The following is a 57,671-nucleotide window of genomic DNA, read 5'->3' as shown; positions in this document are numbered from 1 at the left end:
ACTTGTTGTATCATATTATGAATCAACTTTTTACATACCCTTCCTATACCAATCGTCCAAGATTCGTATAAGCTTCCTATAAGCTCTCTATAAGCTAACCCCACCCTCCTTACACCCTTTTTTCATCAAAATCCCTCCCGACCTACTTCCGAACTTTTCCGCTTCCTTTCGATAACTCAGAGGTATCATTTTTAGGGGTATTAACTTTGGCAAAGTTAATATTCCAAAAAGTCACCACGAGATGAAACCTTGATTTGAATAATTAACCGTTGGTTCGCACCTCATTTCCTCATTCTCTCATTTTCTAATTTTCTAATTTACTAATTAATCTGGCATTATTTTTGAAGCTCCATTGCGGTAAAATAAATCATCAACAAGAACTCATCAATTAAAAAAATCATTAAGAATGAAAACCTATTTTTTTTGCCTTATGGCAATAGCTTTCACAACAGGGTGTGCTAACGGCAATAGCCAAAGAACAACCCCACTTAACACTAACGACGAAAATTCAACTCATCAACAAGCAGAAATGAAAAAAACAAACAAATCAAAATCTACTGATATCTATTTTGCAGGAGGTTGCTTCTGGGGCACCGAACACTTCTTTAAACAAATTCGCGGAGTTCTCGCCACCGAAGTAGGCTATGCTAATGGCAAACTCTCCAAAGCCCCCAGTTACGAACAAGTAAGTACAGGCAATACAGGTTTTGCCGAAACCGTAAAAGTAACCTACAACCCTCAACTCATCAACCTCAACCAACTGCTCGACCTCTATTTCAAAATCATCGACCCCACTTCTCTCAACAAACAAGGCAACGACCGTGGCACCCAATACCGCACAGGTATCTATTACGTAAACGAAACCGAAAAACCGCTTATCGACAAAGCTATTGCCACACTTGCCACACAATACAGTAAACCCATAGTAGTAGAAGTGCTCCCTTTAAAGAATTTTTATAAAGCCGAAGAATATCATCAGGCGTATTTAGATAAGAATCCGCAAGGTTACTGCCATATTTCACCAGCCTTGTTTGAAATAGCCCGCAAAGCCAATCCAGTCAAACAGAAAGGCTTTAAAAAGCCTTCCCAAGCCGACCTTCGTAAGCAACTCACCCCCGAGCAATACGCCGTTACCCAAGAAAGCGCTACCGAGCGCCCATTTGCCAATGCCTATTACAACGAGTTCCGCGAAGGTATTTATGTGGATATTACCACCGGCGAACCCCTCTTTATCTCTACCGATAAGTTCGAATCAGGCTGTGGCTGGCCAAGTTTCTCTAAACCTATTGATAAAAAACTCATAGAAGAAAAAACCGATAAATCTCATAATATGACTCGTACCGAAGTGCGCAGTAAGTTAGGCAACGCACATCTCGGTCACGTTTTTAACGATGGACCTAAGGATAAAGGAGGCTTGCGCTATTGTATCAACAGTGCCTCATTGCGCTTTATCCCCAAAGCCGATATGGAAAAAGAAGGTTATGGCAAATATATATCCCTCTTAGAGAAAAAAACTAAAAAATAAAAAATTAATACTCTCATTCTAAGAAAGGGGAAGACTACTATTTTAGGTCTTCCCCTTTTTACTTATCATACACTTAGCCAAAGTTTTTGCGTGTGCGGTTCGCACCTTTGGCAAAGTTGAAGCCTTATAATCATTTCACAAGGCACAGTGTTGATTTTATTCTGATTTTTGTTTAATTTCTATAACGCAAGCTATACTTCCTCTTATCTTTAATTTCGCTTCTTCGCCCTACAAACAATTCTTTAAATTTGCTTTTCTCATTTTAAAGTTCTACCTTTGCAAAACTTTTAACTATTAACTCTTAACTCATAATATAAATCAAGAGTTGAAAAATAATAATTATTGATTAACAGCACGTTGTTGCTTTTACGTCGCGTTTCCCCCTTTGAAGGGGGCAGGGGGATGTTTATAATCAGTAAGTCTATCCAACCCTTGATTCGCTTTCATAACTTAAAAAGATGATTATTCAAAAAAAAGACGTATTAGAAGCGCTCCGCAAGATTACCACTCCTGGTGAAGGAAAAAATATGGTAGATAGCGGTGCTGTACAAAATATAGTAGTTTTCGGTGATGAAGTGGTAGTAGATGTAGTGATAAACAACCCCAGTCTGCAAGCCAAAAAACGCACCGAAGTAGAGGTGATGAAAGCCATTCACGGCGAAGTAAACGAGAAAGCCAAAGTAGTGGTAAATGTAAAAGTAATCGCCCCCGAAGTTACTGAAATCAAAGGGAAACCTATTCCAGGTATTCAGAATATCATAGCCGTTGCCTCAGGCAAAGGAGGCGTAGGAAAGAGTACTGTTACAGCCAACTTAGCGGCAGCACTTGCCAAAATGGGCTTCAAAGTAGGTGTGCTCGATGCCGATGTATATGGTCCCTCTATCCCTATGATGTTCGATGTAGCCACCGAGCGTCCGCGTTCAGTAACCATTGAGGATAAATCGTTTATTCAGCCCATCGAAAACTACGGGGTAAAAATACTCTCAATTGGGTTCTTTACCAATGCCAATCAAGCAGTGATATGGAGAGGTCCTATGGCAGCCAAAGCCCTTAACCAGCTCATTTTCGAGGCTTATTGGGGCGAATTAGATTTTCTCCTCATCGACCTTCCCCCAGGTACAGGCGACATTCACCTGAGCATTATGCAAGCCTTACCTATCACAGGGGCAGTAGTAGTGAGCACTCCACAGCCTGTCGCCCTTGCCGATGCTCGTCGTGCGGTAGCAATGTTCGGACAAGAAAATATCAATGTACCTGTGTTGGGTATCGTAGAAAATATGGCTTACTTTACCCCTGAGGAATTGCCAAACAACAAGTATTATATCTTTGGTAAAGAAGGAGCTAAACACTTGGCAGGAGAACTAAAAGTGCCTTTCTTAGGCGAAATACCCTTAGTACAAGCCGTTCGTGAGGCAGGCGATACAGGGCAACCCATAGCGTTGCAAGAAGACAGTCCACAAGCAAAAGCCTTCCACTCCTTAGCACAAGAAGTGGTGAAGAATGTAGTCGCTCGCAACGAAAACCTCCCACCCTCTGAGGCTATCAAGATTACCAATATGGCAGGATGCAGTAGCAAGTAACAAGAAACCAAAAGAGTTATACTTACCCTTTTACCTTTTATCTTTTAACTCTTAACACCTAATATCAATGAACCCAGAAGAACTTAAACAAGAAGTAATAAAAGCTTTAGATAAGATACGTCCCTATTTGCAAAACGATGGGGGAGATATTTCTTTAGTGGATATCGAAGATGGCAAAATCGTAAAAGTGCGATTAGAAGGTACTTGCACTAACTGTTCAGTAAACCAACTCACACTTAAAAGCGGAGTGGAAATGACTATCAAAGAGTTTGTACCTCAAATAGAAAAGGTAATCAGTGTGGAATAACTAATCAGTATAATGGCAACGAATAAAGAATCAAGAAAAGAATATTGGAAACGCAAGTGGCTCAGTAAATACCGCTTGGTAGTAATGGACGACAGTACTTATGAGGAGAAAACCTCCTTCCGCTTGAGTCGTCTTAATATCTTTGTGTTTGGTTCCTTGTTTGCCTTTGTGCTCATTACGCTCACCACCGTGCTGATTATCTATTCTCCTTTGCGTCAGTATATCTTAGGGTATACTGCCGTAGAAAACAAACGCGAGACTTTAAACTTGCTCTTTAGGGTAGATTCCTTAGAAGGTAAAATACAAAGTAATGATGAGTATCTCGCTTCACTGAAAAAGGTGCTTGTAGGCAATATCAAACCTCAACAAGACAAAGATACTACCAGCTTTAACATCTCTGACCCCAAATACAACCCTAAGGCTTACAGGACAACTCCTACCAAAAAAGATTCTATTCTTCGTAAAGAAGTAGAAGAGGAAGAGACTCAACCTCAACCTCAAGACAGTTTATAATACAAAAAAAACAATGACAAAACTAAGTGTAAACATTAATAAGATTGCCACCTTGCGCAATGCACGTGGAGGCAATATCCCCGATTTGTTACAAGTAGCCAAAGATGTACAACAGTTTGGTGCCGAGGGTATCACTATTCACCCTCGCCCCGATGAACGTCATATCCGCTACCAAGATGCCTTCGATTTGCTAAAAGTAGTAACCACCGAGTACAATATTGAGGGCAACCCTATCCCTAAGTTCATCGATTTAGTGTTACAAGTAAAACCTACCCAAGTAACTCTTGTTCCTGATGCCGAAGATGCTATTACCTCTAATGCAGGTTGGGATACCGTTAAACACAAAAGTTTTTTAACTGAAGTAGTAACTGAGTTTAAGCGTAACGGCATTCGCACCTCTCTTTTTGTAGACCCAGTGGAAGCAATGGTAACGGCTTCCGCTACCACAGGAGCTGACCGTGTGGAGCTTTATACTGAGAGGTATGCGCGTGAGTACGCTCGCGGTGATAAAACCCAAATAGCCCCTTATATAAAAGCAGCCTTAGAAGCACAAAAAGTAGGATTAGGACTCAATGCAGGACACGATTTGAGTCTCGACAATGTGAAGTACTTCAAAGATAATATTCCTAATTTATCGGAAGTATCCATAGGGCACGCACTTATTTGTGAAGCACTCTATTTAGGTTTAGAAAATGTAATACAACTCTACCTAAATAAATTGGCAGATTAGTAAATTTGTCAATTAGCAAATTAGGAAAAGTGCCCCTTAGATTAGCCAATAATCATACATTAAATATCAACAAAATGAAAACACATCTTACCTTAGGGGAGTTCATCATTCAAAATCAGAAGGACTTCCAGCATTCAACAGGTGAGCTCTCACGTTTGCTGAGTGCTATCAAATTAGCCTCTAAGTTAGTAAACCGTGAAGTAAATAAAGCGGGACTTGTTGAGGATATTTTAGGCGATATGGGCAAGGAGAATATCCAAGGTGAAGTACAGAAGAAATTAGACGTCTTTGCTAATGATCTCTTTATCCGTGCGCTTACACAGCGCGATGTAGTATGTGGCATAGCTTCCGAAGAAAACGAATTCTTTATACCGATTACGGCTTCTGAAAACAGTCCTAATAGCAAATATGTGGTGCTCATCGACCCACTGGACGGTTCGAGCAACGCCGACGTAAATGTAACGGTGGGTACAATCTTCTCTATCTACAAACGTATAACTCCCATAGGTACACCTGTGCAATTGGAAGATTTCTTGCAAGAAGGCAAGAAGCAAGTGGCAGCAGGATATGTGGTATATGGGCTTTCTACTATGTTAGTCTACACTACAGGACACGGAGTAAACGGTTTTACACTCGACCCTTCTATCGGTACTTATTACCTTTCTCACCCTGATATGAGGTATCCCAAAGATGGTAATATTTATTCGATTAATGAGGGAAATTATGTGCATTTTCCACAAGGAGTAAAAGACTATATCAAATATTGCCAAGCATTAGAGGACGACCGTCCTTATACCTCTCGATATATAGGCTCTTTGGTCTCCGATTTTCACCGCAATATGCTTAAAGGTGGGATTTATATTTACCCGCAGGGTACACGTACGCCACGAGGTAAATTACGCCTGCTTTATGAGTGCAATCCTATGGCTTTTCTTACTGAGCAAGCAGGAGGTAAAGCTTCAGATGGTTATGGACGTATAATGGACATCAAGCCTACAAAGCTACATCAGCGGGTGCCTTTCTTCTGTGGTTCGGAAAATATGGTGAAAAAAGTAGAGTCGTTTATGGCAAAATATCCAAAAGACAAACCTGAATATTAGTAAATTATAAAATAAAGAATAAAAAACTTGCAAAATATTTGCTCAATATTTTGCAAGTTTCGAAAATAGTATTACTTTTGCACCCGTAATGGAAGAAGGTACCTTAGCTCAGTTGGTAGAGCAAAGGACTGAAAATCCTTGTGTCCCTGGTTCGATTCCTGGAGGTACCACGAGATCTTCTTCATAGAGGAAATTTTTCATATTTTTAAGGATTAGGAATTGCAAAAGCCTCAGCGTAATGCTGAGGCTTTTGTTTTTTTACAAATATTTTTACATCTTAAATCTTTTATTTTAGAAAAATATACACTATCTTTGTAGCCTTAATTAAATACTGATGAGTTATGATTAAGATAAAACTACTTTTTGCAATTGCAACATTTTTCCAAGCTTTTGCACAAGCACAAATAACATTGGGTATGGAAGTCAAAGCTGGGGTAACAGGTGCTGGTCTTTATGACAACACTGCTCCTAATTACTACACGAGGAGTGTAGCAGGAGTACAATTAGGCACTTTAATAAGCGCTGATTTCCCAAGTGGAATAGCTCTTGAAACAGGATTGATGTATACGGGTAAGAATTTTGCCTATGATTTCAAAAAATACCCTTCTGAATCTAAACGAAAAGATGGAACCTATTTGCGTGAACAAGTTTTTAACAATCACTATTTAGAAATACCTTTTAATATCGCTTACAGATTGCGAGCTCGCAAGTTGCGCTTTGTGTGGAAAGCAGGACCTTATATAGCAACTAATTTTGCAGCTAATACTCGTGAAACGTGGGAACATTACAAAGATAGTTTGTTTACGCACGTGTCAAAGAAGAAATACACGCGACATATAGGAAGTAAATCTACAGATGATGTAAAGCTTTTTGATGTGGGCTTCAACATAGGAACAGGTATAGAAGTAGAGCGTTTTACAATAGGTATACAATATGGTGTTGGACTAATGGACATATTGCCCAGCAATGAAGCTGAATATTTAAAAAACAGAGTATTTGTATTTGCAGTAGGTTTTAGAATTAAATAAAAAATAAGAGGTCGTTTGTAATTACAAACGACCTCTTATTTTTTTGTTTTCCTATTTAAAATATTCTATATCCTACTGAAAGGCTAAACACTTGGTTTGAGGTACTCTCAGAACGGTTAGGGAGCACATCGCTGAAACCAATACCGTACTGAATACCTGCTGTAAATCGTTTGATTTCTACGCCTGTGGCTAAGTTTAATCCTGCATCAAAAGGGCGTAAATCATCAGAAGAACGATTACCTATGCTGAGGGAATGGCGATTGGTTACTTTATAGTCCTTTAACTTATCTTTCTTGTAGTAAGCCCATTCTTCACGACTATTGCCCCATAAAGCTGCTGCTACATAAGGACCTGCTTTCCAAACGAGTTTCACATTCCTGAGTTTAAGTTTATAGCCTACATAAAAAGGCATCTCTAAGTAACCATAAGTGTAATGCAACTCACTGATTTGTTTTTCTTTGCCGTCTTTATATTTATACTCATAGGCTTGCCCTTTGGTGTTGAGCATTAAACCTGTTTCAAGAGCGAGTCCAGTAGGGAAGTTCAAACTGAACAACGCCCCCGTATGAAAACCTGGAGTAAAAGTTCTATCACTATTAGAAGAATCGGCGTAATAAAGTCCTGCTATATTGCCTCCTATTTTCACTTCTAAACCTGGCTTTACCTGTGCCTGTAACATCGCTATACTGCTGAATAACATTACAGCTAAAAATAGTTTTGTTCTTTTCATTCTATACTGATTTTTGTTATTTAAAGTACAAAGATACAAAATATTTTGTAAATGAACAAACTTGCGAATATATTAATTATTATTACCTTTGCCTCCCAAACTAAAAGCTGAACTCTAATACTTAACAACTGATGAAACAGATAGACGGTTTTTCTAAACTTACCAAAGCCCAAAAGATTGCGTGGCTTTGCGATACTTATTTCCCTAATATAGAGAATGCTGCTTCTTTTTTTGAAAAGTACCACAACGCTGATACTGACCTTCAGAAACTGCACGACGAGTTTATTGAAAATACAGTCTCTAACTACTATCTGCCCTTTGCGGTAGCGCCTAACTTCCTCATCAACGGGCGCACTTATACCGTACCTATGGCTATTGAAGAGAGTTCGGTGGTGGCAGCTGCTAGCAGGGCGGCTAAATTCTGGCAAAGCCGTGGCGGTTTTCATACCGAAGTGCTTTCTACCGAAAAAACGGGGCACGTACATTTCTTCTTCTACGGTGAAAAAACTAATTTAGAAAACTTCTTCAACCACATACAACCCTTGATGCTCGCTAAAGCACAACCCATTACTGCCAATATGGAAAAACGCGGGGGCGGTATTACTTCTCTTACCTTAGTGGACAAAACCGATGCTTTGGCGCACTATTATCAGCTTTCGGCTACTTTTGAAACCTTAGACGCTATGGGTGCGAACTTCATCAATTCGTGCTTAGAATCCTTTGCACAGACGTTTAGAGAAGAAGCGGAACGGGACGCCTCTATCGGTGATAAGTATGAAATCGTAATGTCGATACTCTCGAACTATGTGCCTAACTGTTTGGTGCGCGCAAAAGTACAATGCCCTATTGAGGAGTTGGAGATTGCTCAGTTAAAAGGTGCTGAAGCTGCAAAGAAATTTGTACAAGCTCTCGCTATTGCCAATGCTGATGTGTACCGTGCTACCACTCACAACAAAGGTATAATGAACGGTATTGACTCGGTAATTTTGGCTACAGGTAATGATTTTCGTGCCATAGAAGCTGGTGCACACGCTTATGCTGCTCGTAGCGGACAGTACAAGAGCTTATCGGCTGCGTGGATAGAGGGCGATACTTTCTTCTTTGCCCTTGAACTGCCTTTGGCTTTGGGCACCGTGGGCGGACTTACTACATTGCACCCTTTGGTAAAAACGGCTCTTGAAATCCTTGAAAAACCTAACGCTCGCGAGCTAATGCAGATAGTGGCTTGTGTGGGGTTAGCACAGAACTTTTCGGCTGTAAGCTCGCTGATTAGTCTGGGAATCCAGAAGGGGCATATGAAAATGCACTTGAACAACATTTTTAACCAATTAGGGGCTACTGAAGAGGAGAAGCGCGTACTTTCTTCTTATTTTAAAGATAAAACCGTAACATATAACGATGTAGCCGAAGCTCTCAAGAAAATTAGAAAATTAGAAAATTAGGGAGTTGAGGGGTGGCTGGAATTTCAGATTGTTCAGATATTTTGGAGATTTGGAGGACTTCGAAGAACTCGGAGAGACTCGGAGAAACCTCTCCCCTATTACATACTCCGTTCTCGCGGACTTCTTCAGAGAGGAGGAATATATGCAAACCAATTCTGATGGACTTTAAATAAACTCCAAACGAAACTACAGTGGCTCTACAGTGGGTCTACAGTGGCTCTACAGTGGCTCTACAGTGGCTCTACAGTGGCTCTACGATGATGATTAATTAAATTATAATTGAACATTAATCGAGCTTATAGAGCTACTATCTTCTAATATCTCTCGTTCTACTAGGTAGAGTTATCAGATATAAAATAACTAACGTGAGTTCGATATAAGAAAAGTGTAGCTTACGCTACAGAAATCTTACAAATCTTTACAAATCAAACAAATAAATAGCAAGCGACCTAAAAGTCTCGGACTGACTACACGGACAGTCTTTCAATTGACAATTGACAATTGATAATTGACAAATGTGATACGCACGGATTGGCAACTGCATTGCTGGATTTTCACGAAGCAGTAACAGAAGGACGATTGTAAATTAATGTTGTATATACCAAAATGACGTTAAAAATAGTATTAAGGTTACGCCTTGCGAAATAACAATGAGGAATAACGAGGGAAAATTATAGGAAGAAAATGAGGAAAAATAGAGGAAAAAGGGCTGAAAAGTGAGGAAAAAATGGGAATTATATAAAAGAGTAATTTTTTAGTATGTTTTGGGCACTACGTCAAAAGTACTACAAGATTTAGTAAATAATTAGAGAAGAATAGGTTACAAATGCAATTTTAGAGAGTTTTTAAGTGATTTTTGGTAGAGTAAGACCCTTTGCAAGCCCTTATTTTACGTGGATAAATAATTTCCCTTAACAATTGTTAAAAAACTACGTCATTAGTACGTCATTGAGGTTAAACGCGTTAAATTAATCTTAAAAAGTTTGGCAAATACTTGACAGCCCCCTTAACTTTGCAACGTTCAATTTTTACTAAAAAACGAAAAGAAATATGAGAAAAAACATCTTTGCATTAGTAGCTTTTACAGCACTTACTTTAGTAGGATGCAAATCAGAAGCCGATGACGGTGTGGGCGAAAAACCACGTTCTAGCACCGAGACCAACTTTTTCTTCCGCGATGGTGCTACACACACTATCCATATGCAGGAAAAAGAAAAACGCACGGTTACTATTGACGGTGCGACTGATAATTTCACTTATGAAGTTCCTATGGGTTATTTGAGTGTAAGCAAGAGTACAGACCCCTCTCCCTCACTTGTTATTGAAGCTGAAGACGGCAGTACTGGCAGTCACGATATTCGTATCAGCGATAAAACTGCTGATGGTGTAGGCATTACTGCTACCCTTACTGTAATAGTGGGTGAACGTGACAGAGGTTGGGACGGCAATAATTTTGTTATTGAGAATATTGACGGTGACAAAACTACCAAAGACGCTAAGGACTATGTAGATATAGAGGTTCCCGAAGGCTTTACTTACGATACCTCTACTTTAAAACCAGATGGTGCCGGCGAAAGGGTAACCGTTAAGCAAACAGGTAATTTATTAAAAGTAACGGCTAAAAACCATTACGATGAGACAACTCCTATTACCCTTAGATTGAAAAAGACCGATGCGGAAGACCGCGTGGTAACTATTAAACGCGTAACTAAATTTTGGAGAACCAACAATAATGGTATTGCCTTAGAAGGACTTTCTAGCAATGTATACGTTACCCAACGGAGTTTTGATATGTTGCAAAACCCACCAAAAGTACCTTATACAGTAAAAGAGGTTACGTATGGTTATAATAGTCCCAATGCTTCTATAAGTGGATTCGAACTTTACCGCAACCCTATCATTACAAAGATAGACCTTAACAATGTAGAAACTATTAATTCATTTGCTTTTTATAATTCTCAAAACTTGGTAACTGTTGTGGCGGATAAAGTAAAATATATATATGATGGAGCTTTTGCCGGAACGAAAATCAAACGTATCAATTTACCTGAAATAGAGAGGATTAATGGTAATGGTCCGTATTACTATACCTTCCCTACAACCTTACAGTCTATTACAATAGGAACTAAAGTAAAAATTCTTGGCAATTACCTTTTCCTTAAAGAGTTAAGAGAAGTGCGTATAGCCTCGACTACACCAGGAGCTATTACAATGCAAAATCAGGTAATACAAGAGGGTAACAATACAACATTGTATGTACCAAGTGCCTATGTAAATGACTGGAAGCTTAAATTCCCTTGGATAGAACAAGCTTTTAAAGGGGGAATAAAAGGAATGTAAGAAAAGCGCGTGTAGCGACAAACTAATTTCTAAAACAAAACGAGAATGAACAGAATAAAAATACTTATGGTTGCTACCTTAGCAACCCTTAGCACAGGTGTGTTATCAGCACAAGATAACTACCGCCCTTGGCTCGTAGGAGCGGGCGTGAGCACCGTAGACTTTAAAGTACCTGAAAGAAGTGTAATAAAAGACTGGTTCGGGTATCCTGATATGAATGTGGGCTTCCGCGTGAATGCTGCTCGATATATCAAAAAAGGGATTACTGCCGAAGCAGGTTTTGCTTATGCAAGTATTAAGAAAGACCAAAATTACTTCCCCGATGTAGAGGAAACGAAACTCACCAATGCGAAGAGTTATTGGGCTTTTGATGTACGTGGTCGTTATCACCTAAACCGCTTATGGAACGGATTGCCTTGGCTTGACCCTTATCCACAAGTGGGTGTAGGGGTTGCCTCAGTAGATAACGAGAGCAAGTTTAAGTTTATCGCTGGTGCAGGAGTGAACTTCTGGTTTACTGATGTAGTAGGTGCCAATGTGAACACTGCCTACAACGTAGGAGGTGGAACCGGTCACGACTACTATCAATGGGGTGCTGGTATAGTGCTTAAATTGCCTCTTACTGCCCGTGAGAATCCTATTGTAGACCACGTAGAACGCACCAAGGTAAAAGAACCTAAGGTAAAGAAAGAGCGCAAACGCGTAACCAAAACAGGAGCTATCACGCGTGTAGAAACTCCCGAAGAACGTGAAGAACGTACTAAGCGCGTGGTGAAACAGATAAACCTTTATGCTAAGACTATCTTGTTCGACACTGATAAATCGGTGGTGAAACCACAGGCTGAGTTTATCTTGGATAACATTGCTATCATTATGAACGAGAACCCTGATTTTAACTTTGTAGTAGAAGGTCATACTGATAACACCGGGACTCCTGAGCACAACCTCAAACTCTCACAAGACCGTGCTGATGCCATCAAGCAATACCTTTCTCGCCACGGTGTAAGCAAAAAACGCCTCGACGCAAAAGGTTATGGACAAACACGACCTATTGAGAGCAATGAGACTGAACGCGGAAAGGAAATTAACCGTAGGGTGGAAATAAACGTAGTGAAAGATAATCAGTAGTAATGGCAGTCTCCCACAGAAATAGGCGATAGAACTTCATCACAATGATACACAAAAACTGTTTTTAGCCTCTGTGGGAGTTTTTAAGAACATCATTTTTAAGACCAAGAATAAGAAGGTTTTTTTCATAAGGTGATATTTTTCTTCACCGCAACTAGTTAAATTATACAGTAATGAAGGCTTCCTGATGAGATATCAGGAAGCCTTATTTAGTCGTAGGTGCGAGCCGCACAGGCAAAACTTTAGCAAAGTGTAGCGATGCAGAATTTGCAAACCAATTCTGCCCCAGAGAGGAGGAAACGCGATGCAAAAGCGATTGCTTTATACTAATCACTAATCGTTAACCACTAACCATTATTCTTCACTTGTAAAGGTACTGGCGGGGAGGTTGGCTTGATTTACTAAATTGGCATCGGTAACAGGGGTAAAGGCGTAGCGCACGGTTTTAGGGGTAGCGACTTGGTTGCTGGTTACTTTCACTTCTTCACCTACTATTTCGGCGGTAGCAGGATAGAAAATACCATTACCGTCAGAAAGTTCAAAACCGCGTAAGGGCTTGCCATCGGCGGTATGCAAGCCTTGTGCATACTGAAAAGAAACTGTGGCTTCTTTCCCACTGAAAGTCGCTGAACGGAACAAAGGTCCTGAAGGAATTATATTTGTCTTGCCATAAGTATCATTCAAAGCCCATTGCGCTAAGCGTTCGCCTATGGGTTGTTTGTTCTTTGGGTGTACATCGGTGGGGTGACCATAGTCGTAAGATACTGCCATTCCGCTGTGTGGTATGTCTTTCATCAATCGACGTTGACTGTCTCTAAACCAACCCCACGACGGACGATTGATACTGGATAGCTGTACGTAGTAGAAAGGCATTTGTGGATTGCCAAACTCAGTGCGCCAACTCTTCACCAATAGAGGAAACAACTTGCTATGAGCGTCCTTGTTATGCGCATTCGATTCGCCTTGATACCATATTACCCCTTTGATAGCATAATGATTTAAAGGGAGTATTCCCGCTTCGAATAAATAAGCAGGCTCATAGGGGTGACGTTGGAGTTTATCCGTAGACTTTTTGATGTTCTCGGAAGCACGAGAGCGCACCCAATCCATTATAAAATCATTCTCACGCCAATTATAAAGGATACTTGGGAAGTTGTATTCCAAAGTACGGCGGTCAATCCACGCTTCGGTAGGTGAGCCCCCCACAGCATTGCAAATGAGCCCCACAGGCATATCCAAATCTTTTTGGAGAGTACGCCCGAAGTAATAAGCTACCGCAGAAAAATGACTTACTGTTTTAGGAGAGCACACTTGCCACTGAGTAGGGCGGTAATATTGTAAATAGTTGAGCGAATCTAACACTGAGGCATTCCATTCTACGGGGTCGGTACGCCAGCGTTCTTTCATATCAAACAGGCGGATATTAGGATTATCGGCTTGCGGAATATCCTTTTCGCCCGTAGAAGTTTGGTTCATATAAAACTCCATATTCGATTGCCCTGAGCAAAGCCATACTTCGCCGGCTACTACATTGGTAAAGGTGCGTTTTTCTTTACCTGCTGTGATTTGGAGCGTATAGGTTTCTTTGGCAGTAAGTGGCGATAAGGTTACTTGCCATTTGCCATTGCTATCGGCGGTAGTGGTGAGTTGCTGTTTGCCTATCTTCACAGTGATTTTAGTACCCGTATTGGCGATACCGCCGAGGGTGAGAGGTATGCCGTGTTGCAATACCATATTATCGGAATAGATAGCGGGGAGGTGCAAACCTCCGTAATCGCCTGTAATGGCACTGTAAACTACCTGTGCCAAGATAGTCGCCCCTTGAACATTAGGGTGTACCGCATCGGGGAGCATTTGAGGGAAGTGATATAGAGGCTCGTGGAAGTCGACAAGTTGGACGCCCGCTTGCTTGGCGATGCGCTCTATGGCTTGTTGTATTTCGGCGTGCCAATCGCGGGTGCCAGATTCGAATCGCTTGTGGCGATGTGCGAGAGGGGTCATACGAGCAATGAGGATACGCGCTTTGGGATTCGCTTTTTTAAACGAAGCGATGAGAGATAGATAATCTTTTACGAAATCATCGCGGTAGTTAGGCCAGTTGCGGGGATCGGTATCGTTAATACCTAAGTGAATGACCACTATATCTGCTGCAAAGGCGAGTGCTTTTTTGTATTCTTCTTGCTGAATGTAAGGCTTATGCCCTTTGCTGAGCAAAGTAGCTCCTGAATGACCGAAGTTTTCCACCTCATAGCCTTTTCCTAACTGACGTTGAAGCACCGAAGGATAGCTGTTTTGTTCGCGGTTTTCAATGCCATAGCCATAGGTAATACTATTGCCTACGCACGCCACTTTAAGAGGCTTTTTTTGTGCGCAAGCAAAGACGGTAAGGAGTAAGAGTGTGATAAAGAAAAGTTGCTTTTTCATTGGTTAGTATACTTAGAAAGTAAGAATGTTTTTATATTAAGCTACAAAGGTAAGAAAAAAAGTGTTAGGTTGTATACAAATAACATTAGGAAATGAGGGTGCGAGCCGCACGGGCGGTCGTAGCACGACGGCTATTAACTTTGGCAAAGTGCATACTGCAAAAGCGATGTGTTGGTACTATTAGGAGCTTTCGGAAGAAAACGGAGGGTTTCGGAAGAGAGCTGAGAGAAGTTTTGGTGAAAAAAGGGTGTAAGATGGGTGGGGGTAGCTTATAGAGAGCTTATAGGAAGCTTATACGAATCTTGGACGATTGGTATAGAAAGGGTATATAAAGAGTTGATTCATAATATGATACAACGAGTATGAAAATGTTAAAAACGGGGTTTCGAGGCGAAAGAAAAGAGAATCCTCACCCCGTTCACATACTCTCCTATTCGGAGACTTCTCCCAAGGAGAGGGGGAATGTAGCGATAGTAAAGAGGAATGTAGTGACCAAAAAGGAGAAGGGATAATTAGAGAATTAGCAAATTTGGAAATGAGAAAATGGGGAGGTGCGAGCCGCACGGGCAGTTAAATTAGGAAATTTGGAAATTAGCAGTGAGCGCACGAGCTAAAAGCTCGCGCCAGCGGAGGGCAAAGTTGAACCTCCTATAAAGCAACCTACAATAAGGTCGGGCAGACAGAATGGTTCGGACTTGTGAGACGAGTGTAGGGAGAATAATGACGGAAGGGTGATTTTAGAGTTGTGTAGGGGAGAATTTTTGTGGTTTATAGAAAAAAATCATCATTTTGAAACGTTAAAATTGTTTAGGTGGAGTCATTAAGATACGGTGTTTTTTACACATATGAAAAAATGTATTAAAAGCCGTTTTTAGCATTATAATCTTCATAAAAAAGTATAAATAGGCTATTTTTATATGTTAATTATTCACAAAACATAAAAATATAAAAAGCTGAAAAACAGCTTTAAAAATGTTAATAAAAATATAAATGTGTTAAATATGCACATTTTTTTTGTAAAAAAATAGTGCAGTAAAAAAATAATGAGTATATTTGCTGAAAATTTTGCACACCATAGCTACGTACTATATAGGTGTTGTGAGATAATTAGTAATTTTATAGCAAGAAAATAGTTTAAGTAAATTTTTATCGACAATGAAAAGAATAGTATTGTTAATGCTCGCACTATGCACTATGGGGGGGAAAGCTCTTTCGCAAGAGCTGAACTTGCCACAAATGAACCAATATTTGGCAGATAGCGAATTTCTTATAGCCCCTACCTATGCAGGTATTGGGGACTTTGTGAGAATACGTCTTTCAGCAGGTACTCAATGGGTAGGCGTTAAGGGCGCTCCTGATTATCAATCGCTTGCGGGAGATATGCGTTTAGGAGAACGCAGTGGCGTGGGGCTTATGCTTTATAATGACCGCAACGGGAACACCAAGCAAATGGGGGGTAAAGCTACGTTTGCGCACCACCTTACACTTGACCGTTATGACAACCACTTTATTTCATTTGGTATTTCGTATGCCTTAAACACTTTTAGGATTGATATCGACAAGTTCGACAATATTCCTGACCCACAAGTTACTAACGACCGCTTTACTGTGAATCACAACTTTGATGTAGCGGTGCTTTACCGCTATAAAAGATGGTTTGTAAACCTATCGGGTTTGAACATCTTAAACAAGGATATTGAGCGTTTCTACAAAGAAGAGCCTAAGGCTTTGCGCAACTACCTTGTTTACGCAGGATACCGTTATAAAAAAGATAAGAACAGTCGTTTTGAAATAGAGCCTTCAGTACTCTATCAGTACTACGAAAGCGACGGGCGTTCTACTACTGATTTTAACCTTAAATTCCGCTGGATGGATTTAGACGATTATTATTGGGTAGGGGTGAATTATCGCTCGTTAAATGACCAAATCTTCAAACCACTAAACATTGGTCCTATGGCGGGGCTCAAACGCGGAATGGTGTACTTTGCATACTCTTACCAAATCCACTTAAACGAACTTATCAGATACAACTCAGGTACTCACGTGGTAACCTTAGGTCTTGACCTATTCCAAGGAGTAAGTAACTGTAAATGTGCACAGCGATAGTAGTATAACAATATAGAATGCAACATATTATCTTAAAGAATATACGCGTTCACGCCAATCACGGATGCCTTGCTGAAGAGGGTATTATAGGGAGTGATTACCGCGTGGATGTGAAGGTGAAAGTTCCTCTTGAAAAAGCTATTAAGAGCGACCGGCTTGCTGACACGGTAGACTATGTACACTTGAACAGGATTGTAAAAGAAGAGATGGCTATACGGTCGGAATTATTAGAGCACGTAGCGGGTCGCATTATAGACAGGATATTCAAAGAACTTTCTGAGGTTCAGAAGATAACACTTGAGATTGCAAAAATCAATCCCCCTATTAATGGCGACGTAGCCTCGGTGAGTGTAAAAATAAAACAGAAAAAACTTGCTAATTAAAAAAAAGGTAGTAACTTTGCGCACTGATACTACAAGAACTAAAAAGGCATCGTGGCCGAGGGGCTAGGCAGAGGTCTGCAAAACCTTTTACAGCGGTTCAAATCCGCTCGATGCCTCACTTTTTAAGTAATTTATTAATCCACAAAGTAAAAATTTCAAAAAGATGACAAACGTTTTAGACAAATTCATTCAGGATGTAAAAAACAACATTCCTGGATTTATCGCCGTTTCAGTAACTGAAGTACGTTCAGGAGTTTCTTACGGCGCAGAATCAGTAGACCCTAGTTTGGATCCTAATTTAGCCGCAGGTTATAACTTAGAGGTAATAAAAGCTAAACAAAATGCGCTTCAAGCATTAGGATTGGCTTCTAAGGAAAAAATAGATGAGATTATTATTGTTCTCTCTGACCAAAATCACATTATTGATGTGTCAGCAAATGGTAGTTATTTCATTTATTTAGTAGTAGACTCAACCAAAGCAAACTATGGTATAACAAGAGCTTTACTCGCTAAGTACAAAAAAGATTTAGCAACTATATTCTAATCACAGCTCTAATTCCCGCATAATTAAGTTAGTAAAAGAATGTAAAGAAGTTATTATTAAAAGAAAGCTACCGTATTGGTAGCTTTTCTTGTATCTTTGCCTAATTACAAAATATAATGGAAGCTACTGCAAAGACCTATACCGTACAAGAGGCAAAAGAGCGATTGGAAGCCTATTGTGCTTACCAAGAGCGTTGCCACCGCGAGGTAATAGCGAAACTGCGCGCGATGGGTATGATACCTTTGGCTATTGATGATATAGTGGTACACCTGATACAGAACGACTTCCTAAACGAAGAGCGCTTTGCTAAAAGCTTTGCCCGTGGTAAGTTTCGCATCAAAAAATGGGGACGTGTGCGCATAGAGCGGGAACTAAAAACCAGAGGGCTTTCGGATTACAATATTGAAGTTGGCTTAGAAGAAATTGACGAAGAAGAATACATAGATACTTTTGAAATAGTGGCTGAGAAAAAACAAGCTACCATTAAAGAAAAGAACCCTTATAAAGCTAAAGCTAAACTGACAAACTACCTACTGTACCGCGGTTGGGAGCCGGATTTAGTTTATGAGAAAGTAGAAGAATTATATGAAAAGTAGAGCACAAGAATCCACGAACGCTATAGAGCGTATGTATGTAACGATGAGACACCTCTTTTCAAGGGGTTTCTATAAACCTATGGGTATCTCGGGCGAGGCACTACGCGAATCGCTACTGGTATTGCGCCCAGAAATCTATGGCAGTATTGCTGAGAGTAAATCGGAACTGAGCGGGCTTATTTACGTACTTGACCGTCTGCCAGAAGGGATTGAGCAGTGTAAATACATCAACCTAATTGCTGATGAGGGATACCGCCAATCGCACTTCAAACCTATTATCCCACCGAAGCGTCGCCGCAATTGTTACCGTATAGACCCTGAGCAGATGAATATTGAAATCACTCGTGGTCGCTCGGATATTTACGATGTGCTTACGCACCTTACTTTCCTATTTATAGAGTCACACAAAATCGCTGACCGCATTCTGTTAGACGACAATAAAATTTCGCACGATTGGGCAAAATTAGAAGCTAATATACAAAAGAATAAACTCACCCTTGCCGAGCGTGAGGCTACCTTTATACACATAGGCAACCTTTTAGGGCGCACTTTTGAAGAGGTGCTGGGGGCTTACAAAGCCTTAGCTACTCCTACCCTACCCGACCGCTTTATCCACATTATTTACTGGTTAGGCAAGCTCGCTCTGAACGAACGCGTAAACGACGATAAGCGCACTATCACCTTTAGCACTGTATTGCGCGAGCGTATCGGGCATCACCTGCACGGAGAGATATGGGCGGAACACATCAAGCATATATTACTAAAAAATGGACTCTTAGAACGCCCGTTACACATCATCAGTGCCAATATGCACAGCGTGATGAACAGCTTGTTTGCTGAAAAAGCACTTGCCAAAGAAGTGGAAGTAAGCTCACGTGTAGAACTCTTCGAGCTCCTAAGTCTGCCTGAAAGTGAACCTTTACGCAAAAAAGTGAAGGAATACGCTCATAAACACGGAATGATTTCGGTAGACGATACTTCTGGTACGAACATCGATGTGCAACTGTTTGACACTGCCAAAATAGACTTTACAGATACACCATACGAAGTACATCATCTTGAAAAGGGTGAAAAACCTGTGATATTAGTAATGGACTACGCTTTTGGTGAACAAGCCTTTGAGACCATAGATGAACTCCTAAAACCTTATTACAAAGGAGGCAAGACCTATTTCTTAGACGTGCTTTCTATCTCAATTATGGGTAAGGCAGGCATCTTGGAAGGTGAGAAAGGAGACCTAATGATTCCTACTGCACACATCTTCGAAGGTACGGCAGATAACTATCCTTTCCACAACGAATTTACGAAAGCTGACTTTGAAGGCAATGGACTGAAAGTGTTTGAGGGCTCTATGATTACTGTGCTAGGAACTTCACTACAAAACAAAGATATATTAAAATTCTTCCTACACTCTACGTGGAATGCAGTAGGCTTAGAGATGGAAGGTGTACATTACCAAAAAGCCATACAGTCGGCATCAAAAATACGCAAGAGCATACGTGAAGATGTGAAAGTGCGTTATGCTTACTACGCTTCCGACAATCCTTTGGAGACTGGTAGCACTCTTGCCTCAGGAGGCTTGGGCACTACAGGAGTAAAGCCTACCTACCTCATCACCTTTAAAATATTAGAGCAGATTTTTAACTAAGTGCGAGCCACATAGGCAGTCGTAACAGTACAAGCAATTAAAGTGAACGACACAAGTATTATTTTTAGAGGTACGCTTTTTCAGAAAGCATTTGCTAATTTGATAATTAATTCCTACCTTTGTACCTTAAAATATTAGTGTCATCAAAATATGAAAAAAATAAGCTTTGTACTGATAGCGTTGTTGGTCGCTATCGCTTGTAAGAAGAATGTAAATTTCAACAGCGACCCACTAGCTTTTAAAGATTATATTTCAGGGTATACCTCAGGGCTTATCTCTGCTCACTCAGGAATAAAAATACTACTGAACGAACCCTTGTCGCAAGACAAAATGGACAAGGTGAGCGACCTTAACCTCTTTGAAATTTCGCCTAAGGTGAAAGGAAAAGTGGTGTGCGTAAACCCTACACTTGTAGAGTTTATGCCTGAAAAACCATTGGCTCAAAACACAGAGTACCGCGTGTCGTTTCACGTAAAGAAGCTCTATGCAGTACCAAAAAAGGAACTGGAGATTTTCAACTTTACAGTGAAAACTTTTCAACAAGCCTTTCGAGTAAGGTCAAACGAGTTACAGTCGTATAACCGTGATTATTATTTTCTTAGTGCTGAACTCTTGGCTAATGACCAAATACCTTACGAAACCGCTAAAGAGATTTTAAAAGCGACTCTTGATGGGAAGAAAGTAGGAGTGAAGTTCCAGTCGCAAGGCACTAATAACAAGTTTGTAATTATCTTCGACAGCTTGCCTCGTCTCAACAAAGAACAAACTCTCCAAATAAAATGGGACGTTAAAGACATACCTAAAGAAAACCTTATACCTTTCTCTTATACTATTCCGCAAAAGGGGGTATTCAAGGCACTGAACGCTAAAACCGACGGTGCCAACCAGGCTTTCAGTGTAAACTTTTCTGACCCCTTAGAAAAAGAACAAGATTTTACAGGACTCATAAGCCTCAGCGATACCAATACTGCACTGAAATACAGCGTAAACGGCAACGTAGTGAAAGTCTTCCGCGAGGAACAAAAAGAGGGTGACTACAAGGTGCACATTTCTAAAGGTATCAAGAATATCTATGGCGACCGATTGGAAAAAGAAGCGACTTTTGACATCAAATTTTTACAGCAAAAACCCGATATTCGCTTTCTTAAGAGCGGTACTATCCTACCGAGCTCACAGAATTTGAAAATCAACTTTCAAACTATTAACTTGCGCGCGGTGAATGTAACGGTATACCGCATTTTCGAGAACAATATCTTTCAGTTTTTACAAGATAACGATTTGGGCGGAGGCTCGTATATACAGCGTGTAGGCAAGCCTATTGCACGGAAAGTACTCAAACTGAACGACAGTGCGCTCTATCCGCTGAACGAGTGGAATACTTATTCGCTCGACCTTGCTTCGGTGATTACGCCCGAACCAGGGGCAATTTACCGAGTAGAATTAGGAATGACCAAAAACTATTCACTCTACGCTTGTGGTGCTAAAAACGAAGAACCTCTTGACCTTTCGTTTGAACAAAAACCATTAAATGACGACGATGTAACCTACTCTCAATACTATGATTACGACGAAGAATTCTATTGGGAAGAAGACGAGGATAGTCCTTGTAAAGACAATTATTACTACGGCAGAACGGTGGGTACCAATGTGCTTGCTTCCGACCTTGGAGTGATTGTAAAAAAAGGACAAACGAACAACTTTACCATAGTAGTAAACGACTTGCTCACTACCAAACCAGTAGTTGGAGCAATAGTAGAGGTTTTCAGCTACCAACAGCAGAAAATACAAGAAGGCAAAACCGATAGTAAGGGAATACTACGGTTAAATCTCAGTAGCCGTGCTTACTTTGCCAAAGTGAAAAAAGACAAATTCACTACTTATGTGAAGTTAGACGACGGCGCACCACAGTCGGTAAGCAAATACGATGTAGATGGTATGCGCTTACAGAAAGGGCTCAACGGTTTTATCTATACCGAACGCGGCGTATGGCGACCCGGTGATAGCATTTATGTGGGCTTTATATTGAACGACTTTGCCCAAAAGACCCCTGAAAAACTGCCTATCAAACTGCGCTTTACTGACCCTTATGGAAAGGTGATAGCCGAGCGTATGCAGAGTAGCAACCCTACCAACCAGTATGTATTTGGACTGAAAACCAACTCCGATGCGCCTACGGGCAACTGGAATGTGAGTATCTCGGCAGGGGCTACAAAATTCAGCAAACGCATCAAGATTGAAACCATTAAGCCTAACCGCTTGAAGATAGAGAACAACCTCAACGGTAAACTTATCAGTCAAAAAGGCGACAATGTGCGCTTGCAAGTGTTGTGGTTACACGGCTCTCCAGCAGGTAATACAGGTGTGAGCGTGAAAGCGAAGTTCTACCCCTTAGAAACTGCCTTCAAAGGTTATGAAAAATACGTGTTCAACAATCGCGCTTATCAGTTTGAGAGCGAAGAGATGAACGTATTTGAAGGGCGTACCGATAGCAACGGGAATGCGAATTTCTACTTCAGAACGAACGACTTAGATGCTCCTGGTATGCTAAAAGTGAACTTCCTCACCCAAGCCAACGAAAGTGGTGGCGATTTCAGTACCGATGTGAGTACCGCCTCTTTTTCACCTTATAGTGAGTATGTAGGTTTACGCTTGCCCGAAACCAACAAATACGATTATTACAACACCCAACAAAACCACACTTTCGATGCAGTAGTACTCAGCGAAGAAGGCAAACCACTCAGCCATAAAGATGTGTCGGTAACCGTGTATAAAGTAGGCTGGAACTGGTGGTGGGACGCTTCGAACCAGAATATCTCTACCTATAATAGCAGTAGTAGCAATGCTATTTACACCACTAAAAACATCACTACCGACAGCAGTGGTAAAGCACGTTTTACACTCAATATTCCGGATGCCGACTGGGGTCGCTATTTTATTATGCTCACTGATGACCAAAGCGGTCATAAGTGTGGCACGACTGCTTATTTTGATTGGGGTGACTGGACTGGCAAATCGCGTGGCAGTGAAGGTAGTGAAGCGGTAATGCTCGCTTTGGGTACTAACAAAAAAGAATACAGCGTAGGTGAAAAAGCTAAGATTAGTTTCCCGTCAGACAAAGGCGGTCGCGCGCTCATCTCGGTAGAAAACGGGAACGATGTACTCGAAACTCACTGGGTAGAGACCGCTAATAAAGAAACTACTTTTGAGGTACCTATCACCAATAAAATGACGCCTAATATGTATTTTTACGTTACCCTCTTGCAACCTCACAACAAAACGCTCAATGATGCGCCTATACGCCTCTATGGGGTGATACCGGTGAAGGTGGTAGACAAGAATACCGTCCTCAATCCTATAATCCAAATGCCCGACCGATTGATACCTAACCAAAAGGTACAGATAAAAGTAAGTGAGAAATCGGGTAAACCGATGACATACACTTTGGCTATCGTAGAAGATGGACTCCTAAACCTCACCCGCTTCAAAACTCCTAACCCTTGGAATACTTTCTTTAGCAAAACTGCTCTTGGAGTAAAGACTTGGGACGTGTACGATGATGTAATAGGTGCTTATGGAGGTACTATCAATCAAGCGTTCAGTATAGGAGGAGATGAAGATTTAGGCGGTGCCGATGCACAGAAAGCAAACCGTTTCAAACCGTTTGTGATATTTAGAGGTCCTTTTGAACTAAAAAAAGGGGCAGCCAATACTCATACCGTGAAAATTCCTAACTATATGGGTTCTGCTCGTGTGATGGTAGTAGCCAGCGATGTAAAGGGCAATGCCTATGGTAGTGCTGAGAAAAAAGATATACCTGTGGTGAGTCCGTTATCAATTTTGGGTTCCTTACCACGCAAAGCAGTGCCTAACGAGAAAATCGTGTTGCCGGTAACCGTTTTTGCTATGGAAAAACAAGTGAAGAACGTATCGCTACAAGTAGAGACTAACGGTTTGTTTAAAGTAGTAAGCACACGCAACCAACAGTTGCACTTTGAGAAAACAGGGGAGCAAATGGCTTACTTTGAACTTGAAACCACCTCGCAAACGGGTATTGGTAAGGTGAAAATCATTGCTACTTCGGGTAAGGAAAAAGCGACTTATGAGGTGGAAATGGATGTGTACAACCCTAATCCTGTAACATATGTAGTACAAAACGCCGTATTGCAGGGCGGACAGTCGCATTCTCTCAATATCAATCTTTTTGGTGAAAAAGCCAAGACTGTATTAGAAGTATCGAGCTTCCCAGGGGTGAACCTTACCCAGCGTTTGGGTTATCTTATCGCTTATCCGCACGGTTGTAGCGAGCAACTCACCTCAGGGGCGTTTCCTCAACTTTTCTTAGCTGACTTTGTAACCCTTTCTAAAGAAAAAGCCGATGAGGTGAACCGCAATGTAAGTGCTACCATTAGCAAATTGTATGAAAACCAACTCTCTAATGGAGGATTTACCTACTGGAAAGGTGGCAAGTATGCCGATGATTGGGTAACCTCGTATATAGGTCAGTTTTTTGTAGAAGCCGAGAAGAAAGGTTATGTATTGCCCTCAGGTAGCAAACAGCGTTGGCTCGACTATCAGAACAATGAGGCGCGCCAATGGCGTTACGAGGGTAAATATCAAAACGATTTTGCCCAAGCCTATCGCCTCTATACTTTGGCACTCGCCGGAAATCCTAACATAGGCGCTATGAACCGCTTGCGTGAACTCAGTGAGCTCACTCCTAACGCTAAACGCACTTTGGCAGCTGCCTACGCTCTTGCCGGACAAAAGCAAACCGCTGAAAAGCTCTTCCTAACTACCGCTATAGACGATGATGCTGATAGCTATTACGGCTCGGTGTTGCGCAATAAAGCAATGGCAATGGAAACCGCTTTGCTTATCGGTAGGAAAGAAGATGCAGGACGTTGGGCATTGGAGATTGCCGAAAAGCTCTCGACTAACGATTGGCTCAGCACTCAAACTACAGCCTATTCGCTTTATGCAATGGCAAAATATGTACAGAAGAACAAGAGCGGTAGAAATATAGTAGCCAGTTATACTTTGGGTGGTAAAACCGAAAACTTAAAATCTACCGAGCCAATACTACAGAAGACGCTTGCAGCCAAAGGCAATGAGACTTTACAAGTGAAGAACAACGGCAACCAAACCCTCTATGTACGCCTCATTACCAGCGGTATATTACCTGTAGGCAAAGAGCTCGCTATGCAAAACGGACTTTCGCTGAACACGACTTACCGCGATAACAACGGACACACGCTTGATGTGACCAATTTGCGCCAAAGCACTCAGTTTGTAGCTACTATTGAGATTACAAACCTCACAGGCGAGAGAGTAGACAATGTAGCACTTACCCAAATTATCCCTTCGGGCTGGGAGATTGTAAACACGCGATTTACGGATTACGACGAAGGTGATGGCAACGGTTATATAGACTACACTGATTTCCGTGATGACCGTGCGAATTTCTACTTGTCGCTGAAAGCCAAACAAACGAAGTATATCAAACTCAAGCTGAATGCTTCGTATGCGGGACACTATTATCTGCCAGGTACTTATGCTGAGGCAATGTACAGCAACCGCTACAATACCCGTACCAATGGTAGATGGGTGGAGGTAATTAGGAAATGAGAGAATGAGAAAATGAGAAAATGAGAAAATGAGGGAATTAGGAAATTAACAAATGAGATGTGATATAAAAACTGCCTGCAGTAATGTGGGCAGTTTTTTATTTGAAAGGTTTTTGAGAAGCTCGAAGGTGCTAGGTCGTAACACGGCAACCGTAGCACGGCAGGCAATTGTAGCACGGCAGGCGGGGAAAAATTAGCAAATGGGGAAGCGTTAAGGGATTCAGAAGATATCGAAAATATTCGGAAGAGAGAAGGGAGGGTTTTTGATGAAAAAAGGGTGTAAGGAGGGTGGGGTTAGCTTATAGAGAGCTTATAGGAAGCTTATACGAATCTTGGACGATTGGTATAGAAAGGGTATATAAAGAGTTGACTCATAGTATAATACAGCGATGCAAAAAATGGTGAAAAGAGGGTTTCGAGGCGAAAGAAAGGGAAAAGGCACTAGGCCTTAGGCCATAGGCACTAGGGGGGAGTATGATGGAAAAGGGGGAATGTGGTGACGGAAAGGGGAATCCTCACCCCGATCACATACTCTCCTATTCGGAGACTTCTCCCAAGGAGAGGGGAATATAGTGACGGAAAAGAGAAGGAATAATTAGAGAATTAGCAAATTTGAAAATTAGCAAATGAGAAGTGTGATTAATCGAAGGGACTCTGAAAGAGGTTGGTTTTTTGTCATTGTGTAAAAGTTTAACATTCCTTTAATAGTTGAGAATAAAAAAAAGCATTACTTTTGCCTCAAAATTTAAATACTAACATTCATTATGAAGAGAATTTTATTGAGCCTTTTGGCAATGGCTACGCTTGTAGGGTGTGGTAGTAAGGACGATAATAATCCTACCCCTCCTCAGAGACCTGATTTCACAAAAGAACAGCAAAACTATCTGCCTACTAAAAAAGTAAAACACGTAACAGCTACTTATGTAGAGGCTGATTATGAAAATGGTTCTTATCCTTCCGTACAATACAAAGACTTTTTAAACCCTGAGTTGAATCAGGGACAAAAGTTTACAGTGAAAACTATGGAGTACTTCTATGAGTATGACAATGCAGGTAGAATCACTAAGGTTACTTTTAAAAGAGAGGGAGACTCTGATATTGTAAGTACCCTCACTTATTCAAATATTTCGGTAACCATTACGTCTCCTCCTCCTTATGATGGGATTAGAGAGCCTCGCTCTATAGAATATGGGCTCAATTCTTCTGGTAACATATTAAGCTTAGGGGTATACAACGAGAAACAACAACTCAAAAACTCTATGAGTGCAGGAACTTTTACTTGGGAAAACGACAACCTCACTAAAATCAGTAGAAAAGTAACGAGAAATGGGGTGGTTAAAGAAAGAGGAGTGAAATTTTCTTACAATAGTGCTACTAATAAAAATAAATTTTACTTACTTGATCATACAGGGGATGATATCCGTAGCTATCAGGAATATTTTGCGCTTTCGATTGCTATCATAAAAGGAGCAGCTCCTAAAAACTTACCTATAGAAGCGACTCCTTTAGAGGAAAACGATTCTTATAGTAGTCGTTTTGAGCGCCCAGTGAGCTTCAGTTATACTTTTGACGGCGATGAGTTTGTAAAGACTATTACTGAGAAAGAAAATAAATTTGTCCCTGGTTCGTTATATTCATACGTTCCTAACAATGGCAACAACGAAATTGGTACTTATTGGAATGAGCTACAAACACTGATTGCAAACATTGAGAATAAAACGGTTACTAATAAGAGCTACAAACTCATCAGTGATGATGGTAGTACTCGTATTTTTGAGATTACTGTACCTGTAAAAGTAGAAAAAGATAGCAATGGTAAAACTATCAATCTGAACGTGAATAAAGTTTGTAAGTTTACTGTATCTTATAACAATACTTCTGCTACTGATATCCGTATGGAAGCTACCTACTATGCTGATATAATTACGAATTACGAATTAAATTACTAATACCACTATGAAGAGATTTTTATTAAGCCTTTTGGCATTGACTACACTTGTAGGGTGTAACAGTAAGGACGACAACACTCCTACGCCTGCAAAGCCTCTATCGGAGCAACAGCAAGCTTATTTGCCTACTAAAAAAGTAAAACGTATAAGCTGTACTTATATTGATGAAGGTACTACAAGCAACACTAATAGTCCTAACAGTTATTTAGAAGCTGAATTATACAACCAAACGTATACTTTACGTACTGCCGAATACCTATACGAATACGACAATATGGGTAGAATCAACAAGGTTACCATAAAACAAGAAAGAAAACCTGAAGATGTAAGAACTTTTACCTATAAGGACTATTCGGTAATAATTACCGCTCCTTATGATACCGAAGTGAATGGTCAATACGATATTCAAGCGGTAGAGTATGGACTAAATGCAGCAGGTAATACACTTGGGTTTGGTATGTACAACGAAAAACAACAACTTAAAAGTGTAGGTGACGAGATTATTACTTGGGAGAATGACAATATTACCAAAATTATTAGCAAAGATGATAGAGAAGGAAATAAAATTCTCGAAACTGTCTTAACTTATTACAACAATGAGAATAAGAACAAATTTAACGTTTTTTCTTTTGATTTCAGTAGAGAAAGTAGAAGTTTTATGAATTATTTCGAAATGCCTATCGCTTTGATAATTGGTGCATCTCCTAAAAATTTGCCTAAGAAAGTAGTTATTCCCTCTTCTCGCTACAATGGAGAAATAGAAAACAAAATCATAGAACTTACTTACACTTTTGATAATGATGGTTTTGTGAAAAACATTAGCGAAAACGAGTATTTAAGAACTGGAACTTCAGTAGGAGCTTATTATCAAAATTCTTCTTATGGAGATATTGATGCTACAACTATGTCAAACACTTTGCAAGATCTTATGACTAAGATTGATAACGGAACAGTTACCGGTAAGAGTTATAAAATCATCAATAACAAACAAAATGAGCGTGTAATTCAATTTACCATTCCTATAAAAGTAGAGAAAGATAGCAATGGTAAACCACTCAACCTGATAGTAGATAAAATCTGTGAATATACTTTCAGATATATCACTGAAAATAATCAGAAAAAGTTATCACAAATAGAAATGAATATAACATTCAAACCTCATTTAGTAACCCATTACGAACTCAATTACTAATAGACTTCGAAAGCAGAAATCAAATTGTCCGCCCTCACTGTGTGAGGGCGGACAATTTGATAATTACTAAATTAGTCGTACTTTTGCCCCCTGAAACTAACAACAAATGCGAACAAGAAGTATAAAGAAAAACACTATAAACGTCGTAACCCTTGGGTGTTCTAAAAACGTGTATGACAGCGAAGTACTGATGGGGCAACTTAAAGCGGGTGGCAAAGAGGTGGTGCACGAGCAAAAGGGCAATATTGTGGTGATTAACACTTGTGGGTTTATCAACAATGCCAAAGAGGAGAGTATCAACACTATTTTGGACTATGTGCAACAGAAAGAAGCTGGATTGGTAGATAAGGTGTTTGTGATGGGGTGTCTCTCTGAACGCTATAAGCCCGATTTGGAGAAAGAAATCCCTGATGTAGACCAATACTTCGGTACTAGCGAACTGCCTGCCCTTTTGAAAGTACTCGGCGCCGACTATAAACACGAGCTCATAGGAGAGCGCCTCACTACTACCCCTAAGAACTACGCTTATCTGAAAATATCGGAAGGTTGCGATCGCCCTTGTAGCTTTTGTGCAATTCCACTAATGCGCGGGGCGCACCTATCGACCCCTATTGAAGCTCTTGTAACCGAAGCGGAGAAGTTGGCTGCCAAAGGGGTGAAAGAACTTATACTCATCGCCCAAGATATTACCTACTACGGTCTTGACCTCTACAAAAAGCGTGCTTTGGCTGACCTATTGCGTGCTCTTGTGAAAGTAGAAGGCATCGAGTGGATACGCATACACTATGCATTCCCTACCGGCTTCCCGATGGACGTATTGGAAGTGATGAAGACTGAACCTAAAATCTGCAACTATTTAGACATTCCGCTTCAACATATTTCTGACTCTATCCTCGCAAGTATGAAGCGCGGTACTACCCAAGCGAAGACTACTAAACTGCTGAAAAAGTTCCGCGAAGCAATACCCGAAATGGCTATACGCACTACCCTTATTGTGGGGTACCCAGGAGAAACGGAAGAAGACTTCCAGAAGCTGAAAGACTTTGTAAAAGAAATGCGCTTCGACCGTTTGGGTTGTTTTACTTACAGTCACGAGGAAAACACTACCGCCTATGCGCTCGAAGACGATGTGCCGGAAGAAGTAAAACTTGCACGTGCTAACGAGATTATGGAGATACAATCGCAAATATCGTGGGAGCTTAACCAAGAGAAAGTAGGAAAGACTTTCCGTTGTCTCATCGACCGCAAAGAGGGCAATTACTTTGTAGGTCGCACCGAATACGACTCGCCCGATGTAGACAACGAGGTGCTTATCGATGCTAAAAAACACTATGTAAAGATAGGTGATTTTACAGATATAAAGATTATCGAGGCTACCGATTACGATTTGTATGGAGAGCCGTGCTAATTCGCAAATTATTACTACCTTTGCACTATGAAGAAATATTTAATCGCCTGCCTCGGCAATATAGGGGCTGAATACGCCAACACTCGTCATAATATAGGATTCCTTGTAGCCGATACATTGGTGAAAGACCATAATGCTTCTTTTACTACTCAGAAGCTTGGTGACCTCGCCGAAATTAAAGTGAAAGGGCGTACCTTTATATTGTTGAAACCCTCCACGTATATGAACCTCAGTGGCAAAGCAGTACGCTACTGGATGGAAAAAGAAAACATTCCTTTGGAAAACCTCTTGGTCATTTGCGATGACCTAAATATCCCGTTTGGCACTATCCGTATCAAAGGCAAAGGTAGCGACGGGGGTCACAACGGACTTAAAGATATACAAGCCCAACTGAACACCCAACAATATGCGCGTTTGCGCTTTGGTATTAGCAGTAATTTTGAATCAGGCAGGCAAATAGACTATGTACTCGGCGAGTGGGCTCCCGAAGAGCAAACCCTCTTGCCTGAACGCCTACAGAAATCTGCCGAAGCCGTCCTTTCTTTTGGCTTAGCAGGGCTTAATATTACAATGAACACCTTTAATAACAAGTAAGAAATAGGAAATAGAATTTAGAATTTAGGAAATAGGAAGCGTACCCCCTATCCCCTGACCCCTGAAACCTGACCCCTAACTATGTATACACATCACCTTATTCTCATTCTGCACCTCATTGCTGCCACTATTTGGGTAGGCGGACACTTAGTATTGGCTATTGGCTTTTTGCCAAAGGCTCTTAAACGCAAAGATTTTAGCTTTATTGCAAATTTCGAGAAGACTTACGAGCCTATCGGAATGCCCTCACTTGCCGTATTAGTTATCACAGGTATTTTGATGGCTTACGACTACAATGCAGGTTTGAGTTCTTGGTTTTCTTTCGCTACTCCTATTGAGCGCGTAGTATCACTGAAACTCACTTGCTTGCTCACCTCTATTTGTTTTGCTATTTCGGCACAAACGCGCGTTTTGCCCAAACTGCGCAAAGGTCAGCTCAACAAGTTGCCCGAAATGGCGGTACATATCATCTGTGTTACCCTCATAGGGGTAGTAATGGTAGTACTGGGCAGTTTAGTAAAAATAGGGGGAATACAATAATATTAGAGGACTAACAAAGATTTCTCCGTTAGCCCTCTTTCTTTTAAGGTTTAAACGCGGATTGTTTCTCTTCAAACTTTCCGACTGGTTAAATTCTGCTTTTTCCCCTCTTAACTTTCCTTTTTCACTCACACCTAAGATTTTTAGCTGATTCCGATTACAAACCAATTGTCGAAGTCAGTTGTTATGGGTTACACCTGCTCTTTAAGTTGCATTTTTGTATCATAACAAAAAATCTCTCTTCTTTATACAGCTTCCTATCAGCTAAGCCCCCATTTCACCTCTTATCTTTTACCTTTTACCTCAACATACCCTTCCGAACCCCCTCAACTCTTTTCAATAAAGTCATTTATCTCATCTGACCTTCGTCCGGCACGTCCGAATCATCCGAGAACTCCATTCCCGCCCGTCGTGCTACGACTGCCCGTGCGGCTCGCTTCTAATTTGCTTATTTCCCTCCCCCGATTGGTATTAGTAACATTCTAAATTCAATCAATGTGCATTCGGTATTCGATTAATCTTCGGTTAGTCTCCATTGTAGACCCACTGTAGAGCCACTGTAGAGCCACTGTAGACCCACTCATCGTTCGTCTTACCTTTATCTTACCTTCGCTCTACCTCCTAAAAAACCTTGTCTTTCAACCTAATAACCGTCACTACTTTTTACTCACATACCCAGCTGTGCCCCCTCTCTGGCTTTACCTTTTACCTTTTTTACACCGTCAGGTCTACTTTCATTAAAAGACAATTTCGTGCGTTCGAACTATTTCCTAAATAACTCTTTCCCTTTCTTGCTAAATTTATTCTAAAACCTCTATTTGTTCATTTATTTTAAAATATGTAATATTGCACTTGTCAAAGAAAAAAGTATTTTGTTATAAACCTTTGATAAACACAATATAACAAATACCTAAACATTTCCTTTACTTTAATATTTCTTACAGTAGATAGAATTTGATAAATAAACGAAAAGAAATGATAACAACCCTTTAACTATAACACCCTACCTTTGCCCCATCGAAATAAGACATTTTCCATATAACTAAAATTCCAAAATTATGGATAGATTACATTCATACAAAACCAAACTACTGATGCTCGCTTGGCTGTTCGGGCTATGCGTAGGAGCACAATCCCTGTTTGCCCAAACAGTAAAAGGGAAAGTAGTTGATGAAGACAATATGCCTCTGATGGGTGCTACCGTATTGGAAGTAGGTACTAAAAACGGCGTAACCTCCGATTTCGACGGTAACTTCCAACTCAGCTTGAAGAACGGAAATGCTACCTTAGAGATATCCTTTATGGGATATAAGAGTACCAAAGTACAGGTGCAAAACCGCAACAGCATCACCGTAAAGCTATTGCCCGAAACCACCGAACTAAAAGAAGTGGTGGTGGTGGGGTATGGTACCCAAAAGAAGGAAACCGTAACAGGTGCTATTTCTTCTGTCAAAGGAAATAAACTCGTAGAAAATGCAGTTGCCAACGTCTCCAATGCGCTGGTTGGGCGTATGCCAGGGATTACTTCCACTCAGTCCAGTGGTGAGCCTGGTAGGAACGCTACTACCATTCGTATTCGCGGGGTGAGTACCTTCAATGCAAGTAGCCAAGAACCTTTGGTAGTGGTAGATGGTATCCAAAGCTCTATGAATGCCGTAAATGCGATGGACCCTTACGAAATTGAAAGTATTAACTTACTGAAAGACGCTTCGGCAACAGCTGTCTATGGTGTGAAAGGAGCTAATGGGGTGGTGGTAGTAACTACCAAAAGAGGTCGCTCTGGCGCTCCTAAGGTGAGTCTTACTTATAACTTTGGTATGAGTCAGCTGGCTACTCAGTTAGACCTGCTCAGTTCTTATGATTATGCGCGTTTCCGCAACGAAGCTATTCGCAATGACAACGACCCAAGTAACTTCGATAAGCTGTTCAGTGAAAGTGGTTTTCACAACGAGTTGTGGAAGTTCAAGAACAATCGCGACTATACGCCTCAAGAGGTGGAAGCGATGAACCTCACTCCTGAACAAAAACAAGCCCTGCTAAATAGCCCTGCGCTGTATTACACAAGTCATAACTATTTCAAAGAAGCTTTTGGCGGGGTATCTCCTCAAACGCAATTCAACCTAAACGTATCAGGGGGAAGTGAGAAAACGCGTTACTTTACTTCTTTGGGATATTTCTATCAAGGAGGTACTTTCAAAGAAACTAACTACCACAACGCCGATGTAAACTCTAAATATCAGCGTTACAACTTCCGCTCTAACTTCGATTTTGAACTTACCGATCGTACCAACCTCACGCTCGACCTTGCTGCTGTATCTTCAAAGGTAGGAGGTATTTTAGGTAGTGAGCAAGACGGCGATGTAAACAGCGAAACAGCCCGCAAAAAGTCGATGTTAGTGCATATCTTGGCTAATACGCCTTTTGCAGGTCCTGGTATTGTAGATGGACGTTTAATCGATGGATATGTAGATGGTGTAAATCCTTTAGTAGGCAAAGGAGGTACAGGTTATTCCGTATTGTCCAGTTTGCTCTGGCGACCTTACCTTACTACCTATCAAACCGACTTGAACCTAAACTTAAAACTGAAACACAAACTCGATTATATCACTCAGGGGCTTTCTATTTCAGGTACTTTTTCTTACAACGATTTGTATAGAAAAGGTGTGAAAAGAGAACGCTCTATCCCTTCGTATAGCGTAACTCGCAACCCTAAAAACCCTGCTGAACTACTCTTCTTTGGCGGCAGACTCAAACACACTACCCTTACCGACCGCTTTAAGTCAAGCAAGTGGCGTCGCCTTTATTTTGAAGTAGCTACTAACTACGACCGCTCTTTCGGAAAACACAATATCACTGCCTTACTTTTGGCTAACGGACAAAAAACGTATGACCCTGGTTTTGAGTTCAACGTACCTGCTGGTATTATGGGGCTCGCCGGTAGGGTTACTTACGATTACGACCGCCGTTATCTTATTGAAGGCAATATGGGGTATAATGGTACCGAAAACTTCGCTCCTGGCAAACGCTTCGGGTTCTTCCCTGCCTTCTCATTGGGTTGGGTAGTTACTAACGAAAAGTTCTTCCCTAAAAACAATATTCTCACCTATCTAAAACTGAGAGGTTCTTATGGCGAAGTAGGGAATGACCAAGTAGGTGGTCGCCGTTTTTTATACTTGCCAAGTACTTGGGGCTACGGCTATGAAGGCTACCGCAACGATGGTTATGGTGCAGGAGGTTACTATTTCGGCAGTAGTGATGGTACTACCAAAGACCCTTTCTATACTGGTGCTTGGGAAACGCGTGTTGGGAACCCCAATGTTACTTGGGAACGCGCCAAAAAAAGCAATGCAGGTATCGACTTGAATATGTTTAAAGATAGGCTTACCATCAATGCCGATGTATTCCAAGAAAAACGCGATAACATCTTGTGGAACAGAGGTACAGTGCCTGGTATTGTAGGTTCTGACCTTCCTGCGAGCAATATAGGTAAAGTAACCAATAAAGGTTATGAAGTACAAGTGCACTGGGGCGACAAGATAGGCGAGTTTACTTATGGCATCGGGGGGAATGTATCCTATGCCAAAAACAAAATAGACTACCGCGATGAGCCTAACAATCCTCACCCTTGGATGAATGAAACAGGCTATTCTATCGGGCAGTACAGAGGTTATCTCACCAATGGTTTCTACAACACTTGGCAAGAGGTAATGCAACGCCCTTATTCGCGTTTTGATGGCAATAAAGTGCAACCTGGTGATCTCCGTTATGTAGATGTGAATGGCGATGGCGTTATCGACGAGAAAGACCGCGTGCCTATTGGTTATGCAAACTTCCCTCGCTATACTTTTGGGGCAAACCTCAATGTAGGTTACAAAGGATTTGAAATATCAGTGTTATTCACCGGTACAGCACAAGGTTCTATGCCTTTGGATTTCTATACGCGCAACCCTTTCTATATGGGTACAGGGGCTGCTTTCCAACATCAGTACGACGGACGTTGGACTCCCGAAAAAGCTCAAAACGGCATTACCCCTACTTTCCCACGTGCTTCTATGCGCACCGGTGATAATATCAACGGCTTGTTTAGCGACTTCTGGTTGCTCTCTACCGACCATATCAAGCTGAAAAACATAGAAGTAAGTTATCTTTTGCAAAAGAAAATGTGGTTGGATAAAGCAGGTATCTCATCGGTGAAACTATCGGTGAGTGGTAACAACCTCTATACGTGGTCTAAAATGCACGATGGTTACGACCCCGAACAACAAGATTCTAACGGCGCTGCCTCTGGATATCTCTACCCTATGACCCGCACTTATAGCGTAGGGCTCAACGTTCAATTTTAAAAAATACAACCAATGAAAAAGCTCATTTATACCACCTTAATTCTCGTCTTTTTCTCACAAGTATTTTCTTGTAAGTTAGAAGACCACTTCCTCGAAAAGAGTTTAGGAAGCGATGTGAATGTCGATTCTATCTTTTCGAGCAAACAGAAATCTCTCTCGGCTATTGCCCAAGCCTACGCGATGAGCCTGCAATCGGGTATTACTTTGCGTTACGACAATGGGCGCATTAGCGGACTGAAAGCGGGAACGCTCTCTCACCTATCGGGAGAGGTGAACGATGTGAAATTCAGTTGGGAAGACACCTATAAAATTCAACGTTCTGGAATGGTAGCCAGCGACTCCGATGGCAAAGCATTGAGTTCCGATGGTTTCGTGTTCAACTACCAATCTATCCGTCAGTGCTATTTGGTGATTGAGAATATCGATAAAGTCCCCGATCTTACTGAGGTACAAAAGAAAAGTATCAAAGCCGAAATGTATACCCTCATCGCCTACCGATATGAGGAGATGTTCAAACGTTACGGCGGGGTGCCTATTATAGAAGGTACACTTTCAGTAGATTCCGACCTGAATATTCCTCGCGCTACTTTGCGCGCTACCTTAAACCATATTATTGCCCTTTGCAACAAAGCTATTAGCGACCTGCCCGATAGCTACAATGCTTCGGAAAAAGGACGTGTAACCAAAGGTATCCCAATGTGTATCAAAGCCGAAGCATTGATGTACGCCGCGCGTCCGCTGTTCAATAGCAATATGCCTTATATGAGTTTGGGCGGCAATAACAACCTGATTTGTTTTGGTACACAAGACGCTTCGTTGTGGCAACAAGCCATAGAGGCTAATGAGCAAGTGATACGTTGGGCAACTGCCAATGGTTATCAAATCATCAATACGGGCAACCCTTTAGCCGATTACGGTACAGCAGTAGCAACCCCTAACAACCGAGAAGTACTCCTCGCCTTTAAATCACAAAGTTTTATAGAGGCTTATAACCCTCACAGCCAACCAGGAGGGGCAAATTCTATGAGTTACTTGCAACTTACCCAATACTACAAAACTGATGGTACCAACCAAACGTGGACGGGTGAAAACTGGGAAAGCTACGCAACTTATGTGAACAAGTGCAATGAGTTAGAAGCCCGTTTTAAAGCCTCAGCAGCGATTGCAGGGCAACAAGCGTGGAACAACCCTAGTTCGCATTACTGGTCGAGTGAGACTTTGGCAAATGCCTCTACTTGGGAAAAGAGAGCAGGCAGTGAAGGCGCAGGACGCCGTGTGAAATTCTTCTATATGGCTGATACCCGCGATTGGTTTGAATTCCCTTTGTACCGTTTGGCTGAGTTCTATTTGAATCTCGCCGAAGCCTATAACGAAGCAGGTAATCCTGCTCAGGCTTTGCAAAACCTAAATGTTATCCGCTCGCGTGCAGGGCTACCCAATGTTACTGAAACAGGACAAGACGTTTTGCGCAAACTCGTGCAAAGAGAGTGGGCGGTAGAGTTCTATGAAGAAAATCACCGTTATTTCGATGTAAAACACTGGAAACTCACCGATATTGCCAATGGTATCATTGGAGGGGAAAAGAAAGGAGTAGTTTTTGAGTACGCCCCAGGAAAATCGGAAGGGTGGAATGCGTGGGATTACGCTTCTTATGCTGTGAAACCTGTCTATACAGGGTATTGGGACAACAGTCAGTACTTAGAGCCTTTCCCTCAATCGGAAGTGAACAAAGGCTACTTGATACAAAACCCTGGGTACTAATAACCAATTAATAAAACAACTGAAATGAAATATAAACATAACATATTATTTTGTAGCCTTGTGGGCTGTATGCTTTGGGCAGGTGCTATGCAGGCACAAAGCCCTCTGAACGTACCCGAAGAATTGTCTACGCTTTCTACCTCATCAGTAAAAGGAGAACAACTCTTGAAAATGCCCACAACGAACTTTACCAACAGTTTGTTTGGGTTGCTACCTGGACTCACTGTATTGCAAGGCGGAGGAATGGACAATGCCAGCCTAAATATCCGCGGGTTAGGTTCGTACAACTACCCTTCGGTTACCTATTTTATCGATGGTTACCAAAGTGATTTTATACTGCTATCGCCTTCCGAAATCGAGTCGATTACAGTTTTGAAAGATGCGGCTGCCTTAGCACCTTTTGGTATGAAAGGCGCGCACGGCATCGTGTGGATTACCACCAAACGCGGAGCAGAAGGCAAGCCTGTGGTAGGGGTAGATTTCCAAACAGGCGTACAAATGCCTACGGTACTGAGCAAACCGCTATCGGCTACCGAGTATGCTCAGCTATACAACGAGGCTTACAGTAACGATGCAGGTGCTTGGACAAGCTTTTACAATATCCCTAACGATGTGAAATACAACATCGATTGGTATGACAAAGTGCTCAAAAAGTCGGCTTTGTTTGATAGGCAAGATGTGAGCATACGCGGAGGCTCGGCTACTACTAAGTATTTTGTGCTATTAGGGCACGCCGGCAATAGTGGTTTGTATGCCTCTAAGAACGACGATTCGCATTCCAGCGGAAGGTTCGACCAATATCTCGTAAAGGCAAATTTAGATTTCAGTATGCTCAAAATATTTGAAGGAAATGTAAATATCAACGGACGTATAGAAGACCGTAAATCGCCTAATTACAACGAGTATAAGCTCTGGCAAAACTTGGCGAGCTACCCTAATATCATTTATCCAGCGCAAAACCCCAATGGGTCGTTCCCTGGTACAGCCATCCACCCCGATAACCCTTACGCTTCTATCCGAGCCTTAGGTATCAAAACCCTACACGACCGCACTTTAGGGGCTAATTTCAACCTAAAAGAGAAATTAGACTTCATCACCCCTGGGTTGTACATACAACAAGGCGTATCGCTCAGTTCGTGGACACGAGGTACGCGCATTGTAAGTAGAGATTACACTCGTATGTTCAATGGGGCAGCACAAACCACTCATCGCGATAGCAACTACAAAGTAGACGACGACTGGGGTACCAACCAATGGAACCGTTTGCAGTTGCTGTTGGGTGCAGGTTATGCCCGTGAATTTGGGCAAAACACTTTCCAAACAGCGGTAAACTACCTTCAATACGTTTATAATATAGACGACAATCTCAACGGCAAAGCAGGCTTGAACAACAACTACGCCTATCAGAACATTGGCGGACGTGTGTTCTACGATTGGAACAAACGCGTATCGGCTGAATTTGGTTTTGCCTTCGGTGGATCGGATAACTACAAGAAAGGCAATCAGTTTGGTTTTTATCACGCCCTTTCAGCAGCCTATCAGGTTTTCAACGAGCAACACCCTTCGGCGAATGCCAATATCAATCGGTTGAAATTGCGCGCTTCGGTAGGTACTACGGGTAACGATGTCTACAACGAAGGTCGCTACTTATACGAACGTTATTACGGTTCTTACGGAGGAGGCGGTTTTGCCACAGGAAACGACGATCCGTCGTGGCATAGTGCTATCGGACTAAAATACGTACCTAATGAGCGTATTTTTGCCGAAAAAGCCTATAAGTACAACATAGGCGTGAAAGCTAAATTCTTTAACAAATGGGACGTGATGATAGAGGCTTTCCTCAACAAACACGAAGGTATTATCACCCCTGATTACAGTATTTCGGATATCTTTGGGGCTACCCCTCCCTATAAAAATATAGGAAAGGTAACTAACCGAGGTTTTGAAGTGAGTACGCTCTACAGCAATGCAGCAGGAAAACTCACTTATAGTATAGGCGCTAATGCTTCGTATGCTAAAAACAAAATAGATTATATGGCTGAGTACGATGCTAGCAGCGAGAGTTCAGCTCAAACAGGCAGACCTATCGGCACACGCTTTGGCTATGAAGCTACGGGCTTTTACGACATAAACGATTTTGACAGCAATGGCAACCTGCTACCTTCACTCCCTAAACCTTCCTTTGGAAACGTTGCCCCTGGTGATGTGAAATACCGCGACCTAAATGGTGACAACCGTATAGACCCTGCCGATAAAACCGAAATAGGCAAAAGCTACCTCCCTACACTCACTTATGCTGGTACAATCAACCTCGGTTACGAAGGATTTGACCTTGGAGTGCTTGTGCAAGGAGTACAAGGCAGAGAGGTGAATTTATTAGACGATGCACGCCAAAAAACAGTTGCTTTCGAGAACAATGGCAATGTGTATGCTATCGCCAAAAACCGCTGGGCTTACTATCCTGCACAAGGCATCGATACCCGTAGTAGCGCCCAGTACCCACGTTTGTCGTTATTGAGTAACAACAATAACACCCAGCCTTCCACCTTGTGGATAAAGAAAGCTAATTACCTAAGAGTACGCTACATAGAGTTAGGTTACAGCGTTCCTAAACGAATGCTCGACGAGATAGGCGTTAGCAAATTGCGCATTTACGTAAATGCCGCCAATTTGTTTACTTTCTCATCACTGCTTACCGATTACGACTTAGACCCCGAAGTGTTATCGGGTTACCCTGCCCTCAAATCGGTTACTATGGGTGTGTCTTTAAAGTTTTAAACAAATGAACTACCGAAAATATATCGCTATGTTAAAGAGTAATAAACCGAGCAGAACAATCTTTGCAGTGAGCTGCATTGCGCTGATGAGTACACTCATCGGGTGTAATGTGTTAGACACCAAAGAAGATATTTACGATACCGACGAGCAGATAAAAACCAATTACCAAGTGTTGTACGACTTTGGTTATGCTGCCTATACGCGTTTGCAAAACCGCTTTGATGCCATCGATGGCAATCTATTTGCGGCAGTGAGCGACGAGGCTGAATATACGCTTTCGCCTTCAAACACTCAAGTTTTTAACGAAGGAAGCTGGAATAGCACCAACAACCCCGATAATACCTATGCTTACAACTACGAAGGCATACAAGCGGCTACTTATTTCTTGGAAAAATTTCCTAACTATGCTTCTTTCTTAAAGCAGAACCGCAACCTTATCACTCAAAACGACATCAACAACTACAATCGCGATGTGAAGAGCATACGGGCTTTACGATTTGAAAACCGCGTGTTGCGTGCTTATTTCTATTTCGAACTACTGAAACGCTATGGAGGTGTGCCTCTTGTAAAAACAACGCTTTCCGCCGATAGTAACACGCATTTACCCCGCAACACAGTGGACGAGGTAGTGAACTATATCGTAAGTGAAATCGATGCTTCCAAAGATAGCTTGATTACCAATTGGGGAAGAGATTTTGATATTGGCTTAGACGGGCGTATTACCAAAGGCGCTGCCTTAGCCCTTAAATCCAGAGTGTTACTCTATGCGGCAAGTCCGTTGTACAACCCCACCAACGATGTGAACAAGTGGAAAGCAGCTGCCGAGGCTGCCAATGAGCTCCTCAGCTTAAATCTCTACAGCCTCGATAATAGCTACCGCGATTTGTTCCTTGGTGACAGAAGTGCCAAAAGCTCAGAAACCATTTTGGCAATTCGCCAAAGTGCCACCAATGATTTAGAAAGGAAAAACTACCCTATTGGCAGTGCAGGAGGTAATAGTGGCATCACGCCTTCACATAATTTGGTAAGTGCTTATGAGTACAAAGGTGCTCCTGACCCTAATGATATATACGCCAATCGCGACCCTCGACTCGGCTATACGATAGTAACCAACAACAGCCAATGGAACGGACGCACGATAGAAATATACGCAGGTGGTGCTGACAACTACAACGCCAAAAACGCTTCACGCACAGGCTACTACCTCAAAAAGTTTTTGAACGACAACCTCGATTTAGTGCAAGACGAGAAAAGACTCCGCTCTTGGGTAGTTTTCCGTTTGGCTGAAATTTACCTCAACTATGCCGAGGCGATGAACGAAGCCTACGGACCCGATGCTAACAACGGTTATGCACTCACTGCCAAAGAGGCTATCAATTTGGTGAGAGGTAGAACGGGTGTGGAAATGCCTGCGATTACTACAGCATCAAAAGAAGAGTTCAGAGAGAAAGTAAAACACGAACGCCGTATAGAACTCGTCTTTGAAGAACACCGCTATTGGGATTTGCGCCGTTGGAAAGACGCTAATACCGTGCTCAATGAGCCACTTACGGGAGTGCAAGCTACCAAAAACGGCAATCATTTTAGCTATCAAGTAAAAGAAGTAGAAAAGCGCACTTTTACCGAAAAGATGTATTACTACCCTATTCCTCATAGCGAAATCAATAAATCTAATGGAATTGTAAAACAAAACCCAGGTTGGTAGTGTGAGCCACACGGGCGATTAGTCCTCGAACTACCGAAGGGGACAAGCTGAAAAAAAGAATATAAATAATTAGTATAAAACCTCATCGCTTTTGCGGATTCCCTCCCCCTCCCCCAAGGGAAGGGGGAGAAGGAGGGGGTGAGGACAAACTCTTATATATGAAAACAAAAAACATTACATTATTGCTACTCCTATTCGTAGCCTTCATCGCTTGTAAAAAAGACGATGTATTTGAAGACCCTGGTATAAACAATATCTATATGCCACAAGCCTCGTTGAACAACGGAGGTAATGAATACAATGTGCCTTTCGGCGGAAACTCCGAAAACTACACTTTCGACGAGACTACTAAGAAATTGAAAATAGTGCTCGGCGTGAAAAATTCAGGTCTCTCTACCGATGGCTTTGCTGTAAAAGTAAAAGTTGACGCACAAGCCACTAATGCTTATGTAGAAAAGTACAAAAACGACGAGAAAAAACCGGCTGTAGTACTACCCGAAGGCTCTTACACTTTACCTGAAAGCGTAAGCGTTGCCTCTGGTAAAAGTGAAGAATCGTTTTACTTGGACGTAGATGTGCAAAAGCTCCTTGCCGACCACCTCGATTACTACAAAAATCGCATTGCTTTGGCAGTAAGCATTTATGGCAATGAGAGAATCCTCCAAAACAAAGCGACTACTATTGTTGTGATTGACGGGGCGAAGTTCTTGCCTACTCCACCTGAACCTCCTAAGCCTCCTGTGGAAAATATGATTAAAAAAGACGCTTGGAAGATTCTAAAACAAAGTATAGACGGAAAAATTACAGCCGATGCTAAGATTAATATCGTAGATGGTAATATCCAATACTCATCTGGTAAAGTGGGTGGTAAGTTCAACCACGTGATTTACCAACCCGTAAACGTAGAAAAAGGACAAACTTACACTTACGATATGCACGTGGAAATCAAAGGGCAAGCGTGGGGCTGGATACAAGCGTATGTGAGTGAACACGAACCCGAAGAAGGTAAAGACTTTGGCGATGGCAAGGTATTAGAACTCCAAAACAACATCACCTCTCCTATGAGTGGTTCATTTGCTGAACTTTCAGCTATCCAAGATCAAAAAACCTATACCGCTGGTAAAACTGGTACGCTATACTTTGTAATAAAGATAGGTAGCTGGGATAACAACTTTGAGGATTTAGCCCTCTCTGACATCGTATTCAAGAAAGATAATAGTCCTAAGCCTCCCAAACCTCCGGTAGAGACTAGCATCAAGAAAGATGCTTGGAAAATACTATTGCAAGGCATCAATGGAGGTCTTTCAGAAAAAGCTGATATCACCATTACCGACGGTAATATCCATTACACTTCGGGCACCGAAGGAAAGATGTTCAACCACGTAATTTATCAGCCTATTGAAGTAAGCGGAGGAGAAACTTATACTTACGATATGACACTCACCGCCAAAGGCAAAGCGTGGGGCTGGATACAAGTGTATATAAGTCAGTGGGAACCAGAAGAAGGCAAAGACTTCAACGACGGTAAGGTGTTTGACCTATCGGGAGAAATCAAAACGCCTAAAAGCGGACTGATGTCGGAATTAGCTTCAGGGGAAAAGACTTATACAGCTACTAAAACGGGTAAGCTATACTTTGTGATAAAGATAGGTAGCTGGGATAACAATTACGAAGACTTAACTTTTTCAGATATCTTTATTAAAAAAGCACCTTAAATGAATATATTAAATAGATAATTAAAAAACATATGAAAAACGCAACAACCTTTAGTTTTATTACAATGTTATTGTGCGGGCTTACTGCCTGTAACAAATCGGGAGGAGACACTCCTATTGAAGACAACCCTATGCCTGAAACCCCTACTGAATGGGTGTTAGACTTCCAAGACAACTTCGATGGCAATGCCTTAAACACAGATAATTGGGCTGTGTACGACAATGAATACCTCGAAAAAGAAGGTAAACTCAAACCTGAGAATACGCGCCGTACCTACGCTATAGAAGTGAAAGACGGCTTCTTGAATTGCCTTATCGACAGAGATTATAAACGCGAAGGAATGTTTATAACAGGTGGAATAGCTCATAAGAAGAACTACAAATACGGCAAGTTTGAGTTCAGAATACGTATGGACGAAGACCCTCATAAGTCTTCCAGCGGTTTAGGACTTACTTGGCCTGAGAGTGAAAAATGGCCTGACGATGGCGAAAACGACATCTATGAAACAAATCACGAGGACAACGCTTGGAATACCTATATCCATTACGCAGTATCTGGTAAAGACCAACAGTACCAAAAGAGCTTCCACTACAACAAAAGTGATTGGCATATTGTGGCAATGGAATGGGCTCCTGAGTACATAAAGATTTACATCGACGGTAAACTCGAATGGACTCTTAAAGATCCCGTAGCAATGGCTAAAGCACCTCACCATTTATGCTTCCAAACTGAAAAAGACATTAACAAACCTTTCACCAAACAACTCAAACTACAAGTAGATTGGGTAAAGGTATACAAATATGTACCTAAAAAGTAAATGAGATATCCATACAAGTTTCTTCCCTTTCTCATCGGTATGCTCCTATGGCTTGCTCACCCCATCTATGGGCAAGCCATTAGGGAGCATATATTGTTAGATAACGGTTGGAAATTCAGCTTAGGGCACGCTACCGACCCTACTAAAGATTTGTTTTACCGCGTGTATAACGACTTCTCTAAAACACTTTCCAAAGGCATTAACTTTTCGAGCATAGACTACGACGATAGCGCGTGGCAAACCGTAGACCTCCCTCACGATTGGGCAGTAACTCTCCCTTTCAGTGAAAAAGGCGATTGGTCTCACGGATATAAAGCCTTAGGCAGTACCTTCCCCGAGCATAGTATTGGTTGGTATAGAAAAACCTTTGACCTCAGCAAATCCGAAGCAGGCAAACGCATCGAACTGCAATTCGACGGTATTTTTAGGGACAGTCGGTGTTGGGTAAATGGCATTTATGTAGGGCATCACCTCAGCGGGTATACAGGAATAAAGTACGATATTACCGATTTGGTGCATTTTGGCAAACCCAACGTGATTACCGTAAGGGTAGACGCTACCCAAAACGAAGGTTGGTTTTACGAAGGCGCAGGTATCTATCGACACGTGTGGCTAAACTCTTACAACTCTGTTCACTCTTCCCCCGAAGAGGTTTTTATCTATACCAAAAGCATTGGCAAACAAGCCGAAATGCACGCCGAAGCCACTGTGCATAACCGAGAAACAAGCTCACAAACTTTTCAGGTGGAATGGAGTATTCTTAATCGTGAAAAGAAAGTAATAGCTACTCACAAATCTGCAAATACTACTTTTGCCCCTAATGAAAAAGTAACTGTAAAGAGTAACCTTAACATTCCTAATGCACAGCTTTGGGACACTGAGCACCCCTATCTGTATACCTTAACAACGAAAATCATTTCCAACGGAAAGACCACCGACCTTATTCACACCCGCTTTGGGGTGCGCACTTTTAGTTATCAACCCGACGGCTTTTACCTCAACGGCAAAAAAATGAAAATAAAAGGCGTGTGCGTACATCAAGACCACGCCGGAGTAGGTACTGCACTATTAGACGAATTGCAGTATTATCGTATTGGGTTACTCAAAGCAATGGGCGCCAATGCCTACCGCACTGCCCATCACCCTCATAGCCCTGCCGTGCTACAAGCCTGCGACAGTTTGGGTTTATTAGTGATGGACGAAACCCGACTCTTAAACAGCGGAAGAGAATACCGTCAACAATTTGAAGACCTTATCAAGCGCGACCGCAATCACGCTAGCGTATTTATGTGGTGTATCGGGAATGAAGAAGAAAAAATACAAAGTACCGAAACTGGCGAGCGCATCGCTCGTACGTTGGTGAGTTTACAACAGCATTTAGACCCTTCACGCGTGAGCACTTATGGCGCCAACGTAGGTAATGAAAATGAAGGTGTGAGTGCTGCCATACCTGTACGAGGCTTCAATTACAACCTCTATGGGCTTACCGACTATGAAAAAACACACCCTAATCAACCTATCATCGGCACCGAAGTAGCCAGCACCGTGGGTACTCGAGGGGTGTATCTGCCGGAAATCGTACTTGACAAAGCAGGGGGGTACAGTGGTCATTTTGTAGCCGATACCCTACGCGCTTACCTGCTCGACCAAGACAAGAGTTACCCCAGTTGGGCATCACAAGCACAGCAATGGTACAGCACGACTGCTAACGACCCTCGTTTTATGGGAGGTTTCGTATGGACGGGCTTCGACTATCGCGGAGAGCCTACCCCTTTTGCGTGGCCTAATATCAGTTCGCATTTTGGGGTAATGGACGTGTGTGGTTTCCCTAAGAACGTGTATTACTACTACAAAGCCCATTGGAGTGAATCGCCTATATTGCACATAGCCCCTCATTGGAATCTGAACCTGCCCCAAGGCACTGTGGTAAAAGTGTGGGTATATAGCAATACCGAAGAAGTGGAACTTTTCTTGAACGGAAAGACGCTCGGTAAACAAAAAACACCTGCTTTTGGACACTTATATTGGGAAGTACCCTACGAAAAAGGTACGCTGAAAGCCGTAGGCACTAAGAATGGAAAGCGGATTACCTCCGAAATAACTACTACCGAAAAACCTTTTGCGATTGTGCTTTCTCCTCATAAAACACAACTGAAAGCCGGTAAGCAAGATGCCGTAGTGGTGAATGTGAGTGTAGTAGATAAAAAAGGACGTGAAGTACCTAATGCCGATGCCCTTATACAGTTTCAGCTTACAGGAGATGCTCGCATTATAGGAGTAGGAAACGGCGACCCCAGTTCGCACGAGAAAGATACTTTTGCCGAAGGAGAGCGTGTAGAGCGTAAACTCTTTAATGGCAAATGCCAAGTGATTATCCGCTCAGGTGAAAAAGGTGGAAAGGTACAACTACGCGCTATAAGTAACGGACTGAAAGAGGCGGTGGTGAGAATGAATTAAAGTAAAAGGTAAAGCCTGCGAGGGTTCACAGCTAGGTATGTCAGTAAAAAGTAAGTTAAGGCTTGAACGAAGAATAAATAAAGGGAAAAACTGACTTAGAGTGAAAAGAGAGAGAGCATATTGCTGTATTGACAAATATTTTATAACTTTGTGGTGTGAATTAGCAGATTATAAAATGAGAGAATTAGAAAATGGGTAGTGATAAAAAAGGGGTTTTGACAGGTATAACTTGTAGGACAAATCGGGCTGGTTAGGACTTTCGGAAGGAAACGAAGATTTTCAGAAGGAGACTAAGAGACTTTTTGATGAAAAAGGGCTATGAGAAGGGTGGGGGTAGCTTATAGAGAGCTTATAGGAAGCTTATACGAATCTTGGACGATTGGTATAGGAAGGGTGTATAAGTAGTTGACTCATAGTATAATACAGCGATGCAAAAAATGGTAAAAACGGGGTTTCGAGGCGAAAGGAAGAGGAAGAGGTAATAGGCCTTAGGCCATAGGCACTAGGGGAGTATGATGAAAAAGGGGGAATATAGTGACGGGAAAGATGAAGGTAATGTGGTGAAAACATCTCTCTATATACACACTCGGCTGTTGCCGACAATCCCGAAAGAAGACTTTCTGCCAAAGAGTATTTTTATAATAGAAAATGCTTTGGTGTAGGAATTGAAAAGAATAGTAAGTAATCTTAAAAACAATTATATATGAAGACAAAAGCATATTTAGCAATGTTGTTATTGGTGATAACAGCTTGCGGTTGTTCTAAAACAGAAGAGGAAACAATATTTCCTGAGGCTGTAATGGTTAAGAGTTTTGCGTCTGTAGCAAATACTCCTGAGCATAGTTTTGTGAATTTTGCCCTTACCCAAGATGGTTACCGAGTTGTCCAAAATAAAGAAGCCCTACAAGCGCTCTTTCCTAATACTGACCTCAGTACTATAAAGGAATTTAAGGATATTGATTTCGGTACACAGACTCTTATCATAGGAAGAAAAGGACTTTCTGAAATGGCACAGGCGAAATGTAGGTTTAGCAAGAAAAACAATAATAGCTACGTGCTTACGGTAGACCTCGACTTACTTGGACTATTTGGACCTGTAGTGTTATACTACGGTGCGATAGTACAAAAACTACCTGAAAACGCTACTGTAACCGTAGAAGTGTTGCCTTTTAAAGTGGATAAAGACATTTAAGTACGAAATCGTAGCAAGATAGGTGGAAAAATTAGAGAATTAGGAAATTTGGAAATGAGCAAATGAGGGTGTGAGTCACACGGGATTATTAGCAGATTTGTCGAAGGGACTCTGAGGAGCTCATCGGAAGAACCTACCTGCTTTCTGTACGATTGAATTTCGTAAGACAAATAAAAACATCACTTATAAAAATAAAGCATTATGAAAACAAAAACGTTTTTAGCACTACTGTTATTGACAATAGTGGGGTACGGTTGCTCAAAAAAAGAGACTCCTCCACAAGAAGATTGTGGGTGCAATAGTCCTACTGTTTGGACTATTAAAGAATCTCTTGAAGAAGAAATAAGTTATGCAAACAATCAAAATACTTATTATCCTAATACATTTTGGATAGGCAAGGGGTTTCATTTTTTTATAGTTTGCAATGAGGATATTTTACCTCAAAAAATAAGAGATTTAAAATATAAGGAAGAGGGCACTACTATAAAAGTAAAAATTCAAGGAGAGGTAAAAACTCTTTGTAAAAAGTGGATTCACCCAGCAAATTATAGTTATAATCATATTACTTTAACTAAAATAGAAGTATTATAAAACGACTCTCATAAAACAATAAGTAATAAAAAAGACTATTACATATGAAAACAAAAACGTTTTTAAAACTTGTTACCTATTACTTGATTTAAAATGAACATAACCCTACATAAAACACTAAGAAACGCTTTGTTTTTAATGCTTTGCCTAAGCAGTCCGCTATGTTTGGCACAAGCAAATATAACGGTAAGCAAAACCCACCCGCGCTATTTTGAAAAAAATGGTGCGACGTGGATTCCTATTAGCACCAATTATCTACCATCGCATAATTTTGAAGAGGTAGAAAAGTACTTTAAACACTTTGCCGAAAACGGCGGAAATGCAATGCGCATTTGGATAAGCACTGAGTTCTTAGAAATAGAAGACCAAAAAGAAGGCAAGTACAATCCCGAGAAGTTAGCGCGTATAGAACAGTTGCTACAACTCGCCGAAAAGTATCATATTTACCTTAAATTCACCCTGCATCACCTGCGTACTATCTCTAATAACATCTCACCTGAGGCTTCTTGGTGTAACAGCTATTCGCTAGCTACCAAGTTCAAGAATGTAAGCGAGTATGTAAGTACTAAAAAAGGCAAAAAGTCCTACTTAAAACGCATCAGAGCTCTTGCTCAAAAGTGCCAAAACCACCCGTATGTATATGGGTGGGAGTTGTGGAACGAAATGGATTCAGCTGTACCCGAAGCAGAGTGGCTACCTTTTACCGAAGAGATGCTCGGTAAGGTGAAAAAGTTATGCCCTGAGCAATTGGTTACTCAAACCTTAGGCAGTATGCACGCCTCTTATATGGACGACTACTACAAGAAGTTGGCAGTAATACCTGACAACGAGTTTTTGAGCATTCACCGTTATTTAGACGAGGGCGACAAGTGGCATCAATACCCGATAGTGAAAGGAGCTGTGAGTGCTTTAGCAACCGATGCCGTAGCTATGGGCTTGACATTTACCAAAAACGACCCCAAGCCTGTTGTCATCAATGAGATAGGAGCTGTAAACCCTAACCACGCAGGGCCTTCGTCGCTTTATACAAAAGACACAGAGGGCGTTTTGTTACACGATTTTATCTTTGCACCTTTCTTTGGAGGTAGTGCAGGTTCGGGCAATACTTGGCATTGGGATCATTACATAGAGCCTAACCAATTGTGGTATCACTTTGGGCGTTTCAAAAACGCTATTGAAGGAATTGACCCCGTGAAAGAAGCGATGCAACCCTTCTATTTCAAAAGAAATACCGTAGCCTGTTACGGACTAAAAGGCAAAACAAAAACGATATTGTGGTGTAGAGACCTAACTAACAATTGGAAAACAGAGTTGCGTGAGGGGCGTCCTGCCCAAATGAAACGAGATTTCGAAATACCACTCAACCTCATAAATATAAAATATACTCATTACAGTGTTTACGACCCTTGGACGGATAAATGGGAACGACATATGCCTATGTATGACGGAAAGGCATTGATTCCAGCCTTCAAGCGTTCGATAGTAGTGGTATTAGAAAACCCATAGCATCTTCCTGTCTTCTTTCCTTAGTTTTCTTATTGCCCTGATAGATGAGCAAAGGGCAAAATTATAAAAACAAAGCAATATGTAATTCTCATTTTAAGGGAAGGTACAGGCAGGAAGGTGTTTTTTATAAAAACGTTAATGTATCTATGAGATATAGCAAACACATTTTTAAAACGCTTATTTCGTTACTTATGATAGGTTGCGCAACACCCGCTATCCTAAAATCGGATAATGAAAAACTCACCCAAAAGAGTTTCAGTGGTGATAAACATATAGAACAGCGCGTAGATTCGGTACTGCGTTTGATGACTCTTGAAGAAAAAATCGGACAAATGACGCAATTCTCAGCCGATTGGTCGGTTACAGGACCTGTAATGGCTGATAAGTACCAACCTTACCTCGAAAAAGGCTTGGTAGGAAGTATTTTTAACGCTACTTCGGTTGCAGGTATACGAAAATTGCAAAAAATAGCGGTAGAACAAACGCGTTTAGGTATTCCTATCCTCTTTGGTCAAGATGTGATACACGGCTATAAAACTATCTTTCCCATTCCGTTAGCTGAGTCTTGCTCGTGGGATTTGGCATTGATGCGCAAAACAGCTGAACTCGCTGCCCGTGAAGCTAGTGCCGATGGTATTAACTGGACGTTTGCTCCTATGGTAGATATCACCCGCGATGCTCGTTGGGGACGCGCAATGGAAGGCGCAGGCGAAGACCCTTATTTAGGAAGCCTTATTGCCGAAGCGCGGGTAAAAGGATTTCAAGGGGGAGACAATTGGCAAACGTTGAGTAGCCCTCACACACTTTTAGCTTGTGGTAAACACTTTGCCGGCTATGGAGCTGCCGAATCAGGCAAGGACTATAATACAGCTGAACTCTCTATGCACACCTTGCGCAATGTATATTTACCTCCTTATGAGGCGACCCTAAAAGCAGGAGTGGGCAGTATAATGGCTTCTTTGAACGAGATAAACGGAGTGCCTGCCACCGCCGACAAGTGGTTGCTTACTGAGGTGCTTCGCAAAGAATGGGGCTTTAACGGCTTGTTAGTGAGTGATTACACAGGCATTAACGAGTTGGTGCGACACGGGGTAGCCAAAGATGATAAACAAGTGGCAAACCTCTCAGCCAATGCAGGAATAGAAATGGATATGAACGGGGCAACCTTTATTAAATACCTTAGTGCCTTAGTGAAAGAAGGCAAAGTAACCGAAAATCAAATTGATAAAGCAGTAAGGCATATATTGGAAATGAAGTTTCTTTTAGGTCTTTTTGATGACCCCTACCGATACTTAGATGAAACTCGTGCCAAAGAAAATACTTTTACTGAGGAATATCTGAAAGTAGCGCGACAAGCTGTTGCTTCCTCAGTAGTACTCTTGAAAAATGAAGCTGAAGCGTTACCCATCAAAAAGAATAGCGATAAAACTATTGCTGTAATAGGACCTATGATGAACAACACAAGTGATATAAACGGCAGTTGGACGTGCTTAGGTGACGGCAAACAAAGCGTGAGTTTACTCACAGGGCTTACTGAGAAATACAAGGGTACAAATGTAAAACTCCTCTATGCCGAAGGCTGTGGTTTTACAACTATTTCAACAGAACAACTCAAAGAAGCGGTTGCTATAGCTCGCAAAGCTGATAGGGTATTAGTAGCTGTAGGTGAACAGAGTAGCTGGGCAGGAGAATCGGCGGTGCGCACCGACATTCGTTTGCCTCAAGCACAACGCCAATTGCTCGAAGCACTAAAAGCCATAAACAAGCCCATAGCTATTATTACTTTTAGCGGACGACCGCTCGACCTTTCTTGGGAAAACGAGAATGTACAAGCTATTTTGCAAGCGTGGTTTCCTGGTACGCAAGGGGGCAATGGCATTGCCGATGTGATAGCAGGCGATGTAAATCCTTCGGGACACTTAACGATGTCTTTCCCTCGCAGTGTAGGGCAAATTCCTATTTATTACAACTACAAAAGCACAGGGCGACCTGTACATACAAATAATGAAGAAGTAGACCACCGCCCTCATTATAATGCAGGATATTTGGATAGTTCTATTACGCCTCTTTATCCTTTTGGGTATGGACTCAGCTATACTACCTTTGCTATTAGTAATGTGCATCTGAATAAAAAAAGTATAAAACGCTATAACGATAGCATTATAGTAAATGCCTCTGTGCAGAATACAGGAAGAACCGAGGGCGAAATAGTGGTACAACTCTATACCCGACAGTTAGTAGCAAGTGTTAGCCGCCCCGTAAAGGAATTAAAAGGGTTTCAGAAAATCCCTCTCAAAGCAGGTGAAAGCAAACAAGTCCGTTTTGAACTGCCTTCCGAAGCTCTTGCCTTTTACGGTATCAATGGAAAAAAGGACACTGAGCCCAGCGAGTGCCTGCTGTGGGTGGGCTTACATTCTGCCGATAATAGTAACGAACAACATTTTACAATAGAAGAATAACAAACCATAAAATAATAAACGATTATGAGAATACAACATACTCTATTCTTATTCATTTTTGCTTTGGCGAGTAGTCTCAGCACAGCGCAAACCCACGATTGGGAAAACTTAGCGGTAAGCAGTATCAACACCGAAAAAAGCCATAGCCACTATGAGCCGGCTGGAAAAATACTCCTCAACGGCAATTGGCAGTTTGCCTACTTCAAGCACCCTTCACAAGTGCCTGCTGATTTCTTTTTGGGCAAAGGCATTACCCAATGGGACGCTATAAAAGTGCCTTCAAATTGGCAACTGCAAAGCAACCGATATGACCCTCCTGTGTTTACCAATATCAAATATCCGTTTGAGATGAACCCTCCTTATACCCCTAAGGACTACAACCCTACGGGAGTGTATAGAACGCAGTTCACGGTGCCTAGCAAGTGGAAAGGCGAACAGGTGTTCATTCACTTTGCGGGAGTGCAATCGGCGATGGAGTTGTTCATCAATGGTAAGCAAGTGGGCTATCACGAAGATGCAATGTTACCTGCCGAGTTCAACATCACTCCTTACCTCAAAAAAGGCAAAAACGAACTATATGTAAAAGTCTTGAACTGGTCGGACGGCAGTTATATAGAAGACCAAGATTTTTGGCGACTCAGCGGTATCTATCGCGATGTATACCTCTTTGCTACCCCCGAGTTGCGTATGCGTGACTTTTCAGTATATCCTCAGCTCGATGCGCAATACCGCGATGCTACCTTGCAGGTGCAAGTAGAGGTACAGAATTTAGGCGAAAAAGTAAGTGATGCTCTTGTGGTACAAACCTCTCTTAAAGACAGCAAAGGTAATGTGATAGGCACTGAAAAAGCCTCTATTGCGGATATTGCTGCGGGAAAAGAAGCTACCGTTAGTGCCCAAATAGCTGTAAAAAATCCGTTGAAATGGACTGCCGAAACCCCTAACCTTTACAAAGTGGAACTCAGTTTGCTCACCGCCAAAGGCAAGGTGTTACAATCGTTTACTCAAAATGTAGGATTTAGGAAGATTGAACTAAGCAACGGATTGCTCCTTGTGAACGGCAAGCCTGTGAAGTTTAAAGGAGTGAACCGTCACGAGTTCGACCCTTATAACGGTCGCACCATCACCCGCCAATCGATGATTGACGATATTATCCTGATGAAAACGCACAACATCAATGCGGTGCGCACCTCTCACTACCCCAATCAGCCTGAGTGGTATACCCTCTGCGACGAATATGGATTATATGTGGTAGACGAAGCTAATATCGAGAGCCACGGATTGTGGGAGAGTGGCTACTACATAGGCGAACGCCCTGAATGGCAAAAGGACATCGTGGAGCGCAATGTGAATATGGTTGCTCGCGACAAGAACCACCCTTGTATCATCTATTGGTCGATGGGGAATGAATCGGGTTGGGGTAAGAACTTTGATGCAGCTTACGAGGCGATAAAAGCCCTCGACCCTCAAAAGCGCCCCGTGCACTACGAGTCTAAAAACCCTGCTTATGCAGGCGTGCTCTCGCATTACGATATCATCTCTAATATGTACACCGAGCTCAACCACCTGAACAATCTCTTTACCGAAGACCCCAAACGCCCTGTGATTATCTGCGAATACGCCCATTCTATGGGTAACAGCTTAGGCAACTTCCGCAAGTATTGGGAGCTTTTTGCTACCAATGAGCGCTACCAAGGTGGTTTTACGTGGGACTGGAAAGATCAAGCGTTGCGTTGCAAAGATAAGAACGGCAAAGAGTATTGGAACATCATCAATCATATCGACAAGGCGAATGTGAACGACGGATTGGTAAATGCCACAGGCGTTCCTCAACCCGAAATGCACGAACTGAAAAAGGTATATCAGTATTTCAATGTAAAGGATATTGATATCAAGACAGGCTTGGTACTCATCAGCAATAGCAACTACTTTGTAAATAGCGACGAGGTGTATTTGCAATGGGAACTTATTGAGAATGGCAAGCCTATCGCCAATGGGGTAATCAACGACCTGAACATCGCCCCACAAAGCCAAAGAGCCCTACAAATACCTTTCAAAACAAAATTAGTACAAAACGGCAAGGAATACTTTATGAACTTCCATTTTAAGAATAAAAAGGCTACTGCTTGGGCTTCAAAAGATTTTGAAGTAGCCAAAGAACAACTCGCTTTCCCTAACCGTGTTGAGAGAGAATTCACCAAGCCCTCCGATAAAAAACTAACATTTACTGACGAAGCTACAAACTTCACCGTAAAAGGCGATAATTTTACAGCCGTATTCAGCAAAAAAACAGGCGGTTTAAGTCAATTTACACATAAAGGGAAAAACCTGCTTTCAGAAGCGATGGTGCCCTCTTTTTGGCGTGTACCTACCGATAACGATGAAGGTGGTTTTGAACAATCATATGCCTCAGCTTGGCGCAAAGCGGGATTAAAAGAAGCTATGGTAACAGCTACCGAAATGAAAGCTACGCAAATAGGGGAAACCCAACTGAAAATAGTAGCACACAACCGCATTGAAACCAAAGCGGGCAATATCAGCCAACAAGTAACTTACCTCATCAATGGAGACGGACGTATAGATATCAGCACAAATGTGGAAGTGCCTGCTTCTGTGCCTGCTTTGGCAAGAGTGGGAATGCTCCTAACACTCGACAAGAGTTTTAACAAAGTAGAATGGTACGGCAAAGGTCCTTATGAAACTTATGCCGATAGAAAAGAATCAGCTTTTGTGGGTATTCACAGCGGTGCAGTAAAGGATATGCACTTTCCTTATGTGATGCCTTCTGAAAACGGCAACCATATCGATACCCGTTGGCTCAAACTCCTTTCGGGTACTACTGAACTATATATCAGTGCTCCTAAACTCTTTAATTTCAACGTGCAAGACTATTCAGACGACGCGCTGAACCAATCCAAAGAAACCCAAGAACTGCGCCGTGGAGACCACACTTATTTGCACATCGATGAGGCTCAAATGGGTGTAGGAGGAGACGACAGCTGGTCGCCACGCGTACATAAAGAGTTTTTGCTCAACCAACCGTATTATCATTACGAATTTAGCATTCAGGTAGGGGGGAAATGAGAAAATTAGGAAATTTGGAAATGGGAAAATGAGAAAATGAGAAAATGAGGTGCGAGCTTGAGTTAGAGGAATGAGGCTGTGCCTCAGAAATTAAACAAAATCAAGGCTACGCCTTGTGAAGTAACTTTTGGGAATTAGCAAATTAGAAAATGAGAGAATTAGCAAATGAGGAGGGTTGAGGAATTCGGAAGGAAACGGAAAAGTTCGGAAGAGAGTTGAGAGGAATTTTGGTGAAAAAAGGCTGTAAGGAGGGTGGGATTAGCTTATAGAGAGCTTATAGGAAGCTTATACGAATCTTGGACGATTGGTATAGGAAGGGTGTATAAGTAGTTGATTCATACTGTAATACAACAAGGCTAAAAATGGTAAAAACGAGGTTTCGAGGCGAAAGAAAAAGAATCCTCACCCCATCCCTCTCCCAAGGAGAGGGGGAATGTAGCAACAGTAAAGGGGAAGAAAAATTAGAGAATTAGCAAATTTGGAAATGAGAAAATGGAGAGGTGTGAAGTATTAGGTCATAGGTAATAGGGCGGAGTATGAAGGAAAAGGGGAAGAGAAATTAGAGAATTAGCAAATTTGGAAATGAGAAAACTACTCTACATAATATGGGTGTTATTTCCTGCGTTGCTCTCAGCGCAGGACTGGGCGTATCTATCCAAAATCACCACCCACAACGGATTGGTAAGCAATGAGGTAACCAGTATGTTGCAGGACTCAAAAGGCTTTATATGGATAGGCACTGATGACGGTTTGCACAAGTTCGACGGTTATGATATCACTGTGTATAAGCACAATAGCACCCAGAAAAACAGCCTTGCAGGAAACTCTATCAGGTGTTTGTTTGAAGACAGTCAGCACAACCTTTGGATTGGCTTAAAAGGCGAAGGACTCAGCAAACTGAACCTGCGCACGGGTGTCTTCACCACCTACAAACATCAAAAAGGCAGTAAAAGCCTTAGCTATAACGATGTAGCGGGCATAGTAGAGGACGAGGCGGGTATGATTTGGATAGCCGTAGACCGCGGTGGACTGGATATGCTCAACCCCAAAACAGGAGTTTTCACTCATTACGACATTCGAGAAAAAGGCACTTCCAAACCTCTGAATAACGCCCTTACGGGTATGGTAGCTACCAATGGCACGCTCATACTCAGTTCGTGGGGTGGCGGGGTGTATAGCTTTAACCGCAAGGAAAAACAGTTTGAACTACACCCTTATTGGCATACAAACGACACTGATGAGAAGGTATGCAAGCACATTTTCAACCTCTACAAAGACCCAGAAGGCACTGTTTGGGTATCCTCAGCTCACGGTGGTTTGTATAGCTTAAATGAAAAAACAAAAAACTACCAACGTTATGCGGTGTGTGGTGCGAGCCATTGCACGCATAATGTAAATGTGCTTTCGGTTGCCGATGACGGTCAGCACAACATTTGGATAGAGACCAACGAGGGCATCAAACTCCTCAACAAAAACACTCACACCATTACCGACTTGCAAAACCCGCAACTCGCTAATGAAAGTGTGAATCACATCTACCGAGATAAAAGCCAACTGATGTGGGTGAGTACCGCCTCAGGGATTTATTATTTTAGCCCTACCCCTGCCCAATTCAAATGGGTGAGATACAAGAATTTTCTTTCGGAAAAACAAGTGCGCGCTATCTTTAAGGACAGCAAAGGCAACCTCTGGATAGGAGGCTTAAACCATATTGATAAACTCAATCCTGACAGAAAGACACTCACTGCTTTTAGCAACCAATCCTACAACCCCAATACTCAACTCTATCAGGCTTTCTGTGAAGATGCCGAAGGCAATATTTGGATAGGTA

At 41.8% G+C, this 57,671-nt stretch carries 36 protein-coding genes and 2 tRNA genes (1 of these 38 cut by a window edge); 36 read left to right on the top strand and 2 right to left on the bottom strand.

Going from position 1 to position 57,671, the window contains the following annotated elements; genetic code table 11:
- Window positions 1-406: 406 nt before the first annotated feature.
- The 8 genes from msrB (at window position 407) to COCH_RS05230 (ending at window position 6,783) form a co-directional block, all read left to right on the top strand.
- Window positions 407-1,525: a peptide-methionine (R)-S-oxide reductase MsrB gene (gene msrB / locus COCH_RS05265; protein WP_041546716.1), complete on the top strand. Its 1,119-nt coding sequence runs from the start codon at window positions 407-409 to the stop codon at window positions 1,523-1,525.
- Between the two features lie 458 nt (window positions 1,526-1,983).
- Window positions 1,984-3,105 (top strand): Mrp/NBP35 family ATP-binding protein, encoded by a 1,122-nt coding sequence (locus COCH_RS05260; RefSeq protein ID WP_015782250.1) that lies wholly within the window; start codon window positions 1,984-1,986, stop codon window positions 3,103-3,105.
- A gap of 67 nt (window positions 3,106-3,172) precedes the next feature.
- On the top strand, window positions 3,173-3,412 hold the full coding sequence (locus COCH_RS05255; RefSeq protein ID WP_009421579.1) for a NifU family protein: 240 nt from the start codon (window positions 3,173-3,175) through the stop codon (window positions 3,410-3,412).
- Between the two features lie 12 nt (window positions 3,413-3,424).
- On the top strand, window positions 3,425-3,925 hold the full coding sequence (locus tag COCH_RS05250; RefSeq protein WP_009417051.1) for a hypothetical protein: 501 nt from the start codon (window positions 3,425-3,427) through the stop codon (window positions 3,923-3,925).
- A gap of 13 nt (window positions 3,926-3,938) precedes the next feature.
- Window positions 3,939-4,655 (top strand): pyridoxine 5'-phosphate synthase, encoded by a 717-nt coding sequence (locus COCH_RS05245; RefSeq protein ID WP_015782249.1) that lies wholly within the window; start codon window positions 3,939-3,941, stop codon window positions 4,653-4,655.
- A 74-nt stretch (window positions 4,656-4,729) separates the two neighbouring features.
- Complete coding sequence (fbp, locus tag COCH_RS05240) at window positions 4,730-5,755, top strand: class 1 fructose-bisphosphatase (RefSeq protein ID WP_015782248.1); 1,026 nt, start codon at window positions 4,730-4,732, stop codon at window positions 5,753-5,755.
- A gap of 97 nt (window positions 5,756-5,852) precedes the next feature.
- Window positions 5,853-5,925: transfer RNA gene (locus COCH_RS05235), tRNA-Phe, on the top strand.
- A 171-nt stretch (window positions 5,926-6,096) separates the two neighbouring features.
- On the top strand, window positions 6,097-6,783 hold the full coding sequence (locus COCH_RS05230; RefSeq protein ID WP_015782247.1) for an outer membrane beta-barrel protein: 687 nt from the start codon (window positions 6,097-6,099) through the stop codon (window positions 6,781-6,783).
- Window positions 6,784-6,838: 55 nt separating this feature from the next.
- On the opposite strand, the gene COCH_RS05225 is transcribed toward COCH_RS05230, so the two are convergent.
- On the bottom strand, window positions 6,839-7,513 hold the full coding sequence (locus tag COCH_RS05225; protein ID WP_015782246.1) for a porin family protein: 675 nt from the start codon (window positions 7,511-7,513) through the stop codon (window positions 6,839-6,841).
- Between the two features lie 131 nt (window positions 7,514-7,644).
- On the opposite strand from COCH_RS05225, the gene COCH_RS05220 reads away from it, so the two are divergent.
- The 3 genes from COCH_RS05220 to COCH_RS05210 all read left to right on the top strand — a co-directional run bounded on the left by COCH_RS05220 (window position 7,645) and on the right by COCH_RS05210 (window position 12,423).
- A complete protein-coding gene (locus tag COCH_RS05220) occupies window positions 7,645-8,955 on the top strand; it encodes a hydroxymethylglutaryl-CoA reductase, degradative (RefSeq protein ID WP_015782245.1) in 1,311 nt (436 codons plus the stop codon).
- Window positions 8,956-10,005: 1,050 nt separating this feature from the next.
- Window positions 10,006-11,295 carry a leucine-rich repeat domain-containing protein gene (locus COCH_RS05215; RefSeq protein WP_015782244.1) on the top strand — a complete coding sequence of 430 codons (1,290 nt, stop codon included), beginning with the start codon at window positions 10,006-10,008 and terminating at the stop codon, window positions 11,293-11,295.
- 45 nt (window positions 11,296-11,340) lie between these two features.
- Window positions 11,341-12,423: an OmpA family protein gene (locus tag COCH_RS05210; RefSeq protein ID WP_015782243.1), complete on the top strand. Its 1,083-nt coding sequence runs from the start codon at window positions 11,341-11,343 to the stop codon at window positions 12,421-12,423.
- A gap of 354 nt (window positions 12,424-12,777) precedes the next feature.
- Here the strand turns inward: COCH_RS05210 and COCH_RS05205 are convergent, their stop codons facing one another.
- Window positions 12,778-14,847: a GDSL-type esterase/lipase family protein gene (locus tag COCH_RS05205; RefSeq protein ID WP_015782242.1), complete on the bottom strand. Its 2,070-nt coding sequence runs from the start codon at window positions 14,845-14,847 to the stop codon at window positions 12,778-12,780.
- A 1,155-nt stretch (window positions 14,848-16,002) separates the two neighbouring features.
- Between COCH_RS05205 and COCH_RS05200 the strand changes: the two genes are divergently transcribed.
- From COCH_RS05200 to COCH_RS05080, 25 genes are all read left to right on the top strand, one after another.
- Window positions 16,003-16,953 carry a PorP/SprF family type IX secretion system membrane protein gene (locus COCH_RS05200; protein ID WP_015782241.1) on the top strand — a complete coding sequence of 317 codons (951 nt, stop codon included), beginning with the start codon at window positions 16,003-16,005 and terminating at the stop codon, window positions 16,951-16,953.
- Between the two features lie 17 nt (window positions 16,954-16,970).
- The gene (gene folB, locus COCH_RS05195; protein ID WP_009421515.1) at window positions 16,971-17,336 is read left to right on the top strand and encodes a dihydroneopterin aldolase; all 366 of its coding nucleotides are present in this window, start codon (window positions 16,971-16,973) and stop codon (window positions 17,334-17,336) included.
- A gap of 45 nt (window positions 17,337-17,381) precedes the next feature.
- A tRNA-Cys gene (locus tag COCH_RS05190) sits at window positions 17,382-17,452 on the top strand.
- 47 nt (window positions 17,453-17,499) lie between these two features.
- Entirely contained in the window at window positions 17,500-17,880 is a 381-nt protein-coding gene (locus COCH_RS05185; RefSeq protein ID WP_009417031.1) for a hypothetical protein, read from the top strand.
- Between the two features lie 116 nt (window positions 17,881-17,996).
- A complete protein-coding gene (locus tag COCH_RS05180; protein WP_009417044.1) occupies window positions 17,997-18,476 on the top strand; it encodes a regulatory protein RecX in 480 nt (159 codons plus the stop codon).
- A complete protein-coding gene (locus tag COCH_RS05175; RefSeq protein ID WP_015782240.1) occupies window positions 18,466-20,124 on the top strand; it encodes a DUF6909 family protein in 1,659 nt (552 codons plus the stop codon). The genes COCH_RS05180 and COCH_RS05175 overlap by 11 nt, the downstream gene beginning before the upstream one ends.
- A 150-nt stretch (window positions 20,125-20,274) precedes the next feature.
- Window positions 20,275-25,749 (top strand): alpha-2-macroglobulin family protein, encoded by a 5,475-nt coding sequence (locus COCH_RS05170; RefSeq protein WP_015782239.1) that lies wholly within the window; start codon window positions 20,275-20,277, stop codon window positions 25,747-25,749.
- A gap of 763 nt (window positions 25,750-26,512) precedes the next feature.
- Window positions 26,513-27,697, top strand: a complete 1,185-nt coding sequence (locus tag COCH_RS05165) for a hypothetical protein (protein ID WP_015782238.1) — start codon at window positions 26,513-26,515, stop codon at window positions 27,695-27,697.
- 7 nt (window positions 27,698-27,704) lie between these two features.
- On the top strand, window positions 27,705-28,889 hold the full coding sequence (locus COCH_RS05160) for a hypothetical protein (protein ID WP_015782237.1): 1,185 nt from the start codon (window positions 27,705-27,707) through the stop codon (window positions 28,887-28,889).
- A 106-nt stretch (window positions 28,890-28,995) separates the two neighbouring features.
- Window positions 28,996-30,297, top strand: coding sequence for a 30S ribosomal protein S12 methylthiotransferase RimO (gene rimO / locus COCH_RS05155; RefSeq protein ID WP_015782236.1), 1,302 nt, complete (start codon window positions 28,996-28,998; stop codon window positions 30,295-30,297).
- A gap of 27 nt (window positions 30,298-30,324) precedes the next feature.
- Complete coding sequence (gene pth / locus COCH_RS05150; protein ID WP_009417045.1) at window positions 30,325-30,891, top strand: aminoacyl-tRNA hydrolase; 567 nt, start codon at window positions 30,325-30,327, stop codon at window positions 30,889-30,891.
- Between the two features lie 81 nt (window positions 30,892-30,972).
- On the top strand, window positions 30,973-31,431 hold the full coding sequence (locus COCH_RS05145) for a CopD family protein (protein ID WP_015782235.1): 459 nt from the start codon (window positions 30,973-30,975) through the stop codon (window positions 31,429-31,431).
- 1,058 nt (window positions 31,432-32,489) lie between these two features.
- Entirely contained in the window at window positions 32,490-35,774 is a 3,285-nt protein-coding gene (locus COCH_RS05140) for a SusC/RagA family TonB-linked outer membrane protein (protein WP_015782234.1), read from the top strand.
- 12 nt (window positions 35,775-35,786) lie between these two features.
- On the top strand, window positions 35,787-37,535 hold the full coding sequence (locus COCH_RS05135) for a RagB/SusD family nutrient uptake outer membrane protein (RefSeq protein WP_015782233.1): 1,749 nt from the start codon (window positions 35,787-35,789) through the stop codon (window positions 37,533-37,535).
- Between the two features lie 24 nt (window positions 37,536-37,559).
- Complete coding sequence (locus COCH_RS05130; protein WP_015782232.1) at window positions 37,560-40,313, top strand: SusC/RagA family TonB-linked outer membrane protein; 2,754 nt, start codon at window positions 37,560-37,562, stop codon at window positions 40,311-40,313.
- Between the two features lie 4 nt (window positions 40,314-40,317).
- The gene (locus COCH_RS05125; protein WP_015782231.1) at window positions 40,318-42,018 is read left to right on the top strand and encodes a RagB/SusD family nutrient uptake outer membrane protein; all 1,701 of its coding nucleotides are present in this window, start codon (window positions 40,318-40,320) and stop codon (window positions 42,016-42,018) included.
- Between the two features lie 158 nt (window positions 42,019-42,176).
- Window positions 42,177-43,733 carry a DUF1735 domain-containing protein gene (locus COCH_RS05120; protein ID WP_015782230.1) on the top strand — a complete coding sequence of 519 codons (1,557 nt, stop codon included), beginning with the start codon at window positions 42,177-42,179 and terminating at the stop codon, window positions 43,731-43,733.
- 32 nt (window positions 43,734-43,765) lie between these two features.
- Window positions 43,766-44,551, top strand: a complete 786-nt coding sequence (locus COCH_RS05115) for a glycoside hydrolase family 16 protein (RefSeq protein ID WP_015782229.1) — start codon at window positions 43,766-43,768, stop codon at window positions 44,549-44,551.
- Entirely contained in the window at window positions 44,552-47,008 is a 2,457-nt protein-coding gene (gene galA / locus COCH_RS05110) for a beta-galactosidase GalA (RefSeq protein ID WP_041546713.1), read from the top strand.
- 703 nt (window positions 47,009-47,711) lie between these two features.
- Window positions 47,712-48,200, top strand: a complete 489-nt coding sequence (locus COCH_RS05105) for a hypothetical protein (RefSeq protein ID WP_015782227.1) — start codon at window positions 47,712-47,714, stop codon at window positions 48,198-48,200.
- 201 nt (window positions 48,201-48,401) lie between these two features.
- Window positions 48,402-48,791 (top strand): hypothetical protein, encoded by a 390-nt coding sequence (locus COCH_RS05100; RefSeq protein WP_015782226.1) that lies wholly within the window; start codon window positions 48,402-48,404, stop codon window positions 48,789-48,791.
- Between the two features lie 93 nt (window positions 48,792-48,884).
- Window positions 48,885-50,297 carry a cellulase family glycosylhydrolase gene (locus tag COCH_RS05095; protein ID WP_015782225.1) on the top strand — a complete coding sequence of 471 codons (1,413 nt, stop codon included), beginning with the start codon at window positions 48,885-48,887 and terminating at the stop codon, window positions 50,295-50,297.
- 146 nt (window positions 50,298-50,443) lie between these two features.
- Window positions 50,444-52,756 (top strand): beta-glucosidase BglX, encoded by a 2,313-nt coding sequence (gene bglX, locus COCH_RS05090; RefSeq protein ID WP_041546712.1) that lies wholly within the window; start codon window positions 50,444-50,446, stop codon window positions 52,754-52,756.
- Window positions 52,757-52,780: 24 nt separating this feature from the next.
- Window positions 52,781-55,840, top strand: coding sequence for a glycoside hydrolase family 2 TIM barrel-domain containing protein (locus COCH_RS05085; RefSeq protein WP_015782223.1), 3,060 nt, complete (start codon window positions 52,781-52,783; stop codon window positions 55,838-55,840).
- A gap of 582 nt (window positions 55,841-56,422) precedes the next feature.
- A protein-coding gene (locus tag COCH_RS05080; protein ID WP_015782222.1) for a hybrid sensor histidine kinase/response regulator transcription factor crosses the window boundary here: on the top strand, window positions 56,423-57,671 show its beginning. Its footprint extends 2,795 nt past the window's final position; 1,249 of the gene's 4,044 nt are visible here — the first part of the coding sequence; it begins with the start codon at window positions 56,423-56,425; its stop codon lies off the right edge, out of view.

Origin of the sequence: Capnocytophaga ochracea DSM 7271 (assembly GCF_000023285.1) — a bacterium.
GTDB classification, from domain to species: Bacteria; Bacteroidota; Bacteroidia; order Flavobacteriales; family Flavobacteriaceae; genus Capnocytophaga; species Capnocytophaga ochracea.
The sequence above is the reverse complement of the archived record's forward strand: the minus strand, read 5'-3'. Positions and strand labels throughout refer to the sequence as shown.

What these genes read in the sequence shown, in the direction of transcription:
- COCH_RS05130 (WP_015782232.1), top strand. Translation starts at nt 37,560, where the DNA reads ATGAAATATAAACATAACATATTATTTTGTAGCCTTGTGGGCTGTATG.
- COCH_RS05255 (WP_009421579.1), top strand. Translation starts at nt 3,173, where the DNA reads ATGAACCCAGAAGAACTTAAACAAGAAGTAATAAAAGCTTTAGATAAG.
- COCH_RS05140 (WP_015782234.1), top strand. Translation starts at nt 32,490, where the DNA reads ATGGATAGATTACATTCATACAAAACCAAACTACTGATGCTCGCTTGG.
- rimO (WP_015782236.1), top strand. Translation starts at nt 28,996, where the DNA reads ATGCGAACAAGAAGTATAAAGAAAAACACTATAAACGTCGTAACCCTT.
- COCH_RS05210 (WP_015782243.1), top strand. Translation starts at nt 11,341, where the DNA reads ATGAACAGAATAAAAATACTTATGGTTGCTACCTTAGCAACCCTTAGC.
- COCH_RS05185 (WP_009417031.1), top strand. Translation starts at nt 17,500, where the DNA reads ATGACAAACGTTTTAGACAAATTCATTCAGGATGTAAAAAACAACATT.
- COCH_RS05085 (WP_015782223.1), top strand. Translation starts at nt 52,781, where the DNA reads ATGAGAATACAACATACTCTATTCTTATTCATTTTTGCTTTGGCGAGT.
- folB (WP_009421515.1), top strand. Translation starts at nt 16,971, where the DNA reads ATGCAACATATTATCTTAAAGAATATACGCGTTCACGCCAATCACGGA.
- COCH_RS05175 (WP_015782240.1), top strand. Translation starts at nt 18,466, where the DNA reads ATGAAAAGTAGAGCACAAGAATCCACGAACGCTATAGAGCGTATGTAT.
- COCH_RS05200 (WP_015782241.1), top strand. Translation starts at nt 16,003, where the DNA reads ATGAAAAGAATAGTATTGTTAATGCTCGCACTATGCACTATGGGGGGG.
- msrB (WP_041546716.1), top strand. Translation starts at nt 407, where the DNA reads ATGAAAACCTATTTTTTTTGCCTTATGGCAATAGCTTTCACAACAGGG.
- COCH_RS05250 (WP_009417051.1), top strand. Translation starts at nt 3,425, where the DNA reads ATGGCAACGAATAAAGAATCAAGAAAAGAATATTGGAAACGCAAGTGG.
- COCH_RS05260 (WP_015782250.1), top strand. Translation starts at nt 1,984, where the DNA reads ATGATTATTCAAAAAAAAGACGTATTAGAAGCGCTCCGCAAGATTACC.
- COCH_RS05170 (WP_015782239.1), top strand. Translation starts at nt 20,275, where the DNA reads ATGAAAAAAATAAGCTTTGTACTGATAGCGTTGTTGGTCGCTATCGCT.
- COCH_RS05120 (WP_015782230.1), top strand. Translation starts at nt 42,177, where the DNA reads ATGAAAACAAAAAACATTACATTATTGCTACTCCTATTCGTAGCCTTC.
- COCH_RS05135 (WP_015782233.1), top strand. Translation starts at nt 35,787, where the DNA reads ATGAAAAAGCTCATTTATACCACCTTAATTCTCGTCTTTTTCTCACAA.
- bglX (WP_041546712.1), top strand. Translation starts at nt 50,444, where the DNA reads ATGAGATATAGCAAACACATTTTTAAAACGCTTATTTCGTTACTTATG.
- COCH_RS05205 (WP_015782242.1), bottom strand. Translation starts at nt 14,847, where the DNA reads ATGAAAAAGCAACTTTTCTTTATCACACTCTTACTCCTTACCGTCTTT.
- COCH_RS05245 (WP_015782249.1), top strand. Translation starts at nt 3,939, where the DNA reads ATGACAAAACTAAGTGTAAACATTAATAAGATTGCCACCTTGCGCAAT.
- COCH_RS05145 (WP_015782235.1), top strand. Translation starts at nt 30,973, where the DNA reads ATGTATACACATCACCTTATTCTCATTCTGCACCTCATTGCTGCCACT.
- COCH_RS05115 (WP_015782229.1), top strand. Translation starts at nt 43,766, where the DNA reads ATGAAAAACGCAACAACCTTTAGTTTTATTACAATGTTATTGTGCGGG.
- COCH_RS05100 (WP_015782226.1), top strand. Translation starts at nt 48,402, where the DNA reads ATGAAAACAAAAACGTTTTTAGCACTACTGTTATTGACAATAGTGGGG.
- galA (WP_041546713.1), top strand. Translation starts at nt 44,552, where the DNA reads ATGAGATATCCATACAAGTTTCTTCCCTTTCTCATCGGTATGCTCCTA.
- COCH_RS05215 (WP_015782244.1), top strand. Translation starts at nt 10,006, where the DNA reads ATGAGAAAAAACATCTTTGCATTAGTAGCTTTTACAGCACTTACTTTA.
- COCH_RS05095 (WP_015782225.1), top strand. Translation starts at nt 48,885, where the DNA reads ATGAACATAACCCTACATAAAACACTAAGAAACGCTTTGTTTTTAATG.
- pth (WP_009417045.1), top strand. Translation starts at nt 30,325, where the DNA reads ATGAAGAAATATTTAATCGCCTGCCTCGGCAATATAGGGGCTGAATAC.
- COCH_RS05160 (WP_015782237.1), top strand. Translation starts at nt 27,705, where the DNA reads ATGAAGAGATTTTTATTAAGCCTTTTGGCATTGACTACACTTGTAGGG.
- COCH_RS05125 (WP_015782231.1), top strand. Translation starts at nt 40,318, where the DNA reads ATGAACTACCGAAAATATATCGCTATGTTAAAGAGTAATAAACCGAGC.
- COCH_RS05165 (WP_015782238.1), top strand. Translation starts at nt 26,513, where the DNA reads ATGAAGAGAATTTTATTGAGCCTTTTGGCAATGGCTACGCTTGTAGGG.
- COCH_RS05180 (WP_009417044.1), top strand. Translation starts at nt 17,997, where the DNA reads ATGGAAGCTACTGCAAAGACCTATACCGTACAAGAGGCAAAAGAGCGA.
- fbp (WP_015782248.1), top strand. Translation starts at nt 4,730, where the DNA reads ATGAAAACACATCTTACCTTAGGGGAGTTCATCATTCAAAATCAGAAG.
- COCH_RS05105 (WP_015782227.1), top strand. Translation starts at nt 47,712, where the DNA reads ATGAAGACAAAAGCATATTTAGCAATGTTGTTATTGGTGATAACAGCT.
- COCH_RS05230 (WP_015782247.1), top strand. Translation starts at nt 6,097, where the DNA reads ATGATTAAGATAAAACTACTTTTTGCAATTGCAACATTTTTCCAAGCT.
- COCH_RS05220 (WP_015782245.1), top strand. Translation starts at nt 7,645, where the DNA reads ATGAAACAGATAGACGGTTTTTCTAAACTTACCAAAGCCCAAAAGATT.
- COCH_RS05225 (WP_015782246.1), bottom strand. Translation starts at nt 7,513, where the DNA reads ATGAAAAGAACAAAACTATTTTTAGCTGTAATGTTATTCAGCAGTATA.